The following is a 57,671-nucleotide window of genomic DNA, read 5'->3' as shown; positions in this document are numbered from 1 at the left end:
CCCTCCGCCGCGTAGAACTCCTGCGCGAACTGCGGATGGGTGTCTTCGACGTCCTCGTCGGCATCAACCTGCTCCGTGAAGGCCTGGACCTCCCGGAGGTGTCGCTGGTCAGCATCCTGGACGCGGACAAGGAAGGCTTCCTGCGCTCCTCGACGTCCCTGATCCAGACCATCGGGCGTGCCGCCCGGAACGTCTCCGGCCAGGTGCACATGTACGCGGACCGGATCACCGACTCGATGGCCCATGCCATCGACGAGACCAACCGCCGCCGCGCCATCCAGGTGGCGTACAACACGGAGAACGGGATCGATCCCCAGCCGCTCCGGAAGAAGATCGCGGACATCACTGACCAGCTGGCCAAGGAAGACGCGGATACCCGCGAGCTGCTGGCCGCGGCCGGGAAGAACCGCGGGAAGGGCGAGGGCACCGCGCTCATCCGTGCGGACGGGCTCGCCGCCGCGCCAGCCGAGGACCTCGTCGGGCTGATCGAACAGCTGACCGAACAGATGCACGCCGCAGCGGGGGAGCTGCAGTTCGAACTGGCCGCCCGGTTGCGCGACGAGGTGGGGGAATTGAAGAAGGAACTGCGGCAAATGCAATCCGCGGGGCACGCCTAGGGTAAACTCGGTCAAACGTAGGGGAGTATCCCAAACGCTACGATCGTCAACACGCACGGCTACGATGCCGCGCCGGGCGTAGCGGGCAGCCAGGCAGCGTTATGCGGCGGCGGTCGGAGAGACTTACACCGCTGAGCTGTACCCTACGAAAGGTATTTCCCCCGTGCCCGAGCTTCCCCTGTGGTTCGAGATCGGCTCGTTTGTCGTCCTCGGCGTCATTCTGGCCATCGACCTGCTGATGGTCCTCAAACGCCCGCATGAGCCCTCCATGAAAGAAGCCGGACTGTGGGTCGCGTTTTACGTGGCCCTGGCCCTGGTCTTCGCCGGCGCCATGTTCGCCTTCACCGGCCCGGAATTCGGCGGCCAGTTCATCGCCGGCTGGGTGACCGAATACAGCCTGAGCATCGACAACCTGTTCGTCTTCATCATCATCATGGCGCGCTTCTCGGTACCGAGAAAGTATCAGCAGGAAGTGCTCATGGTGGGCATCATCATTGCCCTGATCCTCCGCGGCATCTTCATCATGCTCGGCGCGATCGTGATCGAGCAGTTCAGCTGGGTCTTCTACATCTTCGGCGCCTTCCTGCTCTGGACCGCCTGGAAGCAGGCCCAGGACGAGGGCGAGGACGAGGAAGACAAGGAAAACCCGCTGATCGCCCGGATCCGCCGGGTCCTGCCGATGTCCGAGAAGTTCGACGGCGGCAAGCTCCGCACCGTCGTCGACGGCAAGAAGGTGTTCACCCCGATGCTGATCGTCTTCGTGACCATCGGCATGACGGACCTGCTCTTCGCGGTCGACTCCATTCCGGCCATCTTCGGCCTCACCCAGAGCGCCTTCATCGTCTTCACCGCCAACATCTTTGCCCTCATGGGGCTGCGCCAGCTGTACTTCCTGCTCGGGGGCCTCATGAACCGGCTCATCTACCTCAAGCACGCCCTGTCCGTGATCCTCGCGTTCATCGGTGTGAAGCTCGTCCTGCACGCCATGCACGTCAACGAGCTGCCCTTTATCAACGGCGGCCAGCACATCGAATGGGCGCCCGAGATCCCCACCTACGTCTCGCTCGGTGTGATCATCGGCACCATCGTCGTCGCGGTGGTCGCCAGCCTGATGAGCTCCAAGGCGTCCAAGTCGAAGCTGGATGCCCGGCTGGAAGAGGACTCCCGCAAGAGTCTGAGCGACGTCGACTAGTACCAAACTGCCGGGGTGAGAGTGCAGGACACACCCCGCGGCGCATAGCAGTACGGCGCCGGACCCTCACGGGTCCGGCGCCGTACCTGTCTAAGCCGTACCTGCTAAGCCGGGCGCCATCGGCCCCGTGCCTGGCTGCGGCCGGGTCACCGTCGGGCGGAACGGGCCATCCCCAGCAGGCGCCCGAAGATCGCCTCGCCGTCGTCCGCGATGCCGTCGTGGTGGAAGTCTCCGGTTTCCCAGACCTGCAGGCCCCGGACCGCGGCCGCCGTCTCCAGGGACAGCTCCCGGTCCACGTAGATGTCGTCGGTGTAGACGGCCGCGGCGACGGGCACGGTGTTCAGCGCCAGTCGCTCCGGGTCGTAGAGGGGTGCCCAGTCGTCCTTTTCGGCCAGGAGCCGGGCCACGTCCTGCAGCGGGTGCAGGGCCGGGTCCTGCTCGAAATACCAGGGGTACACCATTTCCCCGGTCAGAAGCGGTTCGCCGGCGTCGGGGCGGAACTCGGGGAATTCCTCCAGCACGCGCCAGGCGGCCCAGTTCGTGGCACCGTCCTGGCCGTAAATGGATTCGTGCATCAACGCGTACAACGGGTTCGCGGCCCGGGACACGAGGCCCCTGACCTGCTCCAGGAAGGCGTCGGAGAGACGGTCGCCGCCCGGTGTGGCCACGAAGGCGTCCTCGAGCAGGTGGTGCAGTGCGTCCACCCGGGTGTTGCCGCCCAGGAACGAGCCCACCATCTGGAACCGTTCGACCGTGAGCCGGCCGCCGTCGGGCAGGACCTCCTCCGTTTCCCGCAGGTGCCGGGCGATCCGGGTGACGATGGCCCGGTCCTCGGGATACCAGTCAAAGTATTCGGCGTTCCGGGCCGCGACCCGCTGGAACGTGGCCCGGTACACACGGTCGGCGGAGCCGCCCAGCGGGGCCAGCCCGCCCGTCACGAGGACCTCGCGCAGCCCCTCGGGGGCGAAGGAAAGGTAGCTGAGCGCGCAGAATCCGCCGTAGCTCTGGCCGTAGATAGTCCAGGGGGCGGAGTCCAGGGCTGCCCTGATCGCCTCGGCGTCGGCGACGATCGAGTCGGCGCGGAAGTGCGTCAGGTAGTCAGCCTGCTCCGCGTCGGTGCCGCGCAGCGGCAGCGTATTGCGGTCGACGGGCGAGGACAGGCCGGTGCCGCGCTGGTCCAGCATGAGGATCCGGAAGTCCTTCGCGGCGGCCTTGCTCCACCCACCCAGCGACGGGAACCGGTTTCCACGCCCGCCGGGACCGCCCTGCAGGAAAAGCAGCCAGGGAAGCCCGGCGGCCTCAGCCTCGCTGTGTTCGGTGGACACGTATTCGCGGGCGAACACGGAGATGGTTTCGCCGCGGCGCCCCGCCTCGCTGAAGTGGTCCAGGGGGACCTGGAAGTAGTGTTCCGCGGTCCGCATTCCCCGGTAGGTGTGGCGCGCCCGGACGCTGTGCGGAACTTTGCGCCCGTCGCTGGAGGCAGTCTCCAGCAGGGAGGCTCCCATGAGCCCCGTCATTGGGAGATCAGCCACGGGTTGCCGCCTCGCGGGAACCCGAGCTGGAGCCGGCGCCGGCAACTGCCGGGCGGCTGCCGAAGGCCGTCAGCGCCGCTCCGGTGAGGCGGAAGGTGGACCATTCCTCCATCGGCAGGGCGCCGAGCTTCTTGTAGAAGTTGATGGAGGGCTCGTTCCAGTCCAGGACACTCCATTCGACGCGCGCGTAGCCCCGGTCGACGGCGGTCCCCGCCAGGTGCTGCAGCAGTGCCTTGCCGTGGCCCTCGCCGCGGGCCTCCGGCCGGACGTAGAGGTCCTCGAGGTAGATCCCGTGGACGCCCTCCCACGTGGAGTAGTTCAGGAACCAGAGGGCGAAGCCGCGGACCTCGCCCGCGGAGTTCTCCGCCATGGTGGCGAAGACCTTGGGATGCTCGCCAAAGAGGACCTCGGTAAGCATCCCGGGGGTGTTCCGGACGGCGTCCGGTTCCTTCTCGTAGAGGGCGAGCTCGTGGATCATCTGCAGGATGGCAGGAACGTCATGCGCCGTGGCAGGCCGGATTACACTCATTGTCCGAGTTTACCCGCGGCGCGATGGCCCAGGCTGGGGTACCGGCGCCGGCGACGGCCGCCCCCGTGCCGTCCCGCCCCGTGCCGTCCCGCTTAGAGCCGGTTGACGTCCGTGACGCGGACGACGGCGGTCCCGGACTCGTCCGAGGCCGCCAGGTCGACGTCGGCGGAGATGCCCCAGTCGTGGTTGCGGGCGGGGTCATCGAAGATCTGCCGCACCTTCCACACCCCGGGTTCCTCGGTGATGATCAGCAGCCCGGGACCGCGGGCATCCGGTCCGGTGCCGATGTCGTTGTGCTCATCAAAGTAGTCATCGAGGGCATCTTCCCAGCGCTCGGCGTCCCAGCCGGAGCCGGCGTCGAGCTCGCCCAGGGCGGTGGCGGCCTCATCGGCGAACAGCTCCACGCGGCGGAACATCTCGTTGCGCACCATCACCCGGAAGGCCCGGATGTTGGAGGTCAGCGACGGCGGCGGGGGCGGGGGAGCGTCATGCGGTGTGGGCGCCGCGCCGGAAGTGAGCTCTTCCCATTCGTCCAGCAGGCTGGAGTCCACCTGCCGGACCAGTTCGCCCAGCCAGGCGATGAGGTCCTCCAGGTCCTCGCGGAGGGCATCCTGCGGGACCGTCTGGCGGAGCGCCTTGAAACCGTCGGCGAGGTAGCGCAGCACGATCCCCTCCGAGCGGGCGAGGCCGTAGAACTGGACGAACTCGCCGAAGTTCATGGCGCGCTCGTACATGTCCCGGACCACGGACTTGGGCGCGAGCTCGAAGTCGCCGATCCACGGCGCGGCCTTGCGGTAGACGTCGAAGGCCTCGCCGAGGATCTCGGCGAGCGGCTGCGGGTAGGTGACCTCCTCGAGCATCGCCATCCGCTGGTCGTACTCGATGCCGTCGGCCTTCATCGCCGCGATCGCCTCGCCGCGCGCCTTCTTCTGCTGTGCCGAGAGGATCTGCCGCGGCTTCTCCAGGGTGGCCTCGATCACCGACACCACGTCCAGGGCGTACGACGGCGACTCCGGGTCCAGCAGCTCCAGCGCCGCCAGCGCGAACGGGGACAGCGGCTGGTTGAGGGCAAAGTTTGCCTGCAGATGGACCGTGAGCCGGACCGTGCGGCCGTCGGCACCCTGCTCCGCGGCCGGGATCCGCTCCACGACGCCGGCCGCGAGCAGCTCGCGGTAGATTCCCAGGGCCTTCTTCATGAGCCGCAGCTGGGCCGGACGGGTCTCGTGGTTTTCGGTGAGCAGGCGGCGGGCGGCCTGGAACGGGTCGCCGGGGCGTTCCATCAGGTTCATCAGCATCGCATGCGTCACGGTGAAACTCGAGGTCAGCGGATCGGGAACGGACTCGACCAGCCGCTTGTACGTCGGTTCGCCCCAGGACACGAAGCCTTCCGGGGGCTTCTTCTTGACCACCTGGCGCAGCTTCTTCTGGTCGTCGCCGAACTTGGCCGTGGCTTTGGCCATCGCCTTCACGTTTTCCGTCACGTGCTCCGGGGCCTGGACCACCACGGTTCCGGCGGTGTCATAGCCGGCGCGGCCGGCGCGGCCGGCGATCTGGTGGAACTCACGGGAGTTCAGCAGCCGGGTGCGGACGCCGTCGTATTTGCTCAGGGCTGTGAGCAGCACAGTGCGGATGGGCACGTTGATGCCCACCCCGAGCGTATCCGTGCCGCAGATGACCTTCAGCAGGCCGGCCTGGGCAAGCTGTTCGACCAGCCGGCGGTACTTCGGCAGCATGCCGGCGTGGTGAACGCCGATCCCGTGCCGGACCAGGCGGTTGAGGGTCTTGCCGAAGCCTGCTGCGAAGCGGAACCCGGCAATGAGCTCGGCAATCTTGTCTTTTTCCTCGCGGGTGCAGACGTTGATGCTCATCAGGTTCTGGGCCCGGTCGATCGCCTCGACCTGGCTGAAGTGGACCACGTAGACCGGGACCTGCTTGGTGGCGAGCAGCTCCTCAAGGGTCTCGTGCACCGGGGTCTGTTCGTAGTAGTAGTGCAGCGGGATGGGGCGTTCCGCGGAACTGACGGTCGTCGTCGTGCGGCCGGTCAGGTCGCTGAGGCCGTCCTCGAACCGGCTGACATCGCCGAGCGTCGCCGACATCAGCAGGAACTGCGCCTGGGGCAGTTCAAGCAGCGGCACCTGCCACGCCCAGCCGCGCTGCGGGTCCGCGTAGAAGTGGAACTCGTCCATGATCACGGCACCGAGCTGCGCCGCAGAACCTTCACGCAGGGCGATGTTGGCCAGGATCTCGGCCGTGCAGCAGATGATCGGGGCGTCCTGGTTCACGCCGGAGTCGCCGGTGATCATGCCAACGTTGTCGGCGCCGAAGATCTCACAGAGGGCGAAGAACTTTTCCGAGACGAGGGCCTTGATCGGGGCGGTGTAGTAGCTCCGCTGCCCGCGGGCCATGGCCTGGAAGTGCGCGGCGATGGCCACGAGGGATTTCCCGGACCCGGTCGGGGTGGCCAGGATGACGTTTGAGCCGGCGGCCAGCTCCATGATCGCCTCGTCCTGGGCGGTGTACAGGGCAAGGCCGCGGGTCTCGGTCCACTCGACAAACCGGGTGTAGAGCTCGTCCGGGTCCAGGCCCGTCCTGCCGGGGATACGGGCGGCCGGGGCGGGGAGCTGATCAACGAGTTTCATTGCTGTCCAGCTTAGTGCCCGTGTGGTAGCCGCGGCACCGCACGCAGTGCAGGGCGCGCGCCGTGAGCCGCCCGCAGCGCAGGCGGCTTCCTTGGCTGGCCCTCGGGCCGGGACTAGGCTTCGGTTAGGACAATGTGCCGGGAACTGGAGGCAGCCATGAAGTGGGATCCGGAGAAATATGTGCAGTTCGGGGACTACCGGGACAGACCATTTTTTGATCTGACCGGTCGGATTCACGCCGAAGCCCCGCGGCACGTGGTGGACCTCGGCTGCGGTCCCGGCAACCTGACCGCGACGCTCGCGGACCGCTGGCCGGGCGCGAAGGTGGTGGGTCTGGATTCGTCGCCGGAAATGCTGGCCACTTCCAAGGACCACGCAGCCGCGGCGGCCAATCTTTCCTACGAGCTTGCCGACATTGAGCACTGGCTGCCGTCCGGGGACACGGACGTGGTGGTCACCAACGCGGCCCTGCAGTGGGTGCCCGGCCACCGAAAGCTCCTGCCACTATGGCTCGATGCCCTCAAGCCGGGCGCCTGGTTCGCGCTGCAAGTGCCGGGGAACTTCAACGCCCCGTCGCACACCCTGATGCGGGAGCTGGCCGATTCCCCGGCCTGGGCGGGGCGGCTCGCCGGGGTGCTCCGCCACGACGACGTGGTGGGGGAGGCATCGGAATATCTGGAGATCATGCTCGACGCCGGTTGTGCCGCCGACGCCTGGGAGACCACGTACCTTCAGCTGCTCCCGGGCGCCGACCCCGTTTTGGAGTGGGTCCGCGGTACCGGACTCAGGCCGGTCCTCGCGGCCCTCCCCGACGACGAGGCCAGGGAGTTCGAGGCCGAGTATTCGGCACGGCTGGACGACGCATATCCGGCAGGCCGGCACGGGACGGTCTTCCCGTTCCGCCGCACGTTCGCGGTGGCGCAGAAAACCGGGTAGGCGGCGTGTCTGCCGCATGACACGAAGCACTCCTGAAGGGGGCTTATAATGACGTGGCGGTGTGGGGCGGCCGTTAAGCTGATCACCATTCCGGGCCCTGGGCTAGTAATGGAGGTTCAGTGCTTATAGGCCTGATGTCGCGGCTGTTGTCCGCGCATAAGGGGACCGTGCTGGCCATCGTCGTGCTGCAGCTCGTGCAAGCCACCGCCAACCTGCTCCTGCCCACCCTGAATGCCGCGATCATTGACGACGGCATCATCGGCGGGGACACCGGGGAGATCCTCCACCTCGGGGCCTGGATGGCCGGAATCGCTGCCGTCCAGGTGATCACGGCCGTCGCGGCCGGATATCTGGGCGCCGTGGTCGCCATGGAGATTGGCGGCCAGCTGCGCGGGGAGCTCTTCGCGAAGGTGCAGTCCTTCTCCTCCCAGGAGGTGGGCCTTTTCGGTGCGCCCAGCCTCGTGACCCGGGCCACCAACGACGTCGCGCAGATCCAAAACCTCGCCGTCCTAATATTCATCATGCTGATTGCCGCGCCGGCGATCTTCATCGGCGGCATCGTGCTGGCCGTGCACCAGGACGTGGTGCTGTCCTGGATTGTGGTCGTGGTGATCCCGGTCCTGACGGTGATCATGACGGTGATCGTCCGCCGCCTGATTCCCCTGTACCGCCAGGGCCAGGGCCTCCTGGACCGGATCGGCCGGGTGCTGCGGGAGCAGATCATCGGTGCGAATGTCATTCGCGGCTTTGTCCGGCAGGACCACGAGGTCCGCCGGTTCGATGAAGCCAACAAGGACCTCACCCGGAACAATCTGCAATCCGCCCTCTTGGTGGCGGCGATGATGCCGATGATCATGTTCGTGGTCAACATCTCGTCCGTGTTCGTGGTGTGGTTCGGCGGCCATCGCATCGACGCCGGCGAAATGCGGCTGGGGGCGCTGACGGCGTTCATCGCCTACATCCTGCAGATCCTGATTGCCATCATGATGGCAATGTACGTCTTCATGACCGCCCCCCGGGCGGCGGCCTGCGCGGAACGGATCCGCGAGGTGCTGGACACGGAACCGGCCATCGCGGATCCGGCCGTTCCCGCCGGGGCCGCCCCTGCCACCATTCCAGCCGGTGGGGCCGGTGTGGCGGGCACCGCCGGCGCCCCGGGCCGCTCCGGCGCTGTCGAGTTCCGGAACGTGTCCTTCGCCTACCCCGGCGCCGAAGCACCCGTGCTGGACGGCGTCTCCTTCACCGCCAGGGCCGGCACCACGACGGCGATAATCGGCGCGACCGGCAGCGGCAAGACGACACTCCTGAACCTGCTGCCCCGTTTCCTCGACACGACGGCCGGAGAGATCAGCATCGGCGGGGAGAACGTGCGGTCGATGCCCCTGGACGTCCTGCGCGGCCTGATCACAATAGTCCCGCAGCAGTCCTACCTGTTCGCGGACACGGTCGCGGGGAACCTCCGGTTCGGGGCGCCCGCCGCGAACGAGCCCGAAATATGGCAGGCGCTCGAAGCTGCCCAGGCCGCCGACTTTGTCCGCGCCCTGCCGCTCGGGCTCGACACGCCCGTAAGCCAGGGCGGCACCAACTTCTCCGGCGGCGAACGGCAGCGCCTGTGCATCGCGCGGGCCCTGCTCAAGCGGGCCCCTGCCTACCTCTTCGACGACAGTTTCTCGGCTCTGGACTACGGCACCGACATCAGGCTCCGGGCGGCGATCGAGCCGCTGCTGCGCTCGGCGACCGTGCTGATCGTGGCCGAGCGGGTGTCAACAATCGTGGACGCCGGGCTGATCCTGGTACTGGAGGGCGGACGGGTCGTCGCACAGGGCACGCACAGCGAACTCATGGAGTCCTCGCCCAGCTACCAGGAAATTGCCGCGTCCCAGCTGGTGCTGGAGGAAGCCCCATGAGCCGCGCGCGGGCACACCGCGCCGGGACCGTTGCGGGACCCGGCGTGCCGGAGCGCATCAAATGGCACACCGCCGCCCGGCTGCTTGGCCTGCTGCTGCCGCTGAAGTGGCGGATGGCCGGCGTCATCGCCGCGACCTGCGCGTTCGTGACACTCAACGTGGCGGCGCCCAAGGTGCTGGGCGACGCCACCGACGTCGTCGTCGACGGCTTCCTGGGCGGCTCCCTCGACGAGCAACAGCTGGCCGAGCGGCTGCTGGCCGTTTCGGCCATGTACGTCGGGGCATCGTTGTTCAGCTGGATCCAGGGCAGCCTGACCGCCACCGCGGTGCAGCGCCTCAGCTACGGCCTCCGCGGCTCCGTGGAACAAAAACTGCATGTGCTGCCGTCCAGCCATTTCGAGGAACAGCGCCGCGGCGACGTGCTCAGCCGGGCAACGAACGACGTCGACAATATCTCTCAGGCGCTCAACCAGCTCCTCAACCAGCTCATCATGGCCATCCTGATGCTCTCGGCCGCTCTCGCCATGATGCTGTGGCTCTCGCCGCTGCTGGCTCTGATCGCGATCCTCTCGGTGCCTGTGTCCACGATGATCACCGTGCTCGTGGCCCGGCACTCCCAGGCGCACTTCAAGGAGCAGTGGAGCAGCACGGGGGCACTGCACGCTCAACTCGAGGAATTCTTCACCGGGCATGAAGTGGTCAAGGCCTTCGGCCGGCAGGAAGAGTCGGCGGCGAGCTTCCGGGAGCGCAACGAGAAGCTCACGCGATCGAGCACCCGCGCCCAGTATTTGTCCGGCATCGTGCAGCCGCTGCTGGTGTTTGTCGCCAACCTCAACTACATCGCGATTGCTGTTGTGGGGGCGCTGCAGGTCACCGCGGGGCTCTTGACAATCGGCGGCATCCAGGCCTTCGTCCAGTTCTCCCGTCTCTTTAGCCAGCCGGTGAGCCAGATCGGCGGCATGCTGACCCTCGTGCAGTCCTGCCTGGCCTCGGCGGAGCGGGTGTTTGAGCTGCTGGACGCCCCGGAGATCCCTGCGGACAGCGCCGTGCCGGCCGTGCCGGCCGTTTCGGCCAACGGCGCCGGCAAGCTGCAAGGCGCCACGGCCGCGCGAAAGCTCCATGTCCCGCGCAAATCCTCCAACGGACGCAAAGCCCCTGCCCCGGGCACGCCCGGCGACCTGCTGGATCCCGGCGCAGTGGCGGGCCGGGTCACGTTCGAGCGCGTCAGCTTCAGCTACAGCCCCGGCACCCCCGTGGTGAAGGACCTCTCCTTCACGGTGGACCCGGGACAGACCGTGGCGATCGTGGGACACACCGGTGCCGGCAAGACCACTCTGGTCAACCTTCTGATGCGCTTCTACGAACTCGACTCCGGCCGGATCCTGGTGGACTCGACGGACATCGCCACCATCCCGCGGGACGAGCTGCGGCGCGCCTTCGGAATCGTCCTGCAGGATGCCTGGCTGTTTACCGGCAGCATCCGGGAGAACATCGAATACGGCCGGCCCGGCGCCACCGAAGCCGATATCGTCGCGGCGGCCCGCGCCAGCCACGTGGACCAGTTTGTCCGGTCCCTACCGGCCGGCTACGCCACGATGCTCGGCAACGACGGCGACTCCCTGAGCCGGGGCCAGCGCCAGCTCGTCTCGATCGCACGGGCGCAGCTCGCCGGGCGCAGCATCATGGTGCTGGATGAGGCGACGAGCTCCGTCGACAGCCGCACTGAGGTGCAGATCCGGCATGCCATGGAGCGGCTGCGGCACGGTCACACAAGCTTCGTGATCGCGCACCGTTTGTCCACGGTCCGGGACGCTGATCTAATTCTCGTCATGGACCACGGACGAATCGTTGAACACGGCACCCACCAGCAGCTGGTGGCCCGGCAGGGGCTCTACAAGGATTTGTACGACGCCCAGTTCGCCGGCCGCGAACAGGTCCCGGCCGTCCAGGAGGCCGAACAGTGAGCCCCGCGGACGCCGCGGGGGAGCGTTTTCCCGGATCCTGGCGGACCAATCCGGCCAGCTCCGTCCCGCTCTTCGAACAGCTGCGGCTCTACGTGATCGAACGCGCCGACAACGGCACACTCGCGCCGGGCACCAGGCTTCCGGCCGTGCGGAGCCTCGCCGGCGAACTGGGCGTCGCCCCGCACACCGTGGCGCGGGCCTACAAGGAACTCGAGGCCGCCGGCGTCGTAGTGACGAAGGGCCGCAACGGGACCGTGGTGTGTGCCCGCGATGCCGCCTGGAGTTCGCTGTCCGCCGCCGCCGCCGAGTTCGCCGCGGCCGCCAAAGCCCAGGGCGCCAGTTTCGCCGAGGCCGTGCAGCTGCTGGCCGCCGCCTACGACCGCCAATAGCACATCCGGCGCCGCCCGTGCCGCGCGGAATAGTTTTTCGAAGAAGTTTTCGATTAGCATTAGATTCGTGCCTAAAGCTGTAGCTGAAGATCCAGCCGTTGAAGTCCATTCCGCCGTCGAGCCGCTGGCAGTCCGGGATGCGGCCCCGTCCCGCCCCGTCCTGAAGCGTCCGGACATGACGCGCCTTGTCGTCAAGGGCGCCCGCGAGCACAACCTGCGCAACGTGGACCTGGACCTGCCGCGTGATGCCATGATCGTTTTCACCGGCCTGTCCGGCTCCGGAAAGTCCTCCCTCGCGTTCGACACCATCTTCGCCGAGGGCCAGCGCCGCTACGTCGAATCCCTCTCCGCCTACGCCCGGCAGTTCCTGGGCCAGGTGGACAAGCCCGACGTCGACTTCATCGAAGGCCTCTCGCCGGCGGTGTCCATCGACCAGAAGTCCACGTCCAAGAACCCGCGCTCGACCGTGGGAACCATCACCGAGATTTACGACTACATGCGCCTGCTCTGGGCCCGTGTGGGCAGGCCGCACTGCCCCGTCTGCGGGGAGCCCGTGACCAAGCAGACCCCGCAGCAGATCGTCGACCAGCTGCTCGAGCTCCCGGACGGCACCCGCTTCCAGGTGCTGGCACCCGTCGTCCGCGGCCGCAAGGGCGAATTCGTGGACCTCTTCAAGGAACTCACCGCCAAGGGCTACTCGCGGGCCCGGGTGGACGGCGAGCTCGTCCACCTGAGTGATCCGCCGAAGCTGGGCAAGCAGTTCAAGCACACCATCGAAGTCGTGGTGGACCGCCTCGTGGTCAAGGAAGGCATCAGCCAGCGCCTGACCGACTCGGTCGAAACCGCCCTCGGACTGGCGGAGGGCCGCATATTGGCCGAATTCGTCGACCTCGAAGCAGACGATCCCGAGCGGATCAGGGCGTTCTCAGAACACCTGGCCTGCCCCAACGAGCACCCCCTGGCGATCGACGAGATCGAGCCCCGTTCCTTCTCATTCAACAACCCTTTCGGCGCCTGCAGCGCGTGCAGCGGCATCGGCACCAAGCTGGAGGTCGACGAGGAACTCCTCATCCCCAACCCGGAGCTCTCGCTCTCCGAGGGGGCCATTGCGCCGTGGTCCCTGGGCACCGCCACCACGGAGTACTGGAACCGGCTGCTGGCCGGCCTGGCCGAGGAACTCGGCTTCTCCATGACGACGGCGTGGGAGAAGCTCGACACCGACGTCCGGCAGACCGTCCTGCACGGCAAGGACCACAAGGTGGTGGTGCAATACCGCAACCGCTTCGGCCGTGAACGCAAGTACAGCACCGGCTTTGAGGGCGTCGTGCAGTACGTCCACCGCAAGCATGGCGAGACCGATTCCGACTATGCGCGCGACCGCTACGAGGAATACATGCGCCAGGTCCCGTGCCCGGCCTGCAACGGTGCCCGGCTGAACCCTGCGTCGCTCTCGGTGCTGATCAACGGCAAGTCAATCGCCGAGGTCGCCGCGCTGCCCATGCGGGAATGCGCCGGCTTCCTCGAAAACCTCGTCCTCACCGGCCGCGAGGCCCAGATCGCCCACCAGGTCCTCAAGGAAATCCAGGCCCGCCTGACCTTCCTCCTCGACGTCGGACTCGAGTACCTGAACCTGGAGCGGCCCTCCGGCACCCTGTCCGGCGGCGAAGCCCAGCGCATCCGTTTGGCCACCCAGATCGGCTCCGGCCTCGTGGGCGTGCTGTACGTCCTCGACGAGCCCTCGATCGGCCTGCACCAGCGGGACAACCGCCGCCTGATCGAGACACTCACCCGGCTCCGGGACCTCGGCAACACCCTGATCGTCGTGGAGCATGACGAGGACACCATCCACGAGGCCGACTGGGTGGTGGACATCGGACCGGGCGCCGGCGAGCACGGCGGCATGGTGGTCCATTCCGGGTCCTACCAGGAGCTGCTGGAAAACACGGATTCGCTCACCGGCGATTACCTCTCCGGCCGGCGGAAAATCGAGATCCCGAAGAAGCGGCGCAAATACGACAAGAAGCGCGAGCTCAAGGTGGTCGGGGCGAAGGAGAACAACCTCCTGAACATCGACGCCAGTTTCCCGCTGGGCCTCTTCACCGCCGTCACCGGCGTCAGCGGCTCGGGCAAGTCCACCCTGGTCAACGAGATCCTCTACAAGGTCCTCGCCAACAAGCTCAACGGCGCCAAGCAGGTGGCCGGCAGGCACAAGTCCGTCCAGGGCCTCGAACACCTGGACAAGGTGGTGCACGTCGACCAGAGCCCCATCGGCCGCACCCCGCGCTCGAACCCGGCCACGTACACCGGCGTGTTCGACAACATCCGAAAGCTCTTCGCCGAAACCACCGAGGCCAAGGTCCGCGGCTACCTGCCGGGCCGGTTCTCCTTCAACGTCAAGGGCGGCCGCTGCGAGGCCTGCTCCGGCGACGGCACCCTGAAGATCGAGATGAACTTCCTGCCGGACGTCTACGTCCCCTGCGAGGTCTGCCACGGCGCCCGGTACAACCGCGAAACCCTGGAGGTCCACTACAAGGGCAAGACCATCGCGGACGTGCTGAACATGCCCATCGAGGAAGGGGCCGAGTTCTTCGCGGCCTTCTCGCCGATCGCACGGCACCTCAACACGCTCGTCGACGTCGGCCTTGGCTACGTCCGGCTGGGCCAGCCCGCCACCACGCTCTCCGGCGGCGAGGCCCAGCGCGTGAAGCTCGCAGCCGAGCTCCAGAAACGTTCCAACGGCCGCAGCGTCTACGTCCTGGACGAGCCCACCACGGGCCTGCACTTCGAGGACATCCGCAAGCTCCTCATGGTGCTCCAGGGCCTCGTGGAGAAGGGCAACACGGTGATCACGATCGAACACAACCTCGACGTCATCAAGAGCGCCGACTGGATCGTGGACCTTGGCCCCGACGGCGGGTCCGGTGGCGGCCGTGTGGTCGCCTCCGGCACCCCCGAGCAGGTGGCCAAGTCGAGCGAGAGCCACACGGCCGCGTTCCTCGCCGAGCTCCTCGCCTGAACACCGGCCGCCAGGGACCGTGCGGCGGGGCAGGTAAGCTTCCGCCGCGCGCGTCCCCGCCCCGCAGGGTTTTCACCGGATGTATCCGCTGATGTATCGCGTGATGTATTCCCGATGTATTCCCGTAGGAGCATGCGAATTTCTGGCAACAGCACACTCGTGAGAAACTAAGCCGGTGACGCATACAACAGTGCCCGTGATCTTCGACCTTGACGGCACTCTTGTCGATCCCGCCGGGGGTATTACCGACGGTATCGCCGCGGCCCTCATCGAGCTTGGCCTGCCGGTTCCGGACAAGTCCCGGATGGACGCCATGATTGGGCCCAAGCTCAGCCATTCCCTGACGGAAATCGCCGGCGTTCCGGCCGCACAGCTGGAAGACGCCATCCGCATCTACCGCGCGCACTACGCATCCACAGGAATAGCGCAGAGCAGGCTGTACCCGGGAATCCGCGGCCTCCTCGAGGACTTCGTGGCCGCGGGGCGGCCCATCGCCGTCGCGACCCAGAAGCCGGAAGGGCTTGCCCGCACTGTCCTGGCGCACCACGGCATCGCCGGACTCTTCCACAGCATCCGGGGCTCCGCCGCCGACGAGGCCGCCAGCCCGGGAGCGGGCTCGGTGCCCGACGGCTCCGTTCCCGCAGGCTCTGTTCCCGAAGGCTCTGTTCCCGAAGGCAAGGCCGGCATCGTCGCCGCCGCGCTCTCGGACCTCGCTGCCGCGGACCCTGCGGCCGCCGGCCGGGCCGTGATGGTGGGGGACCGGGCGCAGGACGTCGCCGGGGCCGCTGCGAACGGACTGGACTGCATCGGCGTAGGCTGGGGGTTTGCGCCCGACGGCGAACTGCACGCGGCCGGTGCCGTCGAGATCGTGCACAACACCGAGGCGCTTCACGCGACGATCAACCGGCTCTCCGAACGCCCGGGGACCACAGCCCTGAACGAGGTGCACACCGATGGCAATGTTTGACGCAATCCGCTGGACCACGCGGGGGCTGGTAACCACCACGTGCCGTCCCACGGTCATCGGCCTGGAAAACGTGCCCAAGGACGGACCGTTCATCGTGGCACCGAACCACCTCTCGTTCCTGGACAGCGTGATCGTCCAGGCGCTCATGCCGCGGCCCGTGGCCTTCTTCGCGAAGGCTGAGTACTTCACCACTGGCGGCATCAAAGGCAAGGCCATGAAGTCCTTCTTCGAGGCTGTGGGCTCCATTCCGGTGGAACGCGGCGAGCAGGCGGCGAGCGTCCAGGCGCTGAAAACGCTGCTGGACATCCTCGACTCCGGCAAGGGCGTGGGCATCTATCCCGAAGGCACCCGTTCCCGCGACGGCATCCTGTACCGCGGCCGCACCGGCGTCGGCTGGCTGGCCCTGACCACCGGCGCGCCCGTAATCCCGGTGGGCCTGATCGGCACCGAACACCTGCAGCCCGCGGACAGCAAGTCCGTCAAACCGCAGCACTTCACCATGAAGGTCGGCGAGCCGCTGTACTTCGAGAAAACCGGACCGGACCATTCCCTGCCGGCCCGCCGCCAGGTCACGGACCGCATCATGGACGCAATCGCGGACCTGAGCGGCCAGGAACGCTCCACCAGCTACAACCAGAGCAAGTCAGCCGAATAGCGCGCAGCTTCCTGCTCCCGGCATGCTGCGGTGCACGTGCAACGGCACCGCCGGCGGCTCAGTAGACTTGATGTGTGGCAGATCCAGCGAGTTACCGACCCCAGACGGGTGAAATTCCGACTAATCCGGGCGTGTACCGCTTCCGCGATCCGCACGGCCGGGTCATCTACGTCGGCAAGGCCAAGAACCTCCGTGCCCGGCTGAACACCTATTTCGCCAATCCCGCCGGGCTCATGCCCAAAACCTATGCGATGGTCCACACGGCCAGCAGCGTCGAATGGACCGTGGTGGGCAGCGAACTCGAGTCGCTGCAGCTGGAATACACCTGGATCAAGGAATTCACGCCCCGCTTCAACGTGATGTTCAGGGACGACAAAAGCTACCCGTACCTCGCCGTGACGATGGGGGAGAAGTACCCGCGCGTCCAGGTGCTGCGCGGCGACCGGCGCAAGGGGACCCGGTACTTCGGCCCGTACACCGCCGGCGCGATCCGGGACACCATGGACACCCTGCTGCGCGTGTTCCCGGTCCGCAGCTGCAGCGCCGGGGTGCTGAAGCGCGCCGAAGCCAGCGGCCGGCCCTGCCTGCTCGGCTACATCGACAAATGTTCCGCGCCGTGCGTCGGCCGGATCTCCGCGGCCGACCACCGCGCCCTGGCCGAGGATTTCTGCACGTTCATGGGCGGCGAAGCCAAGCCCTTCGTCAACCGGCTGGAACGGGAGATGGCCGCGGCAGTCGCCGAGCTCGACTACGAACGCGCGGCCCGGCTGCGGGACGACATCGTGGCGCTGAAGAAGGTCTTCGAACGTAACGCCGTCGTCCTGGCCGAGGGCACGGACGCCGACGTCTTCGCCCTGCACGAAGACGAGCTCGAGGCCGCCGTGCAGGTCTTCCACGTCCGGGGCGGACGGATCCGTGGCCAACGCGGCTGGGTGGTGGAAAAAGTCGAGGACTCCACCACCCCGGAACTGGTCGAACACCTGCTCCAGCAGGTCTACGGCGAGGAAGCCGGGCTCCAGGGCAGGTTGCCCCGGGAAGTGCTGGTGCCTGCCGAGCCCAGCAACGCCCCGGAGCTGGCGCAATGGCTCAGCGGCCTGCGCGGGGCCCGGGTGGACATCCGCGTGCCCCAGCGCGGAGACAAGGCCGCCCTCCTGTCCACGGTCCGTGAAAACGCCGAGCACGCCCTCAAACTTCACAAGTCCCGGCGCGCCGGCGACCTCACCATGCGCTCCCAGGCCCTGCAGGAAATCCAGGAAGCGCTCGAGCTTCCCGTGGCGCTGCTGCGGATCGAGTGCTTCGACATCTCACACGTCCAGGGCACCAACGTGGTCGGCTCCATGGTGGTGGTCGAGGACGGCCTGCCGAAAAAGTCCGACTACCGGAAGTTCGCCGTGACCGGGGCCGCGGCCACCGACGACACGGCGGCCATGCATGATGTGCTGACCCGGCGGTTCCGGCACTATCTTCAAGAAAAAGACGAGCAGGCGGCGGCTGCGGCCAAACCGGCGCACCAGGCCGCCCTGGACGCGGCAACCGCCGCGGCGGTCGCGGACTCCACGACGCCAACACCGCGGAGCAAATTCGCCTACCCGCCCAACCTCGTCGTCGTCGACGGCGGCAAACCGCAGGTCAATGCCGCCGCAAGGGCGCTGGAAGAGCTCGGCATCGAGGACGTGTATGTGGTCGGCCTGGCCAAACGGCTCGAAGAGGTGTGGCTGCCGGACAGCGATTTCCCGGTGATCCTGCCACGCGCCTCGGCCGGCCTGTATCTGCTGCAGCGGATCCGCGATGAGGCCCACCGCTTCGCCATCACCTTCCACCGGCAAAAGCGCGGCAAGGCCATGACGGCCTCCGCCCTGGACAGCGTGCCCGGGCTGGGCGAATCCAAGCGCAAGGCCCTCCTGGCGGAGTTCGGCTCCGTCAAGGGGATCAAAGCCGCGACGCAGGACGAACTCACCGGCGCCAAGGGGATTGGCCCCTCCCTCGCCGCCGCGATCGTCCGGCACTTCGCTGGCGGCGGCGTCGAGGAAGCCGCCCCGGTTCCTGCCGTCAACATGACCACCGGCGAAATCCTCGACGCTTAGCTAGTGCCGCCAAACTTAGCTAGGGTAAAGACTTGGGTACGGCACGGCAGCGGCATCACCGCGGCCGGCGCGCAAACCTGACAAACAGCAAATCGCACAGGCAGAGATGGGGCTTCACTGATGGCAGAGTCGACGGCAGGATCCGAGACGGATGCGGACGGCATGACACCCGTCAAACCCGTCGAGGCTGAACTGCTCGTGGTGACCGGAATGTCGGGAGCCGGCCGCAGCACCGCCTCGGACGCCCTTGAGGACCATGGCTGGTATGTCGTGGAAAACCTGCCGCCGCAGATGCTCGGCACGCTCGCCGAACTGGTGTCCCGGACGCCGCACTCCATGTCCAAGCTCGCCGTCGTGATGGACGTCCGGAGCAAGGAACTGTTCGTCGACATGCGCGCGGCGCTCCGCGCCCTGGAAGCCACCGGCGTGAGCTTCCGCGTGCTGTTCCTCGACGCCAACGACGACGTCCTGGTGCGCCGCTTTGAGCAGGGCCGCAGGCCCCACCCGCTCCAGGGCGGCGGCCGGATCCTGGACGGCATCGCCGCCGAGCGCGAGCTGGTCCGTGAATTGAAGGACACCGCCGACATCGTCCTGGACACGTCCTCCCTCAACGTCCATGGCCTCGCCACCGCCATCACCGAGCTCTTCAGCGAGACCGGGCCGGTGGCGCTGCGGCTGAACGTCATGAGCTTTGGCTTTAAGTACGGGCTGCCGGTGGATGCCAACTTCGTGGCCGATGCCCGCTTCATCCCCAACCCGCACTGGGTGCCGCAGTTGCGCCCGCACACCGGACTGGACAAGGACGTCAGCGACTATGTGCTGGAGGCCCAGGGCGTCAGCGACTTCGTGGAACGCTACGTCCTGGCCCTTGAACCTGTCCTGGACGGGTACCGGCGGGAGAACAAGCACTACGCCACCATCGCCGTGGGCTGCACCGGCGGCAAGCACCGCTCCGTGGCGGTCGCCGTCGAGCTCTCCCGGAGGCTGGCGCAGTATCCGCGCGTCACGGTGACCACGACGCACCGGGACCTGGGCCGCGAGTAATGGCGCTGCTGACCGGCCCGCTGCCCCTTGTCCCGCCCGCCAGCGCGGCCTTCGCCAGCCAGCAGGACAAAGGCCCGTCCGTCGTCGCGCTCGGCGGCGGCCACGGCCTCTCCGCTTCGCTGTCGGCCCTGCGCCTGCTGACCTCCGAACTCACCGCGGTCGTCACGGTCGCGGACGACGGCGGATCCTCCGGCCGGCTCCGCGAAGAGTACGGCGTCCTGCCGCCCGGTGATCTCCGGATGGCCCTGTCCGCGCTGTGCGACGACACCGACTGGGGCCGCACGTGGCGCGACGTCATGCAGCACCGCTTCGCCCCCGGCAAAGGCCGCGGTGGCTCCCTCGATGAGCACGCGATGGGCAACCTCCTGATCGTCACGCTCTGGGAGCTCCTGGGCGACACCGTCGCAGGCCTGAAGTGGGCCGGCGCCCTGCTCGGCGCGCGCGGCGAAGTCCTGCCGATGTCCAGCGTCCCGCTGACCATCGAGGGCCAGGTCCGGGTCACCGCCCCGGACGGCGCCACGGCACTGCAGACGCTCACCGGCCAGGCCAAGTGCGCGGTGGCAGGGTCCCTGGAGCACGTCCGGCTCTTGCCTGAGAACGCTCCGGCCTGCACCGAGGCTCTGACGGCGATCGAGCTGGCCGACTGGGTGATCCTCGGGCCGGGCTCCTGGTACACGTCCGTGCTGCCGCACCTGTTGCTGCCCGAAATGCGCGAGGCCCTCGCCAACACGGCTGCCCGCCGGTGCCTGACCATGAACCTGGCCACAGATACCAAGGAGACGGCCGGCATGTCCGCCGCCGACCACCTCCGGGTGCTGCGCGAATATGCGCCGGAGTTCACGATCGACGTCATCCTGGCCGACCCGGCGTCGGTGCAGAACCTGCCCGACTTCGAGGCGGCGGCAGGAATGCTCGGTGCCGAGGTGGTCTTGGGTAAAGTGGGGGCGTCTGGTCGCCGTCCGGTCCACGATCCGTTGCGGCTGGCGACGGCGTATCACGATATTTTCGGGAATAGTTAGGAAAGGTGCCATGGCACTGACAGCATCAGTCAAGGAAGAACTTTCCCGTCTGGATATCAAGAAGTCCTCAGTCCGCAAGGCCGAGGTATCGGCGATGCTCCGCTTCGCCGGCGGGCTGCACATCATCTCGGGCCGGATTGTGATCGAGGCCGAAGTCGACCTCGCATCGACCGCCCGGCGGCTGCGCGCCGCCATCGCCGAGGTGTACGGCCACCAGAGCGAGATCATCGTCGTCTCCGGCGGCGGCCTGCGCCGCGGCAGCCGCTACGTGGTGCGGGTGGTGCGCGACGGTGAGGCCCTCGCCCGCCAGACCGGACTCCTGGACGCGCGGGGGCGGCCCGTGCGCGGCCTTCCGTCGGTAGTGGTGAACGGCTCCGCCGCGGACGCCGAAGCTGTCTGGCGCGGTGCGTTCCTGGTCCACGGCTCGCTCACCGAGCCCGGCCGCTCCTCGGCCATGGAAGTCACCTGCCCCGGCCCCGAATCGGCCCTGGCCCTCGTCGGCGCCGCCCGCCGCCTGGGTATTCAGGCCAAGGCCCGCGAGGTCAGGGGAGTGGACCGCGTGGTGATCCGCGACGGCGACACGATCGCCGCGCTACTGACGCGCATGGGTGCCCACGACGCGCTGATGGTCTGGGAAGAACGCCGCATGCGCAAGGAAGTCCGCGCCACGGCCAACCGGCTCGCCAACTTCGATGACGCGAACCTGCGCCGTTCCGCGCAGGCCGCCGTGGCCGCCGGTGCCCGGGTGGACCGCGCCCTGGAAATCCTGGGCGACGACGTCCCGGACCACCTGAAGTATGCCGGTGAGCTCCGGGTCGCGCACAAACAGGCCAGCCTGGACGAGCTGGGCCGGCTCGCCGACCCCGTCATGACCAAGGACGCCATCGCCGGCCGGATCCGCCGGCTGCTGGCCATGGCGGACAAACGGGCCCAGGACCTCGGCATCCCGGGCACGGAAGCCAATGTGACGCCGGAAATGCTCGACGACTAGCCCGCCCCTAGAATCAACAGCAGGAATATCCCGGGGAATGAAATATCCGGGAGCCGCGGCTGGTTGTCGCGGTTGGACCCACCGCAATTTTCCGGATGCCCCGCATCCGGATGCACGATCGAAAGAGTTACCGAACCGGACAACCCGTCCACGACATTGGAGGAATTTGTGACCGAGTACGTACTGCCCGAGCTCGACTATGACTACGCAGCGCTGGAACCGCACATCTCCGCGAGGATCATGGAGCTGCACCACAGCAAGCACCACGCCGCCTATGTGGCCGGCGCCAACAACGCTCTGGCCCAGCTGGCCGAGGCGCGCGAAAAGGGCGACTTCGCCAACATCAACCGCCTCTCCAAGGACCTCGCGTTCCACACCGGCGGGCACATCAACCACTCCGTCTTCTGGAAGAACCTCTCACCGGACGGTGGCGACAAGCCCGAGGGCGAGCTCGCGGCGGCCATTGACGACGCCTTCGGCTCGTTCGACGCGTTCCGTGCGCAGTTCAGCGCCGCGGCATTGGGCCTGCAGGGCTCCGGCTGGGGCTTCCTGGCCTACGAGCCCATCGGCGGCAACCTGGTCATCGAGCAGCTCTACGATCAGCAGGGCAACGTCGCACTCGGCACCACCCCGCTGCTGATGCTGGACATGTGGGAGCACGCCTTCTACCTGGACTACGTCAACGTCAAGGCTGACTACGTCAAGGCCTTCTGGAACATCGTGAACTGGGCCGACGTCGCCAAGCGCTTCGACGCCGCGCGCAAGAACGCGACGGGTCTCATCACCCTCTAGGCAGGTCCCTATACCCTGCACAGGGTGACGGAATCGACTTCTGTTTGTAACAAACCTCACATTACGGGCCCTTCGGCCCGAAATGTGGACGGACTGCCCCTGCACTTGCGGGGGCAGTCCCGGTTAAACGTAAGATGGATCACGGAAGGCGGTTAGCCTTCAGCAATGTGGCTGGTCGCCCTCCGATCTGGTAATTATCTCTGCCCAATGGCGTGCGGGATCTGTTAGTTGGCTTGAACGCCTTCTCAACTAGTCGTGCTCGCAAGAGCACCAAGGAGACTGAAAACGTGACGACCCGTATTGGCATCAACGGCTTTGGCCGTATCGGCCGCAACTACTTCCGCGCCGCCCTCGCACAGGGCGCAGACCTTGAGATCGTTGCGGTCAACGACCTCACCAGCCCGGAAGCCCTCGCTCACCTCTTCAAGTACGACTCCGTGGGCGGCCGCCTGGCCGAAACCATCGAGGTCAAGGACGGCAACATCGTCGTCGACGGCAACATCATCAAGGTCCTCGCCGAACGTGACCCCGCGAAGCTGCCCTGGGGCGAGCTCGGCGTCGACATCGTCATCGAGTCCACCGGCTTCTTCACGAAGGCCGCCGATGCGCAGAAGCACATCGACGCCGGCGCCAAGAAGGTCCTGATCTCCGCCCCCGCGTCGGATGAGGACATCACGATCGTGATGGGTGTCAATGACGGCCTGTACGACAACGCCACGCACCACATCATCTCCAACGCCTCCTGCACCACCAACTGCCTCGGCCCGCTGGCCAAGGTCATCAATGACGCCTTCGGCATCGAGCGTGGCCTGATGACCACCATCCACGCCTACACCGCCGACCAGAACCTGCAGGACGGCCCGCACAAGGACCTCCGCCGCGCCCGCGCCGCCGCCATCAACATGGTGCCCACCTCCACCGGTGCCGCCAAGGCAATCGGCCTGGTCCTGCCGGAGCTCAAGGGCAAGCTCGACGGCTACGCCATCCGCGTGCCCGTTCCCACCGGCTCCGCCACGGACCTGACCGTCACGGTTTCCCGCGAGACCACGGTCGCCGAAGTCAACGCCGCCCTCAAGGCAGCATCGGAGACCGAGGAGCTCAGGGGCCTGCTGACCTACACCGACGAGCCGATCGTCTCCTCCGACATCGTCGGCGACCCGGCATCGTCCATCTTCGATTCCGGCCTGACCAAGGTGATCGGCGACCAGGTCAAGGTTGTGTCCTGGTATGACAACGAGTGGGGTTACTCCAACCGCCTCGTGGACCTCACGGAGCTTGTAGCGTCCAAGCTGGGCTAGGGTAAGACTCATGACATTTCACACCCTCAACGAACTGATCGCTGATGGTGTCCGCGGGCGGTACGTTCTGGTCAGAAGTGACCTGAACGTGCCGCTCGACGGCTCTACAGTGACTGACGACGGCCGCATCAAGGCCTCCCTGCCAGTGCTGGCGAAGCTCACGGACGCCGGTGCCCGCGTGCTGGTCACAGCACACCTCGGCCGCCCCAAGGGCGCCCCGGAGGAGAAGTACTCCCTCAAGCCCGCAGCCGCACGGCTGGCAGAGCTTGCCGGGTTCAAGGTCTCACTTGCCGCCGACACCGTCGGCGAGTCGGCCAAGGAGCTCTCCGCGGCGCTGCAGGACGGCGAAGTGCTGGTCCTGGAAAACGTGCGCTTCGACGCGCGGGAGACCTCCAAGGACGACGCCGAGCGCGGCGCCTTCGCGGACGAGCTGGTCGCCCTCACCGGCGACAACGGCGCCTTCGTCGATGATGCCTTCGGTGCGGTGCACCGCAAGCACGCCAGCGTGTACGACGTCGCCACGCGGTTGCCGTCCTACCAGGGCGACCTTGTCCGCACGGAGGTCGAGGTGTTGCGCAAGCTCACCACGGACACCCAGCGGCCCTACGTCGTTGTCCTCGGCGGTTCCAAGGTCTCCGACAAGCTCGCTGTGATCGACAACCTCCTGGGCAAGGCGGACACGATCCTGGTGGGCGGCGGCATGCTGTTCACCTTCCTCGCCGCCGCGGGTCACAAGGTCGCGGGCAGCCTGCTCGAAGAGGACCAGATCCCGGTCGTCCAGGACTACCTGAAGCGCGCCGCCGACGCCGGTACCGAGTTCGTCGTGCCCACCGATGTTGTGGTGGCGGGCAAGTTCGCCGCCGACGCCGAGCACGAGACCGTTGCGGCCGACGCCATCGAGTCGGGCAGCTTCGGAGCCCAGGGCATCGGGCTGGACATCGGGCCGGTCTCGGCAGCGGCGTTCGCGGAACGGATCAAGGGCGCTCGGACGGTGTTCTGGAACGGGCCCATGGGCGTGTTCGAATTCGCGGCCTTCGCCGGCGGTACCCGGGCCATCGCCCAGGCCCTGACCGAGACGGACGCGTTCACCGTGGTTGGCGGCGGCGACTCGGCGGCAGCGGTCCGGACACTCGGCTTCGCCGATGAGGCGTTCGGCCACATTTCCACCGGCGGCGGCGCAAGTCTGGAGTACCTTGAAGGCAAGGAACTCCCCGGCCTGAGCGTCCTGGACCGTTAGAAGCACTGACCGCTAAAAGCACCGGCATTTGAGCCGGCAGGGCGCCCTCCGCAGGGAACCGGGCGCCCTGCCGGCTGCTCCCACACACCAAGAACTCCTGGAGATCACGTGACCACGTCAACCAACGGTAAATTCGACCGCAAGCCCTTCATCGCCGGCAACTGGAAGATGAACATGGACCACGTCCAGGGCATCACCCTCCTGCAGAAGCTCGCGTGGACCCTGTCCGACGCCAAGCACGACTACAGCCGGGTGGAGGTCGCCGTCTTCCCGCCGTTCACGGATCTCCGCGGCGTCCAGACCCTGGTCCAGGGCGACGAGCTCGCCGTCGTCTATGGTGGCCAGGACCTTTCCCAGTTCGACTCCGGCGCCTACACGGGCGACATTTCCGGCCAGTTCCTCGCCAAGCTTGCCTGCAGCTACGTCCTGGTCGGCCACAGCGAACGCCGCACCATCCACAACGAGTCCGACGCCGTGCTCAACGCCAAGACCAAAGCCGCCTTCCGGCACGGCATCACCCCGGTCCTCTGCGTCGGTGAAGGCCTGGAGATCCGGCAGGCCGGCACCCACGTGGACCACACCCTCGCCCAGCTGCGCGCCTGCGTCGAAGGCCTCACCCCGGAGCAGGCCGCCGGGCTCGTAGTTGCCTACGAGCCCGTGTGGGCCATCGGCACCGGCGAGGTCGCAGGCCCGGAGGACGCGCAGGAAATGTGCGCCGCCATCCGTGCCGAACTGTCCACCCTCTTCGGAGCAGACGTCGCCGCCAAGACCCGCCTGCTGTACGGCGGCTCGGTCAAGGCCAACAACGCGGCATCGATCCTGAAGGAGCGCGACGTCGACGGCTTGCTGGTCGGCGGTGCCAGCCTGGACGCTGCCGAGTTTGCTAATATTGTCAGGTTCGAGAGTCACCTGTTGACGGATTAGTCCGGACACAGCCTGACCCCCGCAATCCAATCCTTCTGAAAGGCCGTCGTGGACGTTCTTCATGTCATTCTGCAGGTCCTCCTGGGCATCACCAGCCTCCTGCTGACGTTGCTCATCCTGCTCCATAAGGGACGCGGAGGCGGCCTGTCCGACATGTTCGGCGGCGGCATGAGCTCGGGCCTGAGCTCCTCCGGCGTCGCGGAACGGAACCTCAACCGGTTCACGGTCATCCTGGGAATCACCTGGGGAGTGGTGATCATCGCCCTCGGGCTGCTCATGCGGTTCAGCACAGGCGCCGATTCCTAGGACGCCCGTCCGAAAACTTCATATGGGGTCCTTATGGCCCTCCCGGCATCGGGAACTCACGAACTACACTGTGGCTGTCGTCTTGCACTTCCACCAGCTAAGTAGCCAGGAGTTCCCGATGCTGCATTCTGCTTCCGGATTCAAAGGAATCCGTGTGGGCGCCACCGAGGGGGCCACTCCCCGCCATGAACCACTGAACGGGGCCGGCGTACGCCAGCCCCGTATTCGTGTAGCTTTCCGGTGCGCCAAGGGCCATGAAACCTCGCTCGTGTTCGCACAGCTGCCGGAGGAACAGATCCCCGGAGTTTGGGACTGCCGGCGCTGCGGCGGCACCGCAACCCGCGACGAATCAAAGTTTGCCCTGGAGGAAACGCCAACAGAGGGCTTCAAGACGCATCTGGAATACGTTAAAGAACGGCGCTCCAGCCAGGACGCCGAAGACGTGCTGGCTGGAGCGCTGGAGCGTCTACGCTCCGGACGGACCCTTCCGGACGAGCTGCTCCGGGACCCGTGAGGCCGCGTCCTCGTCAATCAGCCACAGCGTTTCCCGGCGGCCGCGCGGCCCCGCGGCGGGCACCTGCACGGGATTGGCGCCGGCCAGGGCGAGCCCTACGGCGCCGGCCTTGTCGTCACCGGCCACCACCATCCACACCTCGGATGCCGTGTTGATCGCCGGCAACGTCAGCGACACCCGCGCCGGCGGCGGCTTGGGGGAGTTGCGGACGCCCACGACAGTCAGTTCTTTCTCCCGGATGCCGGCCTGCTCCGGGAAGAGCGAGGCGACGTGTGCGTCCGGCCCGACGCCGAGGAGGACGATGTCCAGGCGGGGGAGCCGCGCAGGCTGTTCCGGCCTGTCGTCGGACATGTCAGCGGCGTGCTCGGCGGCCGCCGCCTCGGCGAGCCGGCGGGCATAGTCGGCCGCGGCGTCGTCCGGGCTGTCGAAGTCATCGGTGGAACCGGGCACATGGACGCGCGCCGGATCAACATTGATGTGGGACAGGAGGGCGTCCTGGGCCTGGCGGGCGTTGCGCTCGGCGTCGCCGGCCGCCATGAAGCGCTCGTCACCCCACCAGAAGTTCACCTTGGACCAGTCGACGGCCCGCGCCGCGGGCGATTCGGCCACTGCCTTGAGCGAGCCGATGCCCATCGTTCCCCCGGTAAGCACTACCGTGGCCTCGCCGTGCCGGTCCTGGATATCCACCAGCTTGGTAATCAGGCGGGCTGCGATGGCCGCCATCAGAACGGTCGAGTCAGGATGGATGCTTACTCTCGGGTCAGCGCTCACTGGGACGGACACTCCTTAGATTGGTACGCGGCAGTCCCATAGTAATCACTTCACCGAAGACTTCGTCCGGATCCAGGCGTCGGAGTTCTTCGGCCAGGCAGTCCTTGAGGCTGCGGCGGGGCAGTGAGATCCGCTGGGCGGGCTGGCCGGGCTGGGTCAGTTCCGCGATGGTGAGCCCGGGCCGGAAGAGCTGGATGTCGCCGCCGGGCCGGGTCAGCCGGACGCGCCGGATGCCGGTTCCGGCCGGATCCGCCACAATCGTCACGGGAACGTCCAGGGCCAGGGTGAGCCAGGCTGCGAGAAGCACGGTGCTGGGGGAGTCCGAGGCGCCCTCGACGGCCACGGCCGTCACCGGCGAGTCGTCCACCTGGTCCAGGACCGCGGCCAGCTGGATGCGCCAGTTGGTCAGCCGGGTCCAAGCCAGGTCCGTGTCGCCGGCCTTGTAGGTGCGGCGGATGTTCTCCAGCGCCGCGACCGGGTCCGCTTCATTGGCCGAGTCGGTGATCCGGCGGTGCGCGATGCCCCCGACCGAGGTCTGGCACGCGTTCCTGGGCGCGCCGTGCGGCCACCAGGCCACGATCGGGGCGTCCGGGAGCAGCAGGGCCGCGACGAGGGATTCGCTTTCCTCGGCCAGTTCGCCGTAGCCGCGCAGCAGGATCACCTCGGAGGCGCCGGCGTCGCCGCCAACGCGGATCTGGGCGTCCAGCCGGGTCGGGGCCGAGGCCCCGGCGTCGGCGAGGACGATGATCCGGCACGGGTGTTCCCGGCTGGCCTCGTTGGCGGCCTCGATGGCCTCCTCTTCCAGCCCGGAGCGGGTGACGACCACGAGGGTCAGGACCCGGCCAAGGGCGATCACGCCACCCTGCTCGCGCAGGGCCATAATCTTCTTGGAAATCTTGGAGGTGGTGGTGTCGGGAAGATCTACGATCATGGCCTTCTCCAGGTTCGTCCGTCGCGGGCAAGGAGCTCATCGGCCGAGGCAGGGCCCCAGCTGCCGGGAGCGTAGGGCTGGGGCTGTTCGTCCAGGCCGGCCCAGTATTCCTCGAAGGGATCCAGGATCTTCCAGGACAGCTCAACTTCCTGGTGCCGGGGGAACAGCGGCGGCTCGCCCAGGAGCACATCCAGGATCAGGCGTTCGTAGGCTTCGGGACTGGACTCAGTGAAAGAGTGGCCGTAGCCGAAGTCCATGGTGACGTCGCGGACCTCCATCTGGGTGCCCGGGACCTTGGAACCGAACCGGATCGTGGCGCCCTCGTCAGGCTGGACCCGGATCACCACGGCGTTCTGGCCGAAGTCGTCCTCGCCGTGGTCCGTGAAGAGCAGGTTTGGTGCGCGCTTGAACACGACGGCGATCTCCGTCACCCGGCGCCCCAGCCGCTTGCCGGCGCGCAGGTAGAACGGCGCGCCGGACCAGCGGCGGGTGTTGATGTCCACCCGGATCGCGGCGAACGTCTCGGTCTTGGAATCGGCCGGGATGCCCTCCTCCTCCAGGTACCCGAGGACTTCCTCGCCGCCCTGCCAGCCGCCGGTGAACTGCCCGCGGGCGGAGTGGGAGGAGAGGTCCTCGGGGAGCCGGACGGCGGCGAGGACCTTTTCCTTCTCGGCACGCAGGTCGTCCGCGTTGAAGGAGATCGGTTCTTCCATCGCCGTCAGGGCCAGCAGCTGCAGCAGGTGGTTCTGGATGACGTCGCGGGCCGCGCCCACGCCGTCGTAGTAGCCTGCCCGGCCTCCGGTCCCGATGTCCTCGGCCATGGTGATCTGGACGTGGTCCACATAGTTGGCGTTCCAGAGCGGCTCGAAGAGCTGGTTGGCGAAGCGCAGTGCCAGGATGTTCTGCACCGTCTCCTTGCCCAGGTAGTGGTCGATCCGGAACACCGCGTCCGGCGGGAACACCGACTCGACGATGTCGTTGAGCTGCCGGGCCGACTCGAGGTCGTGTCCGAACGGCTTTTCGATCACCACGCGGCGCCAGTTGTCGCCCGCGGCCTGGGCCAGGCCGTGCTTGGAGAGCTGACGGCAGACCTGCTCGAAGGCCTTCGGCGGGATCGAGAGGTAGAACGCGTGGTTTCCCCGCGTCCCGCGCTGTTCGTCGAGCTCATCGATCGTGTCGGAGAGCCGCTTGAATGCCTCGTCGTCGTCGAACTCGCCCTGCACGAAGCGGATGCCCTCGGAGAGCTGCTTCCAGACCGTTTCGTCGAACGGGGTGCGGGCGTACGCCTTGACGGACTCCTTGACCTCCGCGGCGAAGTCCTCGTTCTCCCACTCGCGGCGGGCAAAGCCCACCAGCGCGAAGCTCGGCGGCAACAGCCCGCGGTTGGCAAGGTCATACACGGCGGGCATGAGCTTCTTGCGGGCGAGGTCCCCGGTCACCCCGAACAGGACCAGCGACGCCGGTCCGGCAATACGGTTCAGACGGCGGTCACGGGGGTCCCGGAGCGGATTGCGCCCCCGGCCGGCCGTGTTCCTGCCGCCGATGTAGGTTTCTGGCATGGTTGCGTGGGTGCCTTAGCTTTCAGTGGAGGATACTGCCTGGCCGGCAAGGGAGGTGACGAGCTCCTGGAGCTGCTTCACACCCGCGGCGCGGTCGGCCAGGTGCAGCCGGAGGACCGGACGGCCGTGCTCGGACAGGACCTGGGCATCGCCCGCGGCCTGCGCCGAGATCAGCTCGCCGAACGTGAACGGCCGGTCCGGGATGGCCAGGTCAGCCGCGGATGCGGCCGTGACCTGCAGGAAAACGCCGATCGCGGGTCCGCCCTTGTGGAACTGGCCGGTGGAGTGCAGGAACCGCGGGCCCCAGCCAAAGGTGACCGGGCGTCCGCTGACCGCGGCCAGTTCGTCCCGGACGCCTTCGAAGCTGGCATAGGCCAGCCGGTCGAAATAGGCCTGGACGCTGAGGTAGTTGTCCGGGCCGAGTTCGCTGAGCAGGGCGCTGACAGCCTCAGCCGCGGTGCCGGCGTCACCGAGCCATTCCCCGCCGCGGACCTCGATCGCGCCGTCGGTGAAATTCGCCGGCGTCGGTGCGGGCTGTGCGTCCAGCAGGCCGCGGGCGGCGATCTTCGCTGCCTCGACGTCCGGCTGGTCGAACGGGTTGATGCCGAGCAGGCGGCCGGCCACGGCGGTGGCGAATTCCCACACCATCATCTGCGTGGCCAGGCCGCCGGCGATGGCGACCTCGTTCTCGCCGAGCTGCACGTCGGCATCCGCCGCGACGAGCCTGATGACCAGGACATCGGGGGCGCCCAGAGTGGCTTCCGGGGAGGCAGGACCGGCGACGACCGGCAGCACGCCTGTGCCGAGCTTGCCCGTGGATTCGGCGATGAGCTGCTCGGCCCAGTCGGCGAAGCCCACGATCCCGGATCCGTCCTCCGCGATGACGATCTTGTTGCGCAGCGGGCTGGTGCCGCCCAGGGCGGTGCCGAGAGCGAGGCCGATGTTGTCCTCCGAGTCCTCATTGAGGATCTCGGCGGCTTCTTCGGCCTCATCCAGGAAAGCCTGGATGTCGACGCCGGCCAGCCCGCACGGGACCAGCCCGAAGGCGGTCAGGGCCGAGAAACGGCCGCCGACGTTCGGATCTGCATTGAAGACGGCGCGGTAGCCCGCCTCCCGGGACGCCTTGTCCAGCGGCGACCCCGGGTCGGTGACGATGATGATGCGGCTCTTCGCATCGATCCCGGCATCGGTGAACGCCTGCTCGAAGATCCGGCGCTGCGAATCCGTTTCCACAGTGGAGCCGGACTTGGACGAAACCACGATCGCGGTTTCGTCCAGCCGGTCCGCCACCGCGGCACTGACCTGTTCGGGGTCGGTGCTGTCCAGAACAGTCAGCTCGACGCCAGCGGTGCCCGCAATGACTTCAGGCGCCAGCGAAGAACCGCCCATCCCGCAGAGGACGATCCGCGTTACGCCCTCGGCCTTCAGCGCGTCGCGGAGTTCGAGAATGTCGCCGACCAGCGGCTGGGAGACGGAAGCCGCCTCGACCCAGCCCAGCCGGACAGCGGATTCCTGCTCTGCTTCCGGACCCCACAGGGTGTGGTCCTTCGCGAAGATCCGGGTGGCAATGCGGTCTCCCAGCAGTGCCGGGAGGTGCTGCTCATGTGCCTGGTGGGCTGCGCCGGTGGCGTCGTAGCTGAGTGTGCTCATGGTGGGTTAGGAAGCCTTCCGTGCAGAGGCCAGGGCGCCTTCGACGTCGCCCAGCAGTTCCTTCCAGCTGGCCACGAACTTGTCCAGGCCTTCGGATTCGAGCAGGGCGACGACGTCGTTGTAGGAAATCCCCAGCGCGTCGAGGGAGTTCAGCGTGGCGTTGGCGTCGTCGTAGCCGCGGGTGACGGTGTCGCCCGTGACGGTGCCGTGGTCGAACGTCGCGTCGAGCGTCTTCTCCGGCATGGTGTTGACGACGCCGGGGGCAACGAGTTCGGTGACGTAGAGCGTGTCCGGGTAGGCCGGGTCCTTCACGCCGGTGGAGGCCCACAGGGGGCGCTGCGGCAGGGCGCCGGCCTCGGCCAGCAGTGCCCAGCGTTCGGTGGAGAAAAGCTCCTCGTAGACCTGGTAGGCCAGACGCGCGTTGGCCAGGCCGGCCTTGCCCTTGAGTGCCTTGGCTTCCTCGGTGCCGATGGCGTTGAGGCGCTTGTCGATTTCGGCATCGACGCGGGAGACGAAGAAGGACGCGACCGAGTGGATCGTGGACAGGTCGTGGCCGTTGTCCTTGGCCTGCTCGAGCCCGGACTGGAAAGCGTTGATCACGGCGCGGTAGCGTTCCAGCGAGAAGATCAGGGTCACGTTGACGCTGATGCCCTCGGCCAGGGTGGCGGTGATCGCCTCGAGGCCTTCGAGGGTGGCCGGGATCTTGATCAGGACGTTGTCCTTGTTGACCTTCTTGTACAGGTGCTTCGCTTCGGCGATGGTGCCGGCGGTGTCCCAGGCCAGGCGGGGGTCGACCTCGATGGAGACGCGGCCGTCGACGCCCTTGGTGGCCGCGGCGACCGGGGCGAACAGGTCGCAGGCGTCGGCGACGTCGGTGGTCGTGATTTCGAAGACGGTCTCTTCGACGGTGGCGCCGGCGGCGGCCTGGGCGGCGATCACGGCGTCGTAGTCGTGGCCGGCGGTGATGGCGGCGTGGAAGATCGACGGGTTGGTGGTGACACCAACGACGTTCTTCTCTTCGATCAGCTTGCGCAGGGTGCCTGTCTGCAGGCGGCCGCGGGAGAGGTCGTCGAGCCAGATCGAGACGCCGGCGTCGGAGAGCTGCTGGGTGGGGGTAGTCATTTCATAACTCCTGGAAATCATGGGTTCCGGGGGCACAGCGTCCCCCGGAACCGTGGTGGTGGATCAGTTGGTGAGGCCGGCGAGGGATTCCTTCGCGGCGGCGGCGACTGCTTCTGCCGTGATGCCGAATTCCTGGAAGAGGCGCTTGTAGTCCGCGGACGCGCCGAAGTGCTCCAGGGAGATGGAACGGCCGGCGTCGCCGACGAATTCCTTCCAGCCCAGGGCCAGTCCGGCTTCGACCGAGACGCGTGCCTTCACGGCCGGGGGCAGCACGGCGTCGCGGTAGGCGGCGTCCTGCTTGTTGAACCATTCCACGCAGGGCATGGACACCACACGGGTGGGGATGCCCTCCGCCTGCAGCGCTTCGCGGGCGTTGACGGCGAGCTGGACCTCGGAGCCGGTGCCGATCAGGATGACCTGGGCTTCGGCGGTGGAGCCGTCCTCCGACGCCTCGGCAAGGACGTAGCCGCCCTTCTCGACGCCGGCGGTGGAGCCGAAGGTGTCGCCGTCGGCGACGCCGGTGCCGCGGGCGTAGGTGGGGATGTTCTGCCGGGTCAGGACGATGCCGGCGGGGTTTTCGTGGTTTTCCAGCATGGCCTTCCAGGCCGCGGCGACCTCGTTTGCATCTCCCGGACGGACGACGTCCAGGCCCGGGATGGCGCGGAGGGAAGCGAGCTGCTCAACGGGCTGGTGCGTGGGGCCGTCCTCGCCCAGACCGATCGAGTCGTGCGTCCAGACATACAGCGACGGGACGCCCATGAGGGCGCCGAGCCGGATCGCGGGGCGCTGGTAGTCGGAGAAGATCAGGAAGGTTCCGGAGAAAGCCCGGGTGCGCCCGTGCAGGGAGATGCCGTTCACGATCGACGCCGCGGCGTGCTCGCGGATGCCGAAGTGCAGGACCCGGCCGTAGGGGTTGCCCTTCCACGCCGCGGTGGACCGGGACGTCGGGATGAATGAGGGCGAGCCCTCGATCGTGGTGTTGTTCGACTCCGCGAGGTCGGCGGAGCCGCCCCAGAGTTCGGGCATGACCGGGCCGATCGCGTTCAGGACCTTCCCGGAGGCGGCCCGGGTGGAGACGTCCTTGCCGGCTTCGAAGACCGGCAGGGCCGCTTCGAAGTCGCCCGGGAGCTTCTTCGCTTCGACGCGTTCCAGCAGTGCAGCGGACTCGGGGTTGCCGGCCTGCCACGCCTCGAACGAGGCCTGCCAGTCGGCGCGGGCGGCCGCGCCGCGGTCCTGCACGGCACGGGCGTGGGCCAGGACGTCCTCGTCGACCTGGAAGGCGCGTTCCGGGTCGAAGCCCAGGACCTTCTTCAGGGCTGCGACTTCCTCAGCGCCGAGGGCGGAGCCGTGGATCTTGCCGGTGTTCTGCTTCTTCGGCGCCGGGTACCCGATGATGGTCCGCAGGGAGATGATGGAGGGCTTGCCGGTTTCGGCCTTCGCGGCGAGCAGTGCGGCGTGCAATTCCTGGACGTCTTCGACGTATTCGCCGGTCCGGGTCCAGTCGACCCGCTGGGTGTGCCAGCCGTAGGCCTCGTAGCGGGCCAGGACGTCCTCGGTGAACGCCACATCCGTGTCGTCCTCGATCGAGATGTGGTTCTCGTCGTAGATCACCACGAGGTTGCCCAGTTCCTGGTGACCGGCGAGTGAGGACGCCTCGGAGGTGACGCCTTCCTGCAGGTCGCCGTCGGAGGCGATCACCCAGACGGTGTGGTCGAACGGGCTCGTGCCGGCGGGAGCGTCGGCGTCGAACAGGCCGCGCATCCGGCGCTGGGAATAGGCGAAGCCGACCGCGGACGCCAGGCCCTGGCCCAGCGGGCCGGTGGTGATCTCCACGCCCTTGGTGTGCTTGTACTCCGGGTGGCCCGGGGTCAGCGAGCCCCAGGTCCGCAGCGCCTCCAGGTCCTTCAGTTCCAGGCCGTAGCCGGAGAGGAACAGCTGGATGTACAGGGTCAGGGACGTGTGCCCGGGGGACAGGACGAACCGGTCGCGGCCCAGCCAGTCCGGATTCGCCGGGTCGTGGCGCATCAGCTTCTGGAACAACAAATAAGCGGCCGGAGCCAGGCTCATCGCCGTCCCCGGGTGGCCGTTTCCGACCTTCTCCACCGCATCCGCGGCCAGCACCCGGACGGTGTCCACCGCGCGCTGGTCCAAGTCAGTCCATGACAGTTCTTGCTCTTCCAAATGTGGCACGAAAACCGGGCCCCTCTCTGTGCTGACGGCCGGCGGTACGTTCTTTTCCCGCCCGGGCACAGTTCGGTGCCCGCTGCGGTTCGTACCAGCCGTTCACCATCGAAACGTTGATCTATCATTCAGACGCAGATGCAGAGCCGCGTGTTCCGGCAAGTGCCTAAATGCGTGCCCGTGTGCGCTGATCTAATGACAGCCTAGTCCCATTCCACTTTGTGGTCAGCGTATATCTCACCAATTGGACCTGATTTCGCTTATATGAATCACCGTCCGCCGCGGCGCCGGTGAGCCGGCGTTAACGCGCCGGAATCATGGCGCGGCGTTCGGCGGCCGTCCGGCCCGGAGCTCCACGGTATGATGGGTGGTGGCCTTCGACTGGGGCAAGGACACGGGTGTGCGCCGAGCGCGGAGCCCGGTCTGCAGCACAGTGCGTTGCGAAATCCACCCGGGGCTGCCCAGCCAGACAGAACTGCACAGCCAGACAGAACAGAGTGACTGCCACCGTGAGCACAACTAATACGCCGCTGAACGCCTCCCCGGCCTCGGGAAGAATGGGCTTCGGCCGCAAAGCCAAGGCCTACCTGGCGCTCACGAAACCCCGCGTGATCGAGCTCCTGCTCGTCAGCACGCTGCCCACCATGATCTATGCCGAACGCGGCTTCCCGTCGATCGGCCTGATCCTCGCGACGCTGGTGGGCGGCGCGTTCGCGGCAGGTTCCGCCGGCGCCTTCAACTGTTACATCGACCGCGACATCGACAAGCTCATGCACCGCACGGAGAACCGGCCCCTGGTCACCGGTGAGGTCACACCCCGCGAAGCCCTCATCTTCTCCTGGCTGCTGGGCGCGGCGGCGATCGCCATCCTCTGGTTCGGGGCCAACCCGCTCGCCGCGTGGCTCGGGCTCGGCGCCATCGTCTTCTACGTGGTCATCTACACCATGATCCTGAAGCGGCGCACGGCCCAGAACATTGTTTGGGGCGGCGCCGCCGGGTGCTTCCCGGTCCTGATCGCCTGGGCCGCCGTCACCGACACCGTCGAGTGGCCCGCCGTCGTGCTGTTCATGGTGATTTTCCTCTGGACCCCGCCGCACTATTGGCCGCTGTCGATGCGCTACGGCGAGGACTACCGCAACGCCAACGTGCCGATGCTGGGCGCCATCGCCGGTGCGAAGGTGGTGTCGGTGCAGGTGGTCCTCTACGCCTGGGCCATGGTGGCGTGTTCGCTGCTGATGATCCCGGCCGGTGGTGCCGGCTGGGTCTACACGGTGACCGCCGTCGGCGCCGGTGCCTGGTTCCTGTACGAGTCGCACGCCCTGTACAACCGCGCCCAGGCCGGCGACGTTTCCAACAAGGGAGCCATGAAGGTCTTCCACGGCTCCATCAGCTACCTGACCCTGCTCTTCATTGCCCTGGCCGTCGACCCGTTCGTCGGCTCGGCCGTCATGGGCGGCTGATCCCCCCGTTCATCTGCCTGACGCTCCCTCACCACTGGTGGGGGAGCGTCAGCTGTATCAGGGGGACGGTCCTTTTCGGTCCCGGGGTATCCTTACGAACCGGCCAAGCGACACAACCCCAGGGGGAGCCCGTGATCAACCGCAGCGACGTACCTCAGGCGCAGGACCGCATCAGGGGTTACGTGCGGCGCACACCGTTGCTCCGCGGGGGTACCGCTGCCGCCCCGCTCTGGTTCAAATGTGAGTTCCTGCAGCACACGGGCGTCTTCAAGGCCCGCGGCGCCTTCAACCGCCAGCTCGCCGCCCGGGAGCGCGGGGAGCTGGACCCGGCCGTCGGCGTGGTGGCGGCGTCAGGCGGCAACGCGGGTTTGGCGAACGCGTACGCCGCCGCGGCCCTCGGTGTGCTGGCGACGGTGTTCGTCCCGGAGAACGCCCCGCGGGTAAAGGTCGAGCGTCTCCTCGCGTACAACGCCACGGTCCGGCAGGTCGGCGCCGAGTACGCGGAGGCGTTCGCGGCCGCAATGCACTACGTGGAAGATACCGGCGCCCTGTTCTGCCATGCGTACGACCAGCTGGAAATCGTGGCGGGCGCGGGCACCCTGGCCGAGGAAATCCTTGAGGACGAGCCCGGCATCGACACGATCGTCGTCGCCGTCGGCGGTGGCGGACTCTATGCGGGCGTGGCGGCAGCTGCAGAGGGCCGGGCCCGCGTCGTCGCGGTCGAGCCCTTCACCATCCCCACGCTGCACGCGGCCCTCGACGCCGGCCGCCCGGTCGATGTGGCGGTTTCGGGCGTCGCCGCGGATTCCCTCGGGGCCAGACGTGTGGGCGGGATCGCCTTCAGCATCGCCTCACGCGTCCCGCCGGCCTCTGTGCTGGTGGACGACGCCGCCATCGTCGCCGCACGGTCACAGTTGTGGAGCGATTACCGGATCCCCGCCGAATACGGGGCTGCGGCTGCGTTCGTGGCGCTCACGTCAGGGGCTTACACACCCGCCGAAGGGGAACGCGTCGCGGTGATCGTCTGCGGGGCTAACACCGACGCCTGCACGCTGGAGAACGACCCGCGCAGCGAATGAAGGGTGCCGACTGAACTCTGCCGACTGAAGGGGGCCGACTGAACTCTGGCGACTAACCGTGCCGACTAACCGTGCCGACTAACCGTGCCGACTAACCGTGCCGGGAAGCGGCGCTGCCGGCCTGCTGCCGGTCCGGATGATAGCGGGCAGAATAGTGCTGGTCGAAGCGGGTCCGCGCGATCCGCCCGAGCCGTTCGACGGTGTGCCAGCTGATGACCGCAATGACCAGGGTCACCACGATGGCCGACACCGCAATGAGCGGCGGCAGATCGGCCGTGGAGCCGCCGTTGAGCCAGAGAATGACGGCGTAGTTCCAGAGGTACGCGGCGTAGGAGACGGTGCCCAGCAGCTGCACCGGGCGCGTCCACTTCGGCATCACTGCGGTTCGGGAGGCGGCCAGTGCGACCAGGACGGCCGCGGCGGCCATGGCCAGCGGGCCGCCAATGAACATGAAGGCCGGCGTTTCGTTGGCCTTCGGGAAGTAGATCAGCGCGGCCAGGACGGTGACGGAACCGAGCAGGGCCGCACGCCTGAGCCAGCGGCCGGTGAACCAGTTGAACACATGGACCCTGTACAACCGCAGGGCCGAACCGATGATCAGGCCCAGGCCCCACGTGGTCGGCAGCGCGTAGACCAGCGAGTGAAGTTGCGGGGCCAGGGTCACCATTGCCAGCACACTGGCCGACATGAGGAACAGCGCGACGGCGGCGGACCAGCCAATCAGCCGTCCCTGGCGGTTGCGCCGCAGCGCGAGCACCAGCAGTGCGGGCCAGATCAGGTAGAACTGTTCTTCCACCGCCAGCGTCCAGAGCGGTCCGATCGCCATGCTGACGTCGAACGGCAGGGGGAGGTCTTTGAGGTAGCCAAGTCCGGCTAGGACCGTGTAGCCCACGATTCCCTTGGACCGGTCACCGAGGACGTCGGTGGCCAATTCGACGATCGCGTATACGCCCAGGAGAGAGACCAGTGCCGGCACCAGCCGGAAGGCCCTGTGCGCATAGAAGCGTCCGTAACGAATTTTTCGGTGCCGTTCGATATCGCCGACCAGCACGTTGGTGATCAGGTAACCGCTCAACACGAAGAAGGCAATGACACCCACGATGCCGGCGCCCTGGAATATGCCGGGCCAGGAATGTCCGAGCAGGACCGCGCCCACGGCGGCACCGCGAAGAACGTCCAGGCCGTCCAGCCGCGGGCGCTTTGCAGTATGTTGGACCGTCTGTGCGGGCCTTTCGCGGACTAGTAACGCCACATATCCTCCGGTGCCTCTGTCTGGCCGGTTCCGATTCCAGCTGCATCAAGGCAAAACCGCGCCGTCCGTCTATCCATGGATGCGATTGCGGCGCCAGTTCTGCGCCCTATCCAAGTATTCCCGCCCTGGCTGGACGAAACCTGACGCCGGCTCTGTGGCTGCCCGGCTCTGCGGTAGCCCAGCTAAAGGGCGGGCCCGAAAAGGGGCCACAGCATCCAGTATTCCGAAATCTTTCCCGTTTGGACAAGTGACTGGCCAGTAACCTGGCGTCGAGGGGGGAGGCCTTAAGGCTTCTTTAGAGATTGTGGGCCACCAGCTCCAGCCCGATTACAAGCAGGCTTAACACGACTTCGGCGAACATGATGGCGGCCTTGTGACGGAGCGGGATCTCGAGGCGGCGGATCGCGAGGAACCCGACGATGCCGAGCGAGACAACCAGAACAGCGACTGCCCACCCGAGGGCAACGGCCGTCGACCACAGACCAAGGCCGGCTGCCGTGAGGAGGAGCAGCGGGGTGACCAGGACGCCGAGGCCGCCCGCGCTGACCGTGATCATGTGGTGCAGCTCGTCGCCGGTGGGGAGCTTCGAATGAACAGTCAGGTGGCTCAGGAGGTCGGCGACGAAAATCCCCAGCAGGGAGCCGATCACCACGATGCTGAGCGTCGCCGCCGCTGCCAGCGGCGTGGTCTCGTCCGCGTGACTCCGAAGCGCCAGCACCACGGCCAGGCTCGTGAAGATGATGTACACGCGTTCTTTGAGGCTCGCCGCGCGCTGGCGGGCTGAGGGTGAAGGAGGCACGGTCGGTTCTGTCGCTTGCATCAGAGAAGGCCTTCCGGTCAGCGTCACGGGAACGAACGAGGAAAACCCACGGCCGCGACGATCCATGTCCATGCCATCCCATAGTCCACCCGGAAATCCCGTCAAGGCCAGCCCCCGGGAGGTGAATGCGGTACTGGTCATTGTTGCCGCAGCGCCCGTACGAGTGCCCAGACAGCAACAGACAGCAAACGCGGGGCCACTTACGGCCCGTCCGGGCGTGCCGGAAGGGCCGTAAGCGACCCCGCGATGCTTTTGTTCAGGGTGCTGCGGCTGGTTAGTCCATCGGGTTAATCCACCGGGCTGTAGCGGGCGAGGTCTGCGGCGTTGGTCGCCGCGCTCATCAGCAGCGCCGCCGCCAGCATGTGAGCGCCGACGAGCAGCGCCGGGATGCCGTTGTAGTACTGCGTGAAGCCGATTGTGGCCTGCAGCACCGTGACGCCCAGGAGCATGAACACCGAGGAGCGGAACGGCCCCTGAATCCGGCCGCGGACCACCAGGACCAACGCGAACAGCGCGCCGGCGGTCACCAGGTAGGCGGGCACGGCGTGGATGTGCGCGAACAGGTCCCAGTCGAGGTCGTTGCGCGGGGCGTTCGCGTCCCCGGCATGCGGACCGGCGCCGGTCACTACCACACCGAGGCAGACCGCGACGGCCGAGAGGACCGCGACGGCGGTCATCACCGGGCGGGCAACGCCCGGCAGGGCGGGAAGCTGCACGGTCCGGGCCTTGCCCGTGCGGTCGTAGGCCCGGTTCACCAGAAGGGTCGCGAGGACCACGAGGGCCATGGACACGAGGAAGTGCAGGCCCACGACCCACGGGTTCAGCTGGGTCAGCACCGTTATGCCGCCGATGACGGCCTGGGCCGGGATGCTTGCGAGCAGGCCGAGGGCCAGCAGGAAGAGGTCGCGGCGCTCCTTGCGGAGGTTCCACAGATAGACCAGCATCATCACGGCGACGGCCGCCAGCGCAAACGTCAGGAGCCGGTTGCCGAATTCGATGATTCCGTGGATCCCCATTTCCGGGGTGGTCGCCAGGGATCCCTCCGTGCAGCGCGGCCACGTGGGACAGCCAAGGCCCGAGGCCGTCAGGCGGACGGCGCCGCCGGTCACCACCAGGACGATCTGGCCAATGAGGGACAGCACGGCCAGCCGCCTGACCGTCTTATCGACGCGGACTGGCAGCCGGGAGGTGATTCCGGAGACAATCCGGGGAGTTCGTGACGCCGTGCTCACAGTTTTCTCAATTCCACTTAAACCAACGGGTTGCTGCGCCGCCGGCGATCGCCGTCCAGAGCAGCAGGACAAGAACGGCGGCACCATTGACGCTGCCGTACAGGAAAGCATCCCTCAGCGCCTGGCCCAGCGCGCCGGAGGGGAGGAAATGCACCACGGCCTGGGCCAGCGCCGGGATCCGTTCGGCCGGAATCACGATTCCGCCCAGCGCGCCAAGCAGGATCCAGAGCAGGTTGGTGATGGCCAGGGTCGCCTCCGGCCGCACTGTCCCGGCGACCAGCAGCCCGAGTGCCGTGAAAGCGGCGGCGCCGAGCACCAGGATGGCCAGCCCGGGCAGCCAGCCCGCGGGATTGGGCTGCCAGCCCAGCAGCAGGGCCACGGCGGTCACGATGAGCACCTGCAGGAACAGCACCGCCAGGACGGCCAGGACCTTCCCCGCAATCAGGCCGGTGCGGCCCAGGGGTGTCGTGGAAAGAAAGCGCAGGACGCCGTAGCGGCGGTCGAAGCCGGTGGAGATGCCCTGCCCGGTGAAGGCTGTGGACATGGCGCACAGTGCCAGGATGCCGGGGACGGCGACATTGATGCGGCTCGAACCGAGTCCGTCCAGCAGGGGAGTCACGGTCAGGCCGACCATGGCCAGCAGCGGCAGCACTATCGCGAGGATCAGCTGCTCGCCGTTCCTGAGCATGGTGACTGTCTCGTACTGCCCCTGCAGCAGGATGCGGCGCAGCAGGGACGCGGGGGCGCTGCCATGTGCGGCGGGGGGCGCGCCGGCACGGCGTGCGCTCTCCAGCGGGGCGCCACCAGTTACGCGGGTCATCGGATCTCCCTTCCGGAGATGTCCAGGAAGACGTCCTCGAGGCTGCGCGCTTCAAGGCTCAGGGAGCTGGGCATGATCCCGCGCTGGGCCCACCACGCGGTGATCGCGGCGAGGTCGGCGGGGGTCAGGGCTCCGGTCACGGCGTAACTGCCGGCCCGCGCCTCGGTGACGTCGACGCCGTCGGGCAGCACGCCGGCGAAGTCCAGGCCGGGTTCGGTTTCGAACAACAAGGTGCGGATGTGCTGCGATGCGTCGCCGGCCGGGAGCTGGTGGCGCAGGAGCTGGGCGACGGTGCCCTCGGCGACGTTGCGGCCGGCGTCGATGATGTAGACGTAGTCCGCCAGCCGTTGGGCGTCGTCCATCAGGTGCGTCGTCAGGATGATGCCCATGCCGCTGTTCCGCAGTTCGGAGATGAGATCGAAGACCATTTGGCGGGACTGCGGGTCGAGGCCCGCGCTGGGCTCGTCGAGGAACAGGACCTCCGGATTGCCGACCAGCGCCGCGGCCAGGGCGAGGCGCTGTTTCTGGCCGCCGGACAGGCGCCGCACGTTGGTGCGGCTGAAGGAGTCGATGCCCAGGCGGCCGATGAGTTCATCCACCGGCCACGGGTCCTGGTACATGCCGGCGATGTGCCGCAGCAGGGGGATGGGCCGGGCCGACGGCGGCAGGCCGCCGTCCTGCAGCATCACGCCCACCCGGGCACGGAGGCCCGCGCCGGCCGAATCCGGATCGTGGCCGAGTAGGCTGATGGCGCCGGCGGTGCGCTTTTGCAGCCCCTGGGCGCATTCGATGGTGGTGGTCTTGCCCGCGCCATTGGCGCCGAGCAGGGCCGTGACTTGGCCGCGTTCGGCGATGAGGGAAAGGCCGCTGACCACGCGCAGCATCTTGCCGTCGAGGGTGGGCAGTGGACCAACATCCTTGACAAGCCCGCTGATGGTCAGTACGGGGGATTCGGGAGATCGCACCACAGCATTCTACGCGATGTAGTACGTCGGCTTCCCGGCGGGGCGGTCCCGCAGGCAAGCCATGCCTTACTGGAATGCCGGACTAAATTACGACATGATTGTGTTGTGTATTCCATGAGCGCCCCTGTGTCCGGAGCTACGGTGTCCGGAGCCGCTGTGTCCGGAGCCGCTGCGTCCGCAGTCCCGTCCGGGCGCGGCGCCGCGCGCGTCAGGCCTGCCCGGGCACACGTGGCTGCCGTTCCGGACGCCGTTCCCGCGGCCGCCGGCACCCACGCGCACGACGCCGAAGAGCGCACGCGCGACCGCGTCCTGAACGCGGTGCTGGAACACGGACCAATCAGCGCAGCCGAACTCGGCGACCTTCTGGGCTTCACTCCGGCCGCCGTGCGCCGCCACCTGGACCACCTCGCGCGCACCGGCGTGATTGAGGTCAAGCGGGTTGCCCGCGCCGGTGCCGGCGCCGGACGGCCCGCCCGCCGCTACGTCCTGAGCTCCCAGGGCCAGTCGAACCTGGGCAACGACTACCTCGACATCGCCTCCGTGGCGCTGCGCCGGCTCGGCGAGGCGGCCGGCCCCGAGGCAGTGCGGCAGTTCGCCGTCGAGCGGTTCGCCGACATGGAGCGCCGCTACGCGCCGGAGATCGAGCAGGCAGGACCGGACATCACGGCCCGCGCCCAGGCTCTCTCCGCGGCGCTGAGCCGCGACGGGTTCGTCGCCTCGGCGCAGTCGATCGAAGCCAAGGCCCCGCTCCCGGCGGCGCTCTCCAGCGTCCAGCTCTGCCAGGGGCACTGCCCCATCCAGCACCTGGCTGCCCAGTTCCCCGTGTTCTGCGACGTGGAGACCGACGTGTTCTCCCGGCTGGTCGGCGTCGATGTGCGCCGGCTGTCCACCCTGGCGCGCGGCGGGCACGTCTGCACCACCCACATACCTACGGGCCGTCCGGCCGCCGTCGGGACTCCCAGTCCCGCCGCACCGGTCAACCCGGACGAAGTATCCAACCATCTCCAAGAAAGGCCGTGATGACGGACCAACTATCAGAGAAGAAGGTTGCTGGCTCTACTGTGATTTCGGAGATTCTGGAAAAGAATCCCGAGCTCCACGGAATTGGCACCTATGAGTACGGCTGGGCCGACAAGAACGACGTCGGGGCCAACGCCCGCCGCGGCATCGACGAAGACGTTGTTCGCGATATTTCGGCCAAGAAGAACGAGCCGGAATGGATGCTCGACCTCCGGCTCAAGGGCCTGAAGTACTTCGACCGCAAGCCCATGCCCACCTGGGGCGCGGACCTGTCCGGCATCGACTTCGACAACATCAAGTACTTCGTGCGCTCCACCGAGAAGCAGGCCGCCACCTGGGAAGACCTGCCCGAGGACATCCGGAACACCTACGAGAAGCTGGGCATCCCGGAAGCCGAGCGCAGCCGCCTCGTCTCCGGCGTCGCCGCCCAGTACGAGTCTGAAGTGGTCTACCACCAGATCCGCGAGGACCTGGAAGCCCAGGGCGTCATCTTCCTGGACACCGACACCGCGCTGCGCGAGCACCCGGAGATCTTCCAGGAGTACTTCGGCACCATCATCCCGGTGGGCGATAACAAGTTCGCGTCGCTGAACACGGCCGTCTGGTCCGGCGGTTCCTTCGTGTACGTGCCCAAGGGCGTCCACGTGGACATCCCGCTGCAGGCCTACTTCCGCATCAACACGGAAAACATGGGCCAGTTCGAGCGCACGCTGATCATCGCCGACGAGGACTCCTACGTCCACTACATCGAAGGCTGCACCGCGCCGATCTACACCTCGGACTCGCTGCACTCCGCCGTCGTGGAAATCATCGTGAAGAAGGGCGCCCGCGTCCGCTACACGACCATCCAGAACTGGTCCACCAACGTGTACAACCTGGTGACCAAGCGCGCCATCTGCGAAGAGAACGCCACCATGGAGTGGATCGATGGCAACATCGGCTCCAAGGTCACCATGAAGTACCCGGCCGTCTACCTCGTGGGCGAAGGCGCCAAGGGCGAGACCCTGTCCATCGCGTTCGCCGGCGAAGGCCAGCACCAGGACACCGGCTCCAAGATGGTCCACATCGCGCCCAACACCAAGAGCTCGATCATCTCCAAGTCCGTGGCCCGCGGCGGCGGCCGTGCTGCCTACCGCGGCCTGGTCCAGGTCCGCGAAGGCGCCAAGCACTCGGCCAACACGGTCCGCTGCGACGCCCTCCTGGTGGACACCATCAGCCGGTCGGATACCTACCCGTACATCGACATCCGCGAGGACGACGTCACGATGGGCCACGAGGCCACGGTCTCGCGGGTCAGCGAAGAGCAGTTGTTCTACCTGATGTCCCGCGGCATGCGCGAAGACGAGGCCATGGCGATGATCGTCCGCGGCTTCATCGAGCCGATTGCCCGCGAACTGCCGATGGAATACGCCCTCGAGCTGAACCGACTGATTGAACTGCAGATGGAAGGATCGGTCGGTTAATGACTGACATCACTACTGAAAAGGCCCGCATCGGCGCGCCCTCAGCCCAGCCGTTCATCAACGGCTTCACCGAGGAAGGCGAAAGCCTCTCACCGCTGAACGCCGCGGAGTCCAAGGCGCCGCTGGCCGGCGAGGCCGTCAAACGCCACTCGCACGGCGGCGGCGTCGGCGTACCGGACAGCTCACGCGCCGGCCGCCTGACCTCCTACAAGCTGGCGGACTTCAAACCGCTGACCGGCATGGAGGAGGACTGGCGCTTCACCCCGCTCAAGCGCCTCCGCGGCCTGCACACCGAGGTCCTCACCGGTGCGGCGCCGGCCGTGAGCGTCACCGCTCCGGACAGCGTCAGGGTCGAGACCGTGGGCCGTGACGACCGCCGGATCGGCTCCGCCGCCATCCCCGAGGACCGCGTCTCCGCGAACGCCTGGGAGAACTTCGCCGAGGCCACTGTCATCACGGTCCCGTCCGAGGTCGAGGTGGAGGGCGAGGTCAGCGTGCTGCTGACCGGCCAGGGCACCGAAGCTTCCGCACAGCACGTCGTGATCGTCGCGGAACGGTTCTCCAAGTCGGTCGTCGTCCTGGACCACCAGGGCACCGCCGTCGTCTCGGAAAACATCGAAATCCTCGTTGAGGAGGGCGCGCAGCTGACCGTCATCTCGCTCCAGGAATGGAACGACGACGCCGTCCACGCTTCCTCCCAGCAGGCGAAGCTCGGCCGCGACGCGAAGTTCAAGCACATTGTGGTCAGCCTCGGCGGCGACCTCGTGCGCGTCACGCCCTCGGCACGCTTCACCGCCCCGGGCGCCGAAGTGGAACTGTTCGGCCTGTACTTCGCCGACGCCGGCCAGCACCTCGAGCAGCGCCTGTTCGTGGACCACGCCGTGGCCAACTGCAAGTCCAACGTCCTGTACAAGGGCGCCCTGCAGGGCCGCAACGCGCACACCGTATGGGTCGGTGACGTTCTGATCCGCAAGGAAGCAGAAGGCACCGACACCTACGAGGCCAACCGCAACCTGGTCCTGACCGACGGTGCCCGCGCCGATTCCGTGCCGAACCTTGAGATTGAGACCGGCCTGATCGCCGGCGCCGGCCACGCCAGCGCCACCGGACGATTCGATGATCAGCACCTGTTCTACCTGATGGCCCGTGGCATCCCGGAAGAAGTGGCCCGCCGCCTGGTGGTCCGCGGGTTCCTGAACGAGATCATCCAGAAGATCAACGTTCCGGCCATCGAAGAGCGCCTCACGGATGCCGTCGAGCGCGAACTCGCGGCAACCAACCACTAGTGCGCAGCACGAGAGAACACGGACGACATCAATGACTGAACAGCCAAAGGGCGAGCTAGTCTGCAACGCCAGCGAGATCCAACTCAAGCAGGCGCTGCGGATCCTGATCGACGACTACCCGGTAGCGATCGTGAAGGACTCGATGGGGGAGATCCACGCCATCGGCGACACCTGCTCGCACGCGGACATCTCCCTCTCCGAAGGAGAAGTCGAAGGCTGCAAGATCGAGTGCTGGGGCCACGGCTCCCAGTTCGACCTGCGCAGCGGCGAGCCGCTCCAGCTGCCGGCCTATGATCCCGTTCCCGTGTTTGCCGTGACCGTCCTGGATGACGAGGTCTACGTCGACTTCACCAACGTCCTGAACGGCGCCGAGGCTCCCACCTTCAGCTAGCTGCCTGCAGCCGGCATCCCGCACAAGAAAACTTATCGCCAAGAAAACGCACAGTGCCGAGGGCACGGTGCAGAGGAGAACAAGACACATGTCGACTCTTGAGATCAAGGACCTGCACGTCAGCATTGACACCGAGCAGGGCACCAAGGAAATCCTGAAGGGCGTCAGCCTGACCATCAGGACCGGCGAGACGCACGCCATCATGGGCCCCAACGGCTCCGGCAAGTCCACGCTGGCGTCCACCATCGCCGGGCACCCGCGCTACAACGTCACCTCCGGCACGATCACCCTCGACGGTGAAGACGTCCTCGCCATGAGCGTCGACGAGCGCGCCCGCGCCGGCCTGTTCCTGGCCATGCAGTACCCCGTCGAGGTCCCGGGCGTGAGCATGACCAACTTCCTGCGCACCGCCAAGACCGCGATCGACGGCGAAGCCCCCAAGCTGCGCACGTGGACCAAGGACGTCAAGGCCGCGATGGCGCAGCTGCGCATCGACGCCGACTTCACCCAGCGCAACGTCAACGAAGGCTTTTCCGGCGGCGAGAAGAAGCGCGTCGAGATCCTCCAGCTCGAGCTCTTCAAGCCGAAGTTCGCCATCCTCGACGAGACGGACTCCGGCCTGGACGTCGACGCGCTCAAGGTTGTCTCCGAGGGCGTCAACCGCGCCCACGGCGAAGGCAACATGGGCACCCTGCTCATCACGCACTACACCCGGATCCTGCGCTACATCAAGCCGGACTTCGTGCACGTGTTCGTCGATGGCCAGGTTGTGGAAGAGGGCGGCCCGGAGCTCGCCGACCGCCTCGAAGACGAAGGCTACGACCGCTACGCCACCGGCGCAGGGGCGGCCACCATCGCTGCCGCCTCGGCTGCAGCCCAGGCGTAGTTAGGACTCCGCAATGACCGAACTCAATGTGGCCCGCACGGGCCTCGAGGATGTCGAAGAGGCGCTCAAGGATGTGATCGACCCGGAACTCGGGGTGAACATCGTTGATCTGGGCCTGCTGTACGGTCTGAAATACTCCGACGACGACGGCGCCCTGCTGATCGACATGACGCTCACCACCGCCGCATGCCCGCTCACCGACGTGATCGAGGAGCAGGTCGGCAAGGCCCTGGACGGGATCGTCGACGATTGGCGGCTCAACTGGGTGTGGATGCCGCCATGGGGTCCGGAACGGATCACCGAGGACGGCCGCGACCAGATGCGCGCCCTGGGCTTCAACATCTAGATCCGCACCACAGCTTTACCGCACGTCCGGGCCGGCATGGCCCGGGCGTGAACGACGGCGGCCCCACCTCATTGAGGCGGGGCCGCCGTCGTTATTTCTCTCCGTCATTTCCTTCCGGCATTCCCGCCGCCGTTCCCATATCGTCCCGGCGGTGGTCTGATAAAGACAACGGGTCCACGCGCTTCGGGCCGGGCACGCCGTCGAACAGGAGGCACACGGGAATGGATGCCACGCCACCGCCGCGGCCCTCCGATGCCGGCAAGGACTTCGTGGTTGTCGAGGACAGCGGCGACTTCTCCTACTACCGGTCCCGGGAAGCCCTGCTGGCCGACTTCGAATATGTCGGCGAAGCTCCGTGCATCATGGACCGCAGCGCCGCTACGTACCGGCTGGAGCTGGACGAGAACCGCCGCCTGCGCATGGGACCGCCCCTGGGATCGGTGGAGTTCCACTGGCTGCGCCAGGCCCTCGCCGAGGCGCGTGACGTGCATCCCGAGTCCCACCGGCTGCAGCGGGTTGACCCCGCCGGGCTCGCCGGGCTCGTGGCCGGACTGTTCGAGACGCTGCAGCTGGAACGCGGAACCGATGCCGAGCTGGGGCTTTGGAGCCTGGACATCGACGGTCTGGCGACGCGGCGCAATGCGCTGGCCGACGTCGACCGCCTCCTGGCCGGAAACGACCGCCTGGAGTCGGTACTGGTGACCGACCCCTTCGGGCACCAGTACCGGCCCGTGTGGCACGCGAAGCACCGGCACCTGGGCCACGCCGGATTCCTCAGCTATGTCGAGGTCCCGGTCCGGCGCCGGCCGCGCGGGTGAGGCCTCGGGTGTAGGCCGGAGAGTCGGGACCAGAGGGCTGGGACCAGGGGGCTGGGGCTAAGGCGTTGCCACCGCGAATGTGTCGCACTTGTTGATGTCCCCGGTGGTGTACCCCTGGTAGAACCACTTCTGCCGCTGGGCACTTGATCCGTGGGTCCACGCCTCCGGTGAGACGCGGCCCGTGGCGGCTTTCTGGATACGGTCATCACCGACGGCCGAGGCCGCCGACAGAGCGTCCTTCACGTCCTGGTCAGTGAAGGGGTCGAGATAGGGCTGGCCGGTCTTGGGATCCGCCTGCGTTGTTGCATAGTGGGCCCACAGCCCCGCGTAGCAGTCGGCCTGGAGCTCAACCCGGACACCCCCGGAACCGGGGCCCTGCGGATCCTGTTGCGCCCGGTCGAGGTCGCCAAGCAGGTTCTGGACGTGGTGGCCGAATTCGTGGGCCACCACATATTCCTGCGCCAGGGGGCCTCCGGAGGAGCCAAACCGGTCCACCAACTCCTGGAAGAAGCCGGGATCGAAGTACGCCGTGGTGTCGACAGGGCAGTAGAACGGCCCCACGTCCGAGGTGGCGGCGCCGCAGCCGGTGTTGGTTCCGCCGGTGAAGATCACCGCCTTCGGCCGCGGGTACTTGGTGTTGTACTGGGCCAGGTAGGCCGGCCAGAAGGCGTTCAGGCTGTTGACCGTTCCGGTGATCCTGCAGTCGAGGCGGGCGTCGGCGTCGGCGCCGGTCTGGCAGGCGGGGGCAGAGCCCTCGCTCTGCGTCTGCGGCTCCTGGACGGTGCCGGCCAGACCCTCGAGAAGCTGGGGATTGATGCCAAAGAGGGCTGCCAGCAGCAGGATGATGCCGCCGCCGATCCCGCCGCCGATCATCGGGCCGCGGCCCATCCCGCGACGGTCCTGGACTTGTGACGGGTCCAGCGGGGCGTTGTCGTTAAAGCTCATGGAGTCACAATATCCCGCACACGCAGCCGCGGCGCCCGGCAACGCTAAAGTTGGTTCGATGCCTTTTCTCGACAGACTCCAGCGCTGGGCCGATGACCGTCCCGACGAGACAGCCGTCGTCGTGGCCGGCGAGCACCTCAGCTGGTCCGGCCTGCGGGACAAAGCGGCGGCCCTGGTGCCCTCGGCGCCGGCCATCACCGTGCTGTCCGAACAAAATTCAACCCACTTCGCCGTAGCGTTCGCCGCGGCCGTCGCTGGCGAGCGGCAGTGCGCCGTGTTGGACCCCGCCTGGCCCCAGCAACTCCAGGACGGCATCACCGCCCGCATCGCCGGGTCGGAAACGCGTCCGGCGCGTGCAGCTCCCGGGCTGGGGACCGGGCTCGCCGACGGGCCGCCGGAGACCTCGTTCCTGGTCGGCCTGACGTCCGGCACCACCTCGGTGCCCAAGGCGTTCACCCGCTCGCGGCGGTCCTGGCAGGAATCCTTCGAGGCCTCCATTGAATTCTTCGCACTGACGCAGGACGACAAGTCCCTGGCTCCCGGACCGCTCGCGGCAAGCCTGAACCTCTACGCCCTCGCCGAATGCCTGTACGCCGGCGCCGAGTTCCACAGCCTGGACCACTTCGACGTCGGCGCCGCCCACGCGGCCGTCAGCCACGACGGCATCACCCGACTGGTCCTGGTGCCCACCATGCTCCGGCTGCTCAGCGAGCGGGGCCTGGCCGGCGGTGTCGATGCCTCCGGCGTCCGCAGCATCATCTGCGCCGGTTCCAAGCTGGACGCCCGGACGCTGGAGGCGGCCCGGCGCTGGGCCCCCAACGCGACCATTTTCGAGTACTACGGCGCCTCCGAGCTCAGCTTCGTCTCGGGCGCCGGGTTGCGTCCGGGCGAGCCCGTCGAGCCGGGCGGGACCGGCATCGGGAAGCCCTTTCCCGGCGTCGAAATCCGCATCCTCGACGACGACGGCGCCGAACTCCCGGACGGCAGCGACGGCAACATCTGCGTCCGCAGCGGCATGGTCAGCAACGGCTACCTGTGGGGTGACGACGGCCAGGCGCTGCGCTGTTTCGACGGCTGGTACACCGTGGGGGACCAGGGCCACCTCTCCGACGGGACCCTGCACATGCTGGGCCGCCGCTCCGACATGATCATCACCGCCGGCACCAACGTCTACCCGCATGAGGTTGAGATGGCGCTGGCCTCCGTCCCGGGCGTCGCGGCGGCCGTGGCGGCCGGCATGCTTGACGATCTTCGCGGCCAGCGCGTCGTGGCCGGCGTCGTGCCCTCGCACGGAGCGGTCACCGCCACCCAGCTGCGGTCCGGGATCGACGATGTGCTGGCCCGGAACAAGCGCCCCCTGGAGTACTTCGTGCTGACGGAACTGCCCCTGACGGACCGCGGCAAAATCAGCCGGCAGCTGCTGCTGGACTGGGTGGCGCGGAACGATCCCAGGATCCGGCGTCTTGGCTGAGCCGCGCGCGGGCAGCGGGCCGGCAGCACCCGGGCGGCCGATCCGCGGAACGTCATTCCCCGGGCTGTCTTTCCCGGGGCTGCTGCCTGAGGACAGGCAGCCGGTCATCATCGCCGCGCGCCGGACGCCGCTGTGCCGCGCCAACGGGGCACTGAAGAAGCTCCGCGCCCACGAACTCCTGGCTCCGGTGCTCCGCAGCCTGCTCGCCGATGCCGGCGACGGCACCGGGGAATCCGTGACCGACGTCGTGATCGGCAACGCCGTGGGCGGCGGCGGAAACGTGGCCCGGCTCGCCGCGCTGGAGGCAGGCCTGCCGGTCACCGTCCCCGGCGTCACCGTGGACCGGCAATGCGGCTCCGGTCTGGACGCGATCGTCCTGGCCTCCCGGCTGGTCGCGGCGGGCGGCGGCGGCCTGTACCTCGCGGGCGGCGTCGAGAGCATCAGCACGGCTCCGCTCCGCGCCCACCGCAACGACGACGGCAGCCCGGACTTTTACAGCCGGGCCCAGTTCGCTCCACTGAGCTTCGGCGACCCCGACATGGGGGTGGCGGCCGAAAACGTCGCCGCCCGCTTCGGCATCAGCCGGGAACGCCAGGACGCTTTCGCGCTCCGCAGCCACCAACGTGCCCTGGCAGCCGCGGCCGCCGGGACGTTCGACGCCGAAATCGTGCCCCTCGCCGCCGGCTCCGGCGAGTCCGCGGCAGCCGACGACGGGCCGCGGCCGAGTCTTGGCCCGGCCCTGATGGCCCGTTTTCCGCCCGTTTTTGCCAGCGGCGGCACGGTCACGGCCGGTAACTCCTGCTTCGACGCCGACGGTGCCGCCGCCGTCGTTGTCACGTCCATGGAGCGGGCCCGGCAGCTGGGCGCCGCCGACGGGCTGCTCGTCCTGGGAACCGACACTGCCGGAGTGGCGCCGCAGCTGCTGGGCATCGGCGCGGCCGCGGCGGCCGAACGGCTCCTGGCGGCGCACGGACTGAGTGCCGCGGACGTGGGCCTGGTGGAATTCAACGAGGCCTTCGCGGCCCAGACGCTCGCGTGCTTTGACCAGCTGGGAATCGACCCTGACCAGGCAAACCTCGACGGCGGCGCCCTGGCCCTCGGTCACGCCTATGGAGCCTCGGGCGCGGTACTGGTCACCCGGCTGCTCGCACAGGCCCGCAGGTCCCCGGAGCCGGGGCAGCTTGCCCTGGCGATGATCAGCATCGCAGGCGGCATGGGCACGGCCGCGCTGCTGGGGTACGCGCGCCTGACCTGACCCCGGGAGGGGACATGCCCATTTTTGACCGCGCAGAGTGGACATATGGGCCACATGTCCACTGGCGGCGGTGAGGCCCCGCCTAGTAGACGGACCCTTCCAAGAGTTCTGAGAGTCGGCCGGCGGCGCGCCGGAGTTCAGGAACGCCGGCCTCGAGGCCGGCTTCGGTGGCTGACTCAACGGGGCTGGTTAGTGCCATGGACTCACTGGGGCGTCGGGTTCCGTTCGGCACAGCGACAGCGACCGACAGCACGCCGGTAGCACGCTCATCAGCCGAATACGCGTAATCGACGCCGGGCTCAGGCAGGCGTGCGCGGAGCTCGTCGGCAGTAAATGTACTCTCCTCATGGCCGGATGCGACGGCCGCGGCTACCACTTGCCCGAGTTCCGTATCGGAAACGGTGGCCAGCAGGATCTTCCCGGCCGCTCCGACGGTGAGGGGGAGACGCTTACCCAACGGCAGGTCATAGCGGAGGGGCGAGTCGCCGTCGACACGTGCGACGAGGATCCTTTCAAAGCCCAGCCTGGTGTACAGCGAGGCCGTGAGTCCCGTCTGGGAGGCCACCTGTTGGAGGATCGGCCGCGCGGCAACCACGAGGGGGTCGTTCTCCAAGTAGCTCCGGGCCGCGGGCAGGACCGCGGGGCCGATCCGGTAGGACTTGTCCGTCTGGCTGACCATGCCGAAATCCTGAAGGACCCGCAGGATCCGCAACGTCGTCGGCAGGCTCATGCCGCAGGTCCTGGCCAGGTCACTGAGGCGCTGGGGCCGCTCCGCACGCTGGAGTTCGGCGAAAACCTCCATCGACCTGGACAGGGAGCGCATGTTCCCGGCCTTGGGGCCGCCCTCTTCAGCGGAGCCGGCCGAATGTGTCGAAGTCACTGTCATTGTTTCATTCTATGTAACTGCACTGCGCTTGACAGCGTTTGTGTCTCCTGTCACTATTTCTTCAGACGAAATGTTCTTTCATTCTATGAAATAGAATATCGCAACGTAAGAAGGAAACGATGACAACGGAGTCACTACTGACTAAACCCGAGCGCGCCATCCGCGTCGCTCCGTCGGTGCTTGCGGGCATCGGCACGTTCGCCGCCGTCGGCGTCTATGTTCTGGCCAGTTCGGTCGGCCTCGGCCTGTGGACGTCGTTGGGGCCAGGTCCCGGCCTGTTCCCGTTCGCCATGGGAGGGGTGCTGGTCGCGATGTCGGCGCTCTGGCTGGTCCAGGAGCTGCGCCGGCCGAGCGAGAGGGCCGAGGGGATCGACAGGGGTCTGGTGATCGCGGTCGTGGTCAGCCTTGTGCTCCTGGCGTCCGTCATGGATTTGCTGGGCTTTCAGTTGAGCATGTTCCTGTTCCTGCTCTATCACCTGAAACTGCGGGGCCGCCGGACGTGGGTGTCCTCCCTGATCATCGCCCTTGCCGGAAGCGTCGGTGCGTTCTATGCCTTCAACTACGGGTTGAACGTCGCACTCCCCGTCTCGGCATTCGCTCCGCTGAACTGATCGGACTCTAGACGTGGACACACTCAACGAACTGCTCGGCGGCTTCGCAGCCGCCATGACCTGGCAAAATCTGATCTTCGCCTTCCTGGGCTGCCTGCTGGGCACCATCATTGGGGTCCTTCCCGGAGTTGGCCCGGTGGCCGGTGTAGCCCTGCTCATCCCGCTCACTTTGAACCTGGACCCCACCGGTTCGATCATCATGCTGTGTGCCATTTTCTACGGCACCCAGTACGGCGGAACCATCACCAGCGTTCTTTTGAACACTCCGGGTGAGGCGTCGTCGGCGATCACCACCATCGACGGTTACGCGATGACCAAGGTCGGCAGGGCCGGTGCGGCGCTGACCCTGGCCGCAGTGGGTTCCTTCGTCGGCGGAACCATCGCCACCATCGGACTGGTCGCTGCTGCTAAGCCCCTTGGCGAACTGGGCCTGCTCGTCGGTCCGCCGGAGTTCTTCGCCCTCATGGTCGTCGGCATCTCCCTGCTGGTCGCCCTGGCTGGCAAATCCATGGTCAAGGCCCTGATCTCCGGAGCCCTGGGCCTGCTGATCTCCATGGTCGGCATCGACCCCGTTGCGGGTGCCCCGCGCTTCACCTTCGGGATGGACCGGCTCCTGGACGGCGTTAGTTTCGTGGCCGTCATTGTCGGCGTCTTCGGGCTCTCCGAAATCCTGTCCCACCGCAAGAACGCGGAGACTCCGTTGGTTCATGCCCCCGGACTCCGCTCACTGCTCCCCACCCGGACGGAATGGCGCCGCAGCGCCCCCGCCATGGCCCGGGGCACGGGAGTCGGTTTCGGACTCGGCCTCATTCCCGGCATGACCGGATCGGTGTCGTCCCTGCTGTCCTATGCCGCGGAAAAGAAGTTTTCGCGCTTCCGCAATCAACTCGGCAAGGGTGCAGTAGAAGGCGTGGCCGGTCCGGAAACAGCCAACAACGCCCACGCCAATGCCGCCCTGATCCCGCTCTTTACCCTCGGCATCCCGGCATCCCCGACCATCGCCGTGCTGATGGGCGCGTTCCTGCAGCAGGGCCTGACTCCCGGACCCAGCCTCTTCACCGAACACTCCGACATCGCCTGGGCCATCATCGCCAGCCTCTTCATCGGAAACGTGCTGCTGCTGCTGCTCAACGTCCCCCTGGTCGGCCTCTGGACCTCCATTCTGCGCGTCCCCACGCCGATCCTGACCGCCCTGATCCTGCTGTTCATGGTCATCGGCGCCTACACCATCAACTTCAGCGTGTTCGACGTCTTCGTCATGATCGGGTTCGGTCTCCTCGGCCTGGCCCTGCGGAACCTGGACATCCCGTTGGCACCGATGGTCCTCACACTGGTGCTGGGCCCGCTGATGGAGCGATCACTCCGCGAATCCCTGGAAATCTCCCAAGGTGACTTCAGCGTGTTCGTCAACCGCCCCATCTCCGCGGTGCTGATCGGCCTTGGCGTGCTGATCATCTGCAGCCCGCTGCTCAAGTTCCGCAAACCCAAGGCACTCACCGAGGACCCCGAAGCCTGACCCTCCTAATCCACCGTCCAAACACCCAACAGCCACCAACGCATTTCTTCAAAGGAGAAGACCCTTGTCACGCAATAAAATCACCGCAGCCTTCGCAGCAGCAGCACTCATCGCCCTCACCGGCTGCGGCGCCAACGCCAGCGCCTCCAACACCTCAGGGGAGGACTTCCCCAAGAAGGGCAAGTCCATCGACCTGATTGTCGCCTTCTCCTCCGGCGGAGCCGTGGACACCGCAGCCCGCCTCGTTCAGCCGATCCTGGAGAAGGAACTCGGCACCAACGTCGAGGTCATCAACAAGCCCGGCGCCGGCGGACAGATCGGCTACACGGCACTGACCAGCGCCAAGCCCGACGGGTACACCATCGGCGCGACCGGCTCGCCGTCAGTGGTCGTTTCACCGTTGGACCCGGCCCGCGGCGCCAAATACACCCGCGCCAGCTTCCAGCCCCTCGGCCGGCAGGTCATCGACCCCGCCGTCATTGCCGTCCAGCCGGACAGCCCGTACAAGACGCTGAAGGAACTCCTCGACGCCGCCAAGGCAAACCCGAAATCCATGACCGCCAGCACCACCGGACTGCAGACCGGCGAACACTTCGCCCTGGCCCAGATCCAGGAAACCACCGGCTCCGAATTCGCCCCCGTGCACTTCTCCGAAGGCGCCTCCCAGGCCACCACCGCGTTCCTTGGCCGGCACGTGGACGTCCTCGTTGCCAACGTCAGTGACGTGACCGACCTGACCAAGCAGGGCAAGGCCCGGGTCCTGGGCATCATGACCGCCGAACGCTCACCCTCGCTGCCGGACGTTCCCACCTTCCAGGAATCCGGCTACGAGGTGGAAGCCGGCACCGTCCGCGGTTACTCCGCACCGGCCGGGCTGCCGGACGCCGTCGCCAAGAAGCTCGAAGCCGCCCTCCAAAAGGCCATCGAGGATCCTGCCGTCAAGGAAAAGATGAGCGCCCTGGGCCTGCAGACCAGCTACCTCTCCGGCACCGACTACGAGAAGTTCTGGGCCGGACAGGAAGAGGACTTCAAGAAGGTCCTCCCGCTGGTCCAGAAAAAAGACTAGTCCAACCACCAGCCGCCACCCACGGAAGAATCCACCATGACAACTCCAGTCCTTGAGGACATCGACGCAAACTTCGTCCGCCCCGACCGGGACCTGATAGGCCGCCTTGCCAAACTTCCCGCCGCCAACATCGGCGACGCCATGGACCGCCTCGGAATCGCGGACTCAGCCATTCAGGCAATCTGGCCCGGCGCCCGCCTCGCCGGACCAGCCTTCACCGTCTGGACACGCCCCGGGGACAACCAGGGCATCCACCGCGCACTGCAGCTCGCCCGCGCCGGGGACGTGATCGTCGTCTCCGGCGGCGGAGACGAATCCCGGGCACTGTTGGGCGAGCTCATCGGCGAACGGGCCATCAATCTTGGCCTCGCCGGCTTCGCCCTGGACGGGGCAGCCCGCGACGCCGAAGCCCTCCGCGAGATCGGCATGCCCGTCTTTGCCCGCGCCATCACCCCGGCCGGACCGTACAAGAACGGGCCCTCCCGTCTCGGCACGCCCATCTCCTTCGGCGGGATCCCCGTCCTGCCCGGGGACATCATCATCGGCGACTCCGACGGCGTCGTCGTCATCCCCAGGGAACAGGCAATTGCTGTCGCCGAAGCCGCCGAAGCAGTCTTCGACGACGAAACCACCCGCCGGGCCGCCATCATCGCCGACCGACACTAAAGCAAGAAAGACAGAAAACTATGACCGCGTGCACCATCATCGGCCTCGGCGAAGCCGGAGCCACCTACGCGACTGCACTCATTGCGGCAGGCCACAGCGTCACAGGATTTGATCCCGTCGCACCATCCACCCCGGCCGGCGTCACCAGGGCAGCAACCGCGGCCGAGGCGTGCCTTGGCGCAGACGTTGTCCTGGTCCTCACCGGAGCAGCCGCAGCCCGCAATGTGGCCCAGGAATGCCTGCCCGTCTTGCCGGAGGGCAGCTGCTATGCCGACTTCACCTCGTCCTCACCGCACGTCATGCGGGAACTTGGGCAGTTGCCCAGTCCGGCACTCTTCGTTGACGTCGCCATCCTCGGGCCCGTAGCCGCGCTGGGCGAGAAGACCCCGCTGATGGTCAGTGGCCCGGGGTCCCGGGCCGTTGCCGATCTTCTGGCGCCGCTCGGTGCCGAGGTCGAAATCGCCGACGGCGAGCCCGGAGCCGCGATGGCCCACAAACTGCTCCGCAGCGTCTTGATGAAAGGCCTGGCCTCCGTGGTGGTCGAAGCCGTCACGGCGGGACGGGCCGCGGGACTGGAAGATTGGATCAGGAGTCAGATCGCCAGGCAACTGGCGGGGGACGGCCAGGCCGTCATCGACAGGTTCCTCACCG

51 protein-coding genes (2 of these 51 only partly in view) are annotated in these 57,671 nt (G+C 67.3%); 35 read left to right on the top strand and 16 right to left on the bottom strand.

Features of this window, described 5'->3' with window-relative positions; genetic code table 11:
• Positions 1 to 617, top strand: the end of a protein-coding gene (uvrB, locus tag ARTB_RS03705) for an excinuclease ABC subunit UvrB (RefSeq protein WP_243177743.1). 1,465 nt of this gene lie to the left of the window's left edge; 617 of the gene's 2,082 nt are visible here — the last part of the coding sequence; the start codon falls outside the window, past its left edge; its stop codon occupies positions 615 to 617.
• A gap of 163 nt (positions 618 to 780) precedes the next feature.
• Positions 781 to 1,809 carry a TerC family protein gene (locus ARTB_RS03700; protein WP_028276830.1) on the top strand — a complete coding sequence of 343 codons (1,029 nt, stop codon included), beginning with the start codon at positions 781 to 783 and terminating at the stop codon, positions 1,807 to 1,809.
• A 146-nt stretch (positions 1,810 to 1,955) separates the two neighbouring features.
• On the opposite strand, the gene ARTB_RS03695 is transcribed toward ARTB_RS03700, so the two are convergent.
• The 3 genes from ARTB_RS03695 to ARTB_RS03685 form a co-directional block, all read right to left on the bottom strand.
• Positions 1,956 to 3,314 (bottom strand): alpha/beta fold hydrolase, encoded by a 1,359-nt coding sequence (locus ARTB_RS03695; RefSeq protein WP_243177995.1) that lies wholly within the window; start codon positions 3,312 to 3,314, stop codon positions 1,956 to 1,958.
• Positions 3,315 to 3,333: 19 nt separating this feature from the next.
• Positions 3,334 to 3,870, bottom strand: a complete 537-nt coding sequence (locus ARTB_RS03690; RefSeq protein WP_243177740.1) for a GNAT family N-acetyltransferase — start codon at positions 3,868 to 3,870, stop codon at positions 3,334 to 3,336.
• Positions 3,871 to 3,962: 92 nt separating this feature from the next.
• The gene (locus ARTB_RS03685; RefSeq protein ID WP_243177739.1) at positions 3,963 to 6,509 is read right to left on the bottom strand and encodes a DEAD/DEAH box helicase; all 2,547 of its coding nucleotides are present in this window, start codon (positions 6,507 to 6,509) and stop codon (positions 3,963 to 3,965) included.
• Between the two features lie 156 nt (positions 6,510 to 6,665).
• Between ARTB_RS03685 and ARTB_RS03680 the strand changes: the two genes are divergently transcribed.
• The 17 genes from ARTB_RS03680 to ARTB_RS03600 all read left to right on the top strand — a co-directional run bounded on the left by ARTB_RS03680 (position 6,666) and on the right by ARTB_RS03600 (position 26,552).
• Positions 6,666 to 7,445 (top strand): trans-aconitate 2-methyltransferase, encoded by a 780-nt coding sequence (locus tag ARTB_RS03680; protein WP_243177737.1) that lies wholly within the window; start codon positions 6,666 to 6,668, stop codon positions 7,443 to 7,445.
• Between the two features lie 134 nt (positions 7,446 to 7,579).
• Positions 7,580 to 9,352 carry an ABC transporter ATP-binding protein gene (locus ARTB_RS03675; RefSeq protein ID WP_243177994.1) on the top strand — a complete coding sequence of 591 codons (1,773 nt, stop codon included), beginning with the start codon at positions 7,580 to 7,582 and terminating at the stop codon, positions 9,350 to 9,352.
• Entirely contained in the window at positions 9,349 to 11,316 is a 1,968-nt protein-coding gene (locus ARTB_RS03670) for an ABC transporter ATP-binding protein (RefSeq protein ID WP_243177735.1), read from the top strand. The genes ARTB_RS03675 and ARTB_RS03670 overlap by 4 nt, the downstream gene beginning before the upstream one ends.
• Positions 11,313 to 11,705, top strand: a complete 393-nt coding sequence (locus tag ARTB_RS03665; protein ID WP_028276835.1) for a GntR family transcriptional regulator — start codon at positions 11,313 to 11,315, stop codon at positions 11,703 to 11,705. Before ARTB_RS03670 ends, ARTB_RS03665 begins: the two co-directional genes overlap by 4 nt.
• A gap of 67 nt (positions 11,706 to 11,772) precedes the next feature.
• Positions 11,773 to 14,721 (top strand): excinuclease ABC subunit UvrA, encoded by a 2,949-nt coding sequence (uvrA, locus tag ARTB_RS03660; RefSeq protein ID WP_243177733.1) that lies wholly within the window; start codon positions 11,773 to 11,775, stop codon positions 14,719 to 14,721.
• A gap of 175 nt (positions 14,722 to 14,896) precedes the next feature.
• On the top strand, positions 14,897 to 15,688 hold the full coding sequence (locus ARTB_RS03655) for an HAD hydrolase-like protein (protein ID WP_243177732.1): 792 nt from the start codon (positions 14,897 to 14,899) through the stop codon (positions 15,686 to 15,688).
• A complete protein-coding gene (locus ARTB_RS03650) occupies positions 15,675 to 16,343 on the top strand; it encodes a lysophospholipid acyltransferase family protein (RefSeq protein WP_026266350.1) in 669 nt (222 codons plus the stop codon). Before ARTB_RS03655 ends, ARTB_RS03650 begins: the two co-directional genes overlap by 14 nt.
• A 74-nt stretch (positions 16,344 to 16,417) precedes the next feature.
• Entirely contained in the window at positions 16,418 to 18,427 is a 2,010-nt protein-coding gene (gene uvrC / locus ARTB_RS03645; protein WP_243177730.1) for an excinuclease ABC subunit UvrC, read from the top strand.
• Between the two features lie 120 nt (positions 18,428 to 18,547).
• The gene (gene rapZ / locus ARTB_RS03640; protein WP_018773001.1) at positions 18,548 to 19,471 is read left to right on the top strand and encodes an RNase adapter RapZ; all 924 of its coding nucleotides are present in this window, start codon (positions 18,548 to 18,550) and stop codon (positions 19,469 to 19,471) included.
• The gene (locus tag ARTB_RS03635) at positions 19,471 to 20,490 is read left to right on the top strand and encodes a gluconeogenesis factor YvcK family protein (protein WP_028276839.1); all 1,020 of its coding nucleotides are present in this window, start codon (positions 19,471 to 19,473) and stop codon (positions 20,488 to 20,490) included. Before rapZ ends, ARTB_RS03635 begins: the two co-directional genes overlap by 1 nt.
• A gap of 10 nt (positions 20,491 to 20,500) precedes the next feature.
• Positions 20,501 to 21,481 carry a DNA-binding protein WhiA gene (gene whiA / locus ARTB_RS03630; RefSeq protein ID WP_018772999.1) on the top strand — a complete coding sequence of 327 codons (981 nt, stop codon included), beginning with the start codon at positions 20,501 to 20,503 and terminating at the stop codon, positions 21,479 to 21,481.
• 168 nt (positions 21,482 to 21,649) lie between these two features.
• Entirely contained in the window at positions 21,650 to 22,273 is a 624-nt protein-coding gene (locus ARTB_RS03625) for a superoxide dismutase (RefSeq protein ID WP_243177729.1), read from the top strand.
• A gap of 287 nt (positions 22,274 to 22,560) precedes the next feature.
• Complete coding sequence (gene gap, locus ARTB_RS03620; RefSeq protein ID WP_028276841.1) at positions 22,561 to 23,571, top strand: type I glyceraldehyde-3-phosphate dehydrogenase; 1,011 nt, start codon at positions 22,561 to 22,563, stop codon at positions 23,569 to 23,571.
• A 10-nt stretch (positions 23,572 to 23,581) separates the two neighbouring features.
• Positions 23,582 to 24,808 (top strand): phosphoglycerate kinase, encoded by a 1,227-nt coding sequence (locus tag ARTB_RS03615; RefSeq protein WP_243177727.1) that lies wholly within the window; start codon positions 23,582 to 23,584, stop codon positions 24,806 to 24,808.
• Positions 24,809 to 24,916: 108 nt separating this feature from the next.
• The gene (tpiA, locus tag ARTB_RS03610) at positions 24,917 to 25,732 is read left to right on the top strand and encodes a triose-phosphate isomerase (RefSeq protein WP_243177725.1); all 816 of its coding nucleotides are present in this window, start codon (positions 24,917 to 24,919) and stop codon (positions 25,730 to 25,732) included.
• Positions 25,733 to 25,780: 48 nt separating this feature from the next.
• A complete protein-coding gene (gene secG / locus ARTB_RS03605) occupies positions 25,781 to 26,038 on the top strand; it encodes a preprotein translocase subunit SecG (protein ID WP_018772994.1) in 258 nt (85 codons plus the stop codon).
• 118 nt (positions 26,039 to 26,156) lie between these two features.
• Entirely contained in the window at positions 26,157 to 26,552 is a 396-nt protein-coding gene (locus ARTB_RS03600; RefSeq protein WP_028276843.1) for an RNA polymerase-binding protein RbpA, read from the top strand.
• On the opposite strand, the gene pgl is transcribed toward ARTB_RS03600, so the two are convergent.
• The 6 genes from pgl to tkt form a co-directional block, all read right to left on the bottom strand.
• A complete protein-coding gene (gene pgl / locus ARTB_RS03595) occupies positions 26,505 to 27,323 on the bottom strand; it encodes a 6-phosphogluconolactonase (RefSeq protein WP_308197210.1) in 819 nt (272 codons plus the stop codon). The two genes, ARTB_RS03600 and pgl, sit on opposite strands and share 48 nt — an antisense overlap.
• Positions 27,313 to 28,254 carry a glucose-6-phosphate dehydrogenase assembly protein OpcA gene (locus ARTB_RS03590; RefSeq protein ID WP_028275501.1) on the bottom strand — a complete coding sequence of 314 codons (942 nt, stop codon included), beginning with the start codon at positions 28,252 to 28,254 and terminating at the stop codon, positions 27,313 to 27,315. Before ARTB_RS03590 ends, pgl begins: the two co-directional genes overlap by 11 nt.
• Positions 28,251 to 29,813 (bottom strand): glucose-6-phosphate dehydrogenase, encoded by a 1,563-nt coding sequence (gene zwf / locus ARTB_RS03585; protein WP_028275502.1) that lies wholly within the window; start codon positions 29,811 to 29,813, stop codon positions 28,251 to 28,253. Before zwf ends, ARTB_RS03590 begins: the two co-directional genes overlap by 4 nt.
• 15 nt (positions 29,814 to 29,828) lie before the next feature.
• The gene (locus ARTB_RS03580; protein ID WP_243177722.1) at positions 29,829 to 31,463 is read right to left on the bottom strand and encodes a glucose-6-phosphate isomerase; all 1,635 of its coding nucleotides are present in this window, start codon (positions 31,461 to 31,463) and stop codon (positions 29,829 to 29,831) included.
• Positions 31,464 to 31,469: 6 nt separating this feature from the next.
• Positions 31,470 to 32,585 (bottom strand): transaldolase, encoded by a 1,116-nt coding sequence (tal, locus tag ARTB_RS03575; protein WP_243177721.1) that lies wholly within the window; start codon positions 32,583 to 32,585, stop codon positions 31,470 to 31,472.
• Between the two features lie 63 nt (positions 32,586 to 32,648).
• Positions 32,649 to 34,766 carry a transketolase gene (gene tkt / locus ARTB_RS03570; protein WP_243177719.1) on the bottom strand — a complete coding sequence of 706 codons (2,118 nt, stop codon included), beginning with the start codon at positions 34,764 to 34,766 and terminating at the stop codon, positions 32,649 to 32,651.
• Between the two features lie 497 nt (positions 34,767 to 35,263).
• Between tkt and ARTB_RS03565 the strand changes: the two genes are divergently transcribed.
• Together ARTB_RS03565 and ARTB_RS03560 are read left to right on the top strand one after the other, a co-directional pair.
• Positions 35,264 to 36,226: a heme o synthase gene (locus ARTB_RS03565; protein WP_243177717.1), complete on the top strand. Its 963-nt coding sequence runs from the start codon at positions 35,264 to 35,266 to the stop codon at positions 36,224 to 36,226.
• Between the two features lie 131 nt (positions 36,227 to 36,357).
• Positions 36,358 to 37,305 carry a threonine/serine dehydratase gene (locus ARTB_RS03560; protein ID WP_243177715.1) on the top strand — a complete coding sequence of 316 codons (948 nt, stop codon included), beginning with the start codon at positions 36,358 to 36,360 and terminating at the stop codon, positions 37,303 to 37,305.
• 91 nt (positions 37,306 to 37,396) lie between these two features.
• Here the strand turns inward: ARTB_RS03560 and ARTB_RS03555 are convergent, their stop codons facing one another.
• The 5 genes from ARTB_RS03555 to ARTB_RS03535 all read right to left on the bottom strand — a co-directional run bounded on the left by ARTB_RS03555 (position 37,397) and on the right by ARTB_RS03535 (position 42,394).
• Positions 37,397 to 38,557, bottom strand: a complete 1,161-nt coding sequence (locus tag ARTB_RS03555; RefSeq protein WP_243177713.1) for an acyltransferase family protein — start codon at positions 38,555 to 38,557, stop codon at positions 37,397 to 37,399.
• 295 nt (positions 38,558 to 38,852) lie between these two features.
• Positions 38,853 to 39,377, bottom strand: coding sequence for a hypothetical protein (locus ARTB_RS03550; RefSeq protein WP_243177711.1), 525 nt, complete (start codon positions 39,375 to 39,377; stop codon positions 38,853 to 38,855).
• Positions 39,378 to 39,664: 287 nt separating this feature from the next.
• Positions 39,665 to 40,609 (bottom strand): COX15/CtaA family protein, encoded by a 945-nt coding sequence (locus ARTB_RS03545; RefSeq protein ID WP_243177709.1) that lies wholly within the window; start codon positions 40,607 to 40,609, stop codon positions 39,665 to 39,667.
• A gap of 7 nt (positions 40,610 to 40,616) precedes the next feature.
• A complete protein-coding gene (locus ARTB_RS03540; RefSeq protein ID WP_243177707.1) occupies positions 40,617 to 41,429 on the bottom strand; it encodes an ABC transporter permease in 813 nt (270 codons plus the stop codon).
• Positions 41,426 to 42,394, bottom strand: a complete 969-nt coding sequence (locus tag ARTB_RS03535; RefSeq protein ID WP_028275511.1) for an ABC transporter ATP-binding protein — start codon at positions 42,392 to 42,394, stop codon at positions 41,426 to 41,428. The genes ARTB_RS03540 and ARTB_RS03535 overlap by 4 nt, the downstream gene beginning before the upstream one ends.
• Before the next feature lie 114 nt (positions 42,395 to 42,508).
• Here ARTB_RS03535 and ARTB_RS03530 point away from each other — a divergent pair, with 114 nt between their 5' ends.
• The 7 genes from ARTB_RS03530 (at position 42,509) to ARTB_RS03500 (ending at position 48,604) form a co-directional block, all read left to right on the top strand.
• A complete protein-coding gene (locus tag ARTB_RS03530; RefSeq protein WP_243177705.1) occupies positions 42,509 to 43,414 on the top strand; it encodes a helix-turn-helix transcriptional regulator in 906 nt (301 codons plus the stop codon).
• A complete protein-coding gene (gene sufB / locus ARTB_RS03525) occupies positions 43,414 to 44,877 on the top strand; it encodes a Fe-S cluster assembly protein SufB (RefSeq protein ID WP_243177703.1) in 1,464 nt (487 codons plus the stop codon). Before ARTB_RS03530 ends, sufB begins: the two co-directional genes overlap by 1 nt.
• Complete coding sequence (gene sufD, locus ARTB_RS03520) at positions 44,877 to 46,163, top strand: Fe-S cluster assembly protein SufD (protein WP_243177702.1); 1,287 nt, start codon at positions 44,877 to 44,879, stop codon at positions 46,161 to 46,163. The genes sufB and sufD overlap by 1 nt, the downstream gene beginning before the upstream one ends.
• 31 nt (positions 46,164 to 46,194) lie before the next feature.
• Positions 46,195 to 46,554 (top strand): non-heme iron oxygenase ferredoxin subunit, encoded by a 360-nt coding sequence (locus ARTB_RS03515; protein WP_028275514.1) that lies wholly within the window; start codon positions 46,195 to 46,197, stop codon positions 46,552 to 46,554.
• An 88-nt stretch (positions 46,555 to 46,642) separates the two neighbouring features.
• On the top strand, positions 46,643 to 47,440 hold the full coding sequence (gene sufC, locus ARTB_RS03510) for a Fe-S cluster assembly ATPase SufC (protein ID WP_026537381.1): 798 nt from the start codon (positions 46,643 to 46,645) through the stop codon (positions 47,438 to 47,440).
• A gap of 13 nt (positions 47,441 to 47,453) precedes the next feature.
• The gene (locus ARTB_RS03505) at positions 47,454 to 47,786 is read left to right on the top strand and encodes a metal-sulfur cluster assembly factor (protein ID WP_018772973.1); all 333 of its coding nucleotides are present in this window, start codon (positions 47,454 to 47,456) and stop codon (positions 47,784 to 47,786) included.
• A gap of 221 nt (positions 47,787 to 48,007) precedes the next feature.
• Complete coding sequence (locus ARTB_RS03500; RefSeq protein ID WP_243177700.1) at positions 48,008 to 48,604, top strand: hypothetical protein; 597 nt, start codon at positions 48,008 to 48,010, stop codon at positions 48,602 to 48,604.
• A 57-nt stretch (positions 48,605 to 48,661) separates the two neighbouring features.
• On the opposite strand, the gene ypfJ is transcribed toward ARTB_RS03500, so the two are convergent.
• Positions 48,662 to 49,549: a KPN_02809 family neutral zinc metallopeptidase gene (gene ypfJ, locus ARTB_RS03495; RefSeq protein WP_243177698.1), complete on the bottom strand. Its 888-nt coding sequence runs from the start codon at positions 49,547 to 49,549 to the stop codon at positions 48,662 to 48,664.
• Positions 49,550 to 49,607: 58 nt separating this feature from the next.
• On the opposite strand from ypfJ, the gene ARTB_RS03490 reads away from it, so the two are divergent.
• Positions 49,608 to 51,020: a class I adenylate-forming enzyme family protein gene (locus ARTB_RS03490; protein WP_243177697.1), complete on the top strand. Its 1,413-nt coding sequence runs from the start codon at positions 49,608 to 49,610 to the stop codon at positions 51,018 to 51,020.
• 40 nt (positions 51,021 to 51,060) lie between these two features.
• On the top strand, positions 51,061 to 52,275 hold the full coding sequence (locus ARTB_RS03485) for a thiolase family protein (protein WP_243177993.1): 1,215 nt from the start codon (positions 51,061 to 51,063) through the stop codon (positions 52,273 to 52,275).
• A gap of 82 nt (positions 52,276 to 52,357) precedes the next feature.
• Here the strand turns inward: ARTB_RS03485 and ARTB_RS03480 are convergent, their stop codons facing one another.
• A complete protein-coding gene (locus ARTB_RS03480; RefSeq protein WP_243177695.1) occupies positions 52,358 to 53,161 on the bottom strand; it encodes an IclR family transcriptional regulator in 804 nt (267 codons plus the stop codon).
• Between the two features lie 119 nt (positions 53,162 to 53,280).
• Here ARTB_RS03480 and ARTB_RS03475 point away from each other — a divergent pair, with 119 nt between their 5' ends.
• The 5 genes from ARTB_RS03475 to ARTB_RS03455 all read left to right on the top strand — a co-directional run.
• Complete coding sequence (locus ARTB_RS03475) at positions 53,281 to 53,772, top strand: tripartite tricarboxylate transporter TctB family protein (RefSeq protein WP_243177693.1); 492 nt, start codon at positions 53,281 to 53,283, stop codon at positions 53,770 to 53,772.
• 13 nt (positions 53,773 to 53,785) lie between these two features.
• The gene (locus ARTB_RS03470) at positions 53,786 to 55,288 is read left to right on the top strand and encodes a tripartite tricarboxylate transporter permease (protein WP_243177691.1); all 1,503 of its coding nucleotides are present in this window, start codon (positions 53,786 to 53,788) and stop codon (positions 55,286 to 55,288) included.
• Positions 55,289 to 55,352: 64 nt separating this feature from the next.
• Complete coding sequence (locus ARTB_RS03465; protein WP_243177689.1) at positions 55,353 to 56,354, top strand: tripartite tricarboxylate transporter substrate binding protein; 1,002 nt, start codon at positions 55,353 to 55,355, stop codon at positions 56,352 to 56,354.
• Positions 56,355 to 56,390: 36 nt separating this feature from the next.
• A complete protein-coding gene (locus tag ARTB_RS03460) occupies positions 56,391 to 57,020 on the top strand; it encodes a methyltransferase (protein ID WP_243177688.1) in 630 nt (209 codons plus the stop codon).
• Positions 57,021 to 57,040: 20 nt separating this feature from the next.
• Positions 57,041 to 57,671 carry the 5' portion of an NAD(P)-dependent oxidoreductase gene (locus tag ARTB_RS03455; RefSeq protein ID WP_243177686.1) on the top strand. The gene runs 158 nt beyond the window's last position, so only the first 631 of its 789 coding nucleotides appear in the window; the start codon lies at positions 57,041 to 57,043; its stop codon lies beyond the right edge, outside the window.

Source organism: Arthrobacter humicola (assembly GCF_022803015.1).
Lineage (GTDB): Bacteria > Actinomycetota > Actinomycetes > Actinomycetales > Micrococcaceae > Arthrobacter > Arthrobacter humicola_A.
Note: the sequence above shows the minus strand (reverse complement) of the source record. Positions and strands in the feature narration are given on the sequence as shown.

Excerpts from the sequence above, each read along its gene's own strand:
- ARTB_RS03675 (WP_243177994.1), top strand. The coding sequence starts at position 7,580 with ATGTCGCGGCTGTTGTCCGCGCATAAGGGGACCGTGCTGGCCATCGTC.
- sufB (WP_243177703.1), top strand. The coding sequence starts at position 43,414 with ATGACGGACCAACTATCAGAGAAGAAGGTTGCTGGCTCTACTGTGATT.
- ARTB_RS03635 (WP_028276839.1), top strand. The coding sequence starts at position 19,471 with ATGGCGCTGCTGACCGGCCCGCTGCCCCTTGTCCCGCCCGCCAGCGCG.
- ARTB_RS03505 (WP_018772973.1), top strand. The coding sequence starts at position 47,454 with ATGACCGAACTCAATGTGGCCCGCACGGGCCTCGAGGATGTCGAAGAG.
- whiA (WP_018772999.1), top strand. The coding sequence starts at position 20,501 with ATGGCACTGACAGCATCAGTCAAGGAAGAACTTTCCCGTCTGGATATC.
- ARTB_RS03490 (WP_243177697.1), top strand. The coding sequence starts at position 49,608 with ATGCCTTTTCTCGACAGACTCCAGCGCTGGGCCGATGACCGTCCCGAC.
- ARTB_RS03650 (WP_026266350.1), top strand. The coding sequence starts at position 15,675 with ATGGCAATGTTTGACGCAATCCGCTGGACCACGCGGGGGCTGGTAACC.
- sufD (WP_243177702.1), top strand. The coding sequence starts at position 44,877 with ATGACTGACATCACTACTGAAAAGGCCCGCATCGGCGCGCCCTCAGCC.
- ARTB_RS03590 (WP_028275501.1), bottom strand. The coding sequence starts at position 28,254 with ATGATCGTAGATCTTCCCGACACCACCACCTCCAAGATTTCCAAGAAG.
- ARTB_RS03540 (WP_243177707.1), bottom strand. The coding sequence starts at position 41,429 with ATGACCCGCGTAACTGGTGGCGCCCCGCTGGAGAGCGCACGCCGTGCC.
- ARTB_RS03680 (WP_243177737.1), top strand. The coding sequence starts at position 6,666 with ATGAAGTGGGATCCGGAGAAATATGTGCAGTTCGGGGACTACCGGGAC.
- sufC (WP_026537381.1), top strand. The coding sequence starts at position 46,643 with ATGTCGACTCTTGAGATCAAGGACCTGCACGTCAGCATTGACACCGAG.
- ARTB_RS03600 (WP_028276843.1), top strand. The coding sequence starts at position 26,157 with ATGCTGCATTCTGCTTCCGGATTCAAAGGAATCCGTGTGGGCGCCACC.
- ARTB_RS03685 (WP_243177739.1), bottom strand. The coding sequence starts at position 6,509 with ATGAAACTCGTTGATCAGCTCCCCGCCCCGGCCGCCCGTATCCCCGGC.
- zwf (WP_028275502.1), bottom strand. The coding sequence starts at position 29,813 with ATGCCAGAAACCTACATCGGCGGCAGGAACACGGCCGGCCGGGGGCGC.
- ARTB_RS03670 (WP_243177735.1), top strand. The coding sequence starts at position 9,349 with ATGAGCCGCGCGCGGGCACACCGCGCCGGGACCGTTGCGGGACCCGGC.
- ARTB_RS03500 (WP_243177700.1), top strand. The coding sequence starts at position 48,008 with ATGGATGCCACGCCACCGCCGCGGCCCTCCGATGCCGGCAAGGACTTC.
- ARTB_RS03475 (WP_243177693.1), top strand. The coding sequence starts at position 53,281 with ATGACAACGGAGTCACTACTGACTAAACCCGAGCGCGCCATCCGCGTC.
- ARTB_RS03580 (WP_243177722.1), bottom strand. The coding sequence starts at position 31,463 with ATGAGCACACTCAGCTACGACGCCACCGGCGCAGCCCACCAGGCACAT.
- ARTB_RS03515 (WP_028275514.1), top strand. The coding sequence starts at position 46,195 with ATGACTGAACAGCCAAAGGGCGAGCTAGTCTGCAACGCCAGCGAGATC.
- rapZ (WP_018773001.1), top strand. The coding sequence starts at position 18,548 with ATGGCAGAGTCGACGGCAGGATCCGAGACGGATGCGGACGGCATGACA.
- ARTB_RS03690 (WP_243177740.1), bottom strand. The coding sequence starts at position 3,870 with ATGAGTGTAATCCGGCCTGCCACGGCGCATGACGTTCCTGCCATCCTG.
- ARTB_RS03460 (WP_243177688.1), top strand. The coding sequence starts at position 56,391 with ATGACAACTCCAGTCCTTGAGGACATCGACGCAAACTTCGTCCGCCCC.
- ypfJ (WP_243177698.1), bottom strand. The coding sequence starts at position 49,549 with ATGAGCTTTAACGACAACGCCCCGCTGGACCCGTCACAAGTCCAGGAC.
- tal (WP_243177721.1), bottom strand. The coding sequence starts at position 32,585 with ATGACTACCCCCACCCAGCAGCTCTCCGACGCCGGCGTCTCGATCTGG.
- ARTB_RS03550 (WP_243177711.1), bottom strand. The coding sequence starts at position 39,377 with ATGCAAGCGACAGAACCGACCGTGCCTCCTTCACCCTCAGCCCGCCAG.
- ARTB_RS03695 (WP_243177995.1), bottom strand. The coding sequence starts at position 3,314 with ATGGGAGCCTCCCTGCTGGAGACTGCCTCCAGCGACGGGCGCAAAGTT.
- ARTB_RS03615 (WP_243177727.1), top strand. The coding sequence starts at position 23,582 with ATGACATTTCACACCCTCAACGAACTGATCGCTGATGGTGTCCGCGGG.
- ARTB_RS03530 (WP_243177705.1), top strand. The coding sequence starts at position 42,509 with ATGAGCGCCCCTGTGTCCGGAGCTACGGTGTCCGGAGCCGCTGTGTCC.
- ARTB_RS03480 (WP_243177695.1), bottom strand. The coding sequence starts at position 53,161 with ATGACAGTGACTTCGACACATTCGGCCGGCTCCGCTGAAGAGGGCGGC.